The organism is Halomonas sp. DP8Y7-3 (genome assembly GCF_019801675.1).
In the GTDB taxonomy this organism is placed as follows: Bacteria; Pseudomonadota; Gammaproteobacteria; order Pseudomonadales; family Halomonadaceae; genus Halomonas; species Halomonas litopenaei_A.
Genome location: NZ_JAHVIO010000020.1, coordinates 1 through 52027, shown reverse-complemented (window position 1 = coordinate 52027; position 52027 = coordinate 1). Strand labels below are relative to the sequence as shown.

General features: G+C 61.3%; 41 protein-coding genes. 27 read left to right on the top strand and 14 right to left on the bottom strand.

Annotated elements, in window-relative coordinates:
• On the top strand, positions 1-2997 hold a 2997-nt coding region (locus KUV86_RS19875; protein ID WP_222486395.1), incomplete at its 5' end, for a type I secretion C-terminal target domain-containing protein.
• A 229-nt stretch (positions 2998-3226) separates the two neighbouring features.
• Here the strand turns inward: KUV86_RS19875 and cobO are convergent.
• Together cobO and KUV86_RS19865 are read right to left on the bottom strand one after the other, a co-directional pair.
• A complete protein-coding gene (gene cobO, locus KUV86_RS19870; RefSeq protein ID WP_222164328.1) occupies positions 3227-3832 on the bottom strand; it encodes a cob(I)yrinic acid a,c-diamide adenosyltransferase in 606 nt (201 codons plus the stop codon).
• A 104-nt stretch (positions 3833-3936) separates the two neighbouring features.
• Complete coding sequence (locus tag KUV86_RS19865) at positions 3937-5421, bottom strand: RimK family protein (RefSeq protein WP_308126724.1); 1485 nt, start codon at positions 5419-5421, stop codon at positions 3937-3939.
• A 244-nt stretch (positions 5422-5665) separates the two neighbouring features.
• Here KUV86_RS19865 and KUV86_RS19860 point away from each other — a divergent pair, with 244 nt between their 5' ends.
• From KUV86_RS19860 to pepN, 4 genes are all read left to right on the top strand, one after another.
• Entirely contained in the window at positions 5666-6361 is a 696-nt protein-coding gene (locus KUV86_RS19860; protein WP_222486393.1) for a GNAT family N-acetyltransferase, read from the top strand.
• Between the two features lie 23 nt (positions 6362-6384).
• Complete coding sequence (locus KUV86_RS19855; RefSeq protein WP_206944859.1) at positions 6385-6870, top strand: YajQ family cyclic di-GMP-binding protein; 486 nt, start codon at positions 6385-6387, stop codon at positions 6868-6870.
• 240 nt (positions 6871-7110) lie between these two features.
• Positions 7111-7491 carry a YbaN family protein gene (locus KUV86_RS19850; RefSeq protein WP_224852175.1) on the top strand — a complete coding sequence of 127 codons (381 nt, stop codon included), beginning with the start codon at positions 7111-7113 and terminating at the stop codon, positions 7489-7491.
• Positions 7492-7576: 85 nt separating this feature from the next.
• On the top strand, positions 7577-10210 hold the full coding sequence (gene pepN / locus KUV86_RS19845; protein ID WP_222486391.1) for an aminopeptidase N: 2634 nt from the start codon (positions 7577-7579) through the stop codon (positions 10208-10210).
• 82 nt (positions 10211-10292) lie between these two features.
• Here pepN and KUV86_RS19840 read toward each other — a convergent pair whose 3' ends face one another.
• On the bottom strand, positions 10293-10580 hold the full coding sequence (locus tag KUV86_RS19840; protein ID WP_224852176.1) for a hypothetical protein: 288 nt from the start codon (positions 10578-10580) through the stop codon (positions 10293-10295).
• 136 nt (positions 10581-10716) lie between these two features.
• The gene (locus KUV86_RS19835; protein WP_222486389.1) at positions 10717-12339 is read right to left on the bottom strand and encodes a cation:proton antiporter family protein; all 1623 of its coding nucleotides are present in this window, start codon (positions 12337-12339) and stop codon (positions 10717-10719) included.
• A gap of 243 nt (positions 12340-12582) precedes the next feature.
• Between KUV86_RS19835 and yegS the strand changes: the two genes are divergently transcribed.
• The 3 genes from yegS (at position 12583) to KUV86_RS19820 (ending at position 14608) form a co-directional block, all read left to right on the top strand.
• Positions 12583-13512, top strand: coding sequence for a lipid kinase YegS (gene yegS, locus KUV86_RS19830; RefSeq protein WP_206944855.1), 930 nt, complete (start codon positions 12583-12585; stop codon positions 13510-13512).
• The gene (locus KUV86_RS19825; protein WP_222486387.1) at positions 13502-13642 is read left to right on the top strand and encodes a hypothetical protein; all 141 of its coding nucleotides are present in this window, start codon (positions 13502-13504) and stop codon (positions 13640-13642) included. The genes yegS and KUV86_RS19825 overlap by 11 nt, the downstream gene beginning before the upstream one ends.
• Before the next feature lie 156 nt (positions 13643-13798).
• Positions 13799-14608 (top strand): hypothetical protein, encoded by an 810-nt coding sequence (locus tag KUV86_RS19820; RefSeq protein WP_222486385.1) that lies wholly within the window; start codon positions 13799-13801, stop codon positions 14606-14608.
• A 172-nt stretch (positions 14609-14780) separates the two neighbouring features.
• On the opposite strand, the gene KUV86_RS19815 is transcribed toward KUV86_RS19820, so the two are convergent.
• Positions 14781-14987: a cold-shock protein gene (locus KUV86_RS19815; protein WP_206944852.1), complete on the bottom strand. Its 207-nt coding sequence runs from the start codon at positions 14985-14987 to the stop codon at positions 14781-14783.
• Positions 14988-15355: 368 nt separating this feature from the next.
• On the opposite strand from KUV86_RS19815, the gene KUV86_RS19810 reads away from it, so the two are divergent.
• Both KUV86_RS19810 and KUV86_RS19805 read left to right on the top strand, forming a co-directional pair.
• Positions 15356-15778: an NINE protein gene (locus KUV86_RS19810; RefSeq protein WP_224852177.1), complete on the top strand. Its 423-nt coding sequence runs from the start codon at positions 15356-15358 to the stop codon at positions 15776-15778.
• A complete protein-coding gene (locus KUV86_RS19805) occupies positions 15775-16434 on the top strand; it encodes a LysE family translocator (protein ID WP_374107046.1) in 660 nt (219 codons plus the stop codon). The genes KUV86_RS19810 and KUV86_RS19805 overlap by 4 nt, the downstream gene beginning before the upstream one ends.
• A gap of 173 nt (positions 16435-16607) precedes the next feature.
• Here the strand turns inward: KUV86_RS19805 and KUV86_RS19800 are convergent, their stop codons facing one another.
• Positions 16608-18551, bottom strand: coding sequence for a transglycosylase SLT domain-containing protein (locus tag KUV86_RS19800; RefSeq protein ID WP_222486383.1), 1944 nt, complete (start codon positions 18549-18551; stop codon positions 16608-16610).
• Positions 18552-18619: 68 nt separating this feature from the next.
• On the opposite strand from KUV86_RS19800, the gene KUV86_RS19795 reads away from it, so the two are divergent.
• From KUV86_RS19795 to pflA, 5 genes are all read left to right on the top strand, one after another.
• Positions 18620-19156, top strand: coding sequence for a YkvA family protein (locus KUV86_RS19795; protein WP_315900582.1), 537 nt, complete (start codon positions 18620-18622; stop codon positions 19154-19156).
• A 212-nt stretch (positions 19157-19368) separates the two neighbouring features.
• Positions 19369-20367: a PaaI family thioesterase gene (locus KUV86_RS20045; RefSeq protein WP_261397736.1), complete on the top strand. Its 999-nt coding sequence runs from the start codon at positions 19369-19371 to the stop codon at positions 20365-20367.
• A 231-nt stretch (positions 20368-20598) separates the two neighbouring features.
• Positions 20599-22503: a molecular chaperone HtpG gene (htpG, locus tag KUV86_RS19780; protein ID WP_222164335.1), complete on the top strand. Its 1905-nt coding sequence runs from the start codon at positions 20599-20601 to the stop codon at positions 22501-22503.
• 397 nt (positions 22504-22900) lie between these two features.
• Positions 22901-25177 carry a formate C-acetyltransferase gene (gene pflB, locus KUV86_RS19775; RefSeq protein WP_222486381.1) on the top strand — a complete coding sequence of 759 codons (2277 nt, stop codon included), beginning with the start codon at positions 22901-22903 and terminating at the stop codon, positions 25175-25177.
• A 95-nt stretch (positions 25178-25272) separates the two neighbouring features.
• Positions 25273-26016, top strand: a complete 744-nt coding sequence (pflA, locus tag KUV86_RS19770) for a pyruvate formate-lyase-activating protein (RefSeq protein WP_222486379.1) — start codon at positions 25273-25275, stop codon at positions 26014-26016.
• 133 nt (positions 26017-26149) lie between these two features.
• Here pflA and sstT read toward each other — a convergent pair whose 3' ends face one another.
• From sstT to trpB, 3 genes are all read right to left on the bottom strand, one after another.
• Positions 26150-27379 carry a serine/threonine transporter SstT gene (gene sstT / locus KUV86_RS19765; RefSeq protein WP_222486404.1) on the bottom strand — a complete coding sequence of 410 codons (1230 nt, stop codon included), beginning with the start codon at positions 27377-27379 and terminating at the stop codon, positions 26150-26152.
• Positions 27380-27677: 298 nt separating this feature from the next.
• Positions 27678-28523, bottom strand: coding sequence for a tryptophan synthase subunit alpha (gene trpA / locus KUV86_RS19760; protein ID WP_261397735.1), 846 nt, complete (start codon positions 28521-28523; stop codon positions 27678-27680).
• A gap of 27 nt (positions 28524-28550) precedes the next feature.
• Positions 28551-29798, bottom strand: a complete 1248-nt coding sequence (trpB, locus tag KUV86_RS19755) for a tryptophan synthase subunit beta (RefSeq protein ID WP_222486377.1) — start codon at positions 29796-29798, stop codon at positions 28551-28553.
• A gap of 144 nt (positions 29799-29942) precedes the next feature.
• Here trpB and KUV86_RS19750 point away from each other — a divergent pair, with 144 nt between their 5' ends.
• The 5 genes from KUV86_RS19750 (at position 29943) to KUV86_RS19730 (ending at position 37135) form a co-directional block, all read left to right on the top strand.
• Complete coding sequence (locus KUV86_RS19750; RefSeq protein ID WP_261397734.1) at positions 29943-30890, top strand: LysR family transcriptional regulator; 948 nt, start codon at positions 29943-29945, stop codon at positions 30888-30890.
• 212 nt (positions 30891-31102) lie between these two features.
• Positions 31103-31600 carry a hypothetical protein gene (locus KUV86_RS19745; RefSeq protein ID WP_222486375.1) on the top strand — a complete coding sequence of 166 codons (498 nt, stop codon included), beginning with the start codon at positions 31103-31105 and terminating at the stop codon, positions 31598-31600.
• 24 nt (positions 31601-31624) lie between these two features.
• Positions 31625-34030 (top strand): ATP-binding protein, encoded by a 2406-nt coding sequence (locus tag KUV86_RS19740; RefSeq protein ID WP_222486373.1) that lies wholly within the window; start codon positions 31625-31627, stop codon positions 34028-34030.
• Between the two features lie 447 nt (positions 34031-34477).
• Positions 34478-34891, top strand: coding sequence for a molybdopterin-dependent oxidoreductase (locus tag KUV86_RS19735; protein ID WP_224908940.1), 414 nt, complete (start codon positions 34478-34480; stop codon positions 34889-34891).
• A gap of 6 nt (positions 34892-34897) precedes the next feature.
• Positions 34898-37135, top strand: a complete 2238-nt coding sequence (locus tag KUV86_RS19730) for an ATP-binding protein (protein WP_222486371.1) — start codon at positions 34898-34900, stop codon at positions 37133-37135.
• A 120-nt stretch (positions 37136-37255) separates the two neighbouring features.
• Here KUV86_RS19730 and KUV86_RS19725 read toward each other — a convergent pair whose 3' ends face one another.
• Both KUV86_RS19725 and KUV86_RS19720 read right to left on the bottom strand, forming a co-directional pair.
• Positions 37256-38524: a threonine ammonia-lyase gene (locus KUV86_RS19725; protein ID WP_222486369.1), complete on the bottom strand. Its 1269-nt coding sequence runs from the start codon at positions 38522-38524 to the stop codon at positions 37256-37258.
• A gap of 299 nt (positions 38525-38823) precedes the next feature.
• A complete protein-coding gene (locus tag KUV86_RS19720; protein ID WP_224908941.1) occupies positions 38824-39510 on the bottom strand; it encodes a gamma-glutamylcyclotransferase in 687 nt (228 codons plus the stop codon).
• A 268-nt stretch (positions 39511-39778) separates the two neighbouring features.
• Between KUV86_RS19720 and KUV86_RS19715 the strand changes: the two genes are divergently transcribed.
• Positions 39779-40219, top strand: coding sequence for a YtoQ family protein (locus KUV86_RS19715; protein ID WP_222486367.1), 441 nt, complete (start codon positions 39779-39781; stop codon positions 40217-40219).
• 146 nt (positions 40220-40365) lie between these two features.
• Here KUV86_RS19715 and trxA read toward each other — a convergent pair whose 3' ends face one another.
• Positions 40366-40689, bottom strand: coding sequence for a thioredoxin (gene trxA / locus KUV86_RS19710; RefSeq protein WP_206944838.1), 324 nt, complete (start codon positions 40687-40689; stop codon positions 40366-40368).
• Between the two features lie 365 nt (positions 40690-41054).
• Between trxA and cysB the strand changes: the two genes are divergently transcribed.
• On the top strand, positions 41055-42026 hold the full coding sequence (gene cysB / locus KUV86_RS19705; RefSeq protein ID WP_206944837.1) for an HTH-type transcriptional regulator CysB: 972 nt from the start codon (positions 41055-41057) through the stop codon (positions 42024-42026).
• Between the two features lie 91 nt (positions 42027-42117).
• On the opposite strand, the gene KUV86_RS19700 is transcribed toward cysB, so the two are convergent.
• A complete protein-coding gene (locus tag KUV86_RS19700; RefSeq protein WP_206944836.1) occupies positions 42118-42861 on the bottom strand; it encodes a phosphoadenylyl-sulfate reductase in 744 nt (247 codons plus the stop codon).
• 134 nt (positions 42862-42995) lie between these two features.
• Positions 42996-44366, bottom strand: coding sequence for an aminodeoxychorismate synthase component I (pabB, locus tag KUV86_RS19695; RefSeq protein WP_222486365.1), 1371 nt, complete (start codon positions 44364-44366; stop codon positions 42996-42998).
• Between the two features lie 220 nt (positions 44367-44586).
• Here pabB and KUV86_RS19690 point away from each other — a divergent pair, with 220 nt between their 5' ends.
• The 5 genes from KUV86_RS19690 to prpF all read left to right on the top strand — a co-directional run bounded on the left by KUV86_RS19690 (position 44587) and on the right by prpF (position 51389).
• Positions 44587-45324: a GntR family transcriptional regulator gene (locus KUV86_RS19690; RefSeq protein WP_222486364.1), complete on the top strand. Its 738-nt coding sequence runs from the start codon at positions 44587-44589 to the stop codon at positions 45322-45324.
• A 38-nt stretch (positions 45325-45362) separates the two neighbouring features.
• Positions 45363-46256 carry a methylisocitrate lyase gene (gene prpB / locus KUV86_RS19685; RefSeq protein ID WP_206944833.1) on the top strand — a complete coding sequence of 298 codons (894 nt, stop codon included), beginning with the start codon at positions 45363-45365 and terminating at the stop codon, positions 46254-46256.
• A 103-nt stretch (positions 46257-46359) separates the two neighbouring features.
• A complete protein-coding gene (gene prpC / locus KUV86_RS19680) occupies positions 46360-47487 on the top strand; it encodes a 2-methylcitrate synthase (protein ID WP_222486335.1) in 1128 nt (375 codons plus the stop codon).
• A gap of 111 nt (positions 47488-47598) precedes the next feature.
• The gene (acnD, locus tag KUV86_RS19675) at positions 47599-50190 is read left to right on the top strand and encodes a Fe/S-dependent 2-methylisocitrate dehydratase AcnD (protein ID WP_222486337.1); all 2592 of its coding nucleotides are present in this window, start codon (positions 47599-47601) and stop codon (positions 50188-50190) included.
• Positions 50191-50192: 2 nt separating this feature from the next.
• Entirely contained in the window at positions 50193-51389 is a 1197-nt protein-coding gene (gene prpF, locus KUV86_RS19670; protein ID WP_222486361.1) for a 2-methylaconitate cis-trans isomerase PrpF, read from the top strand.
• Positions 51390-52027 lie beyond the last annotated feature (638 nt).

Here is a 52027-nt window from a genome sequence, read left to right as displayed (position 1 = left end):
GAGGTGGATGAAGCCGGTCTGGACGACGGCGGCAGCCAGGCTGCCACCGACCTGGAGACCACCAGCGGCACCATCGCCATCGATACCGGCTCCGACAGCGTGGGCTCGGTGGTGATCAGTGGCGTGGACGTGACCAATGGCGGCACCGTGCAGGGTACCTACGGCACCCTGGTCGTCAGCGTGGTGAATGGGGACTACAGCTACAGCTACACCCTGGACGACAACACCACCGACCATAGCAGCCAGGGCACCGGCAGCGACGGCATCCAGGACGTGTTCAGCCTGGTGGTGACCGACTCCGATGGCGACGCCAGCGATCCGGCCAATCTGACCATCGATATCAAGGATGACGTGCCACAACAGTTCTCGCCGGCGGAGCACGCGCTGGAGGACGGAAGCGGCATCCTGGACTTCGGACCCAATGCAGGGGCAGACGGGGTCAAGGAGATGGTGTTCGACGCCAGTCTAGACGGCCAGCCGGCGACGGATAGCTCAGGCAACGCTCTGCGAGTCGACGGCAAGCCGCTGACCTATCGACTCAGTGCCGATGGCACCACACTTTATGCCGAGTCTGCGAATGGGGCTGAAGATGGCTTTAGCGTGACCCTGGCGCAGACCGGAGATGGCTATACCATCGATGTGGTCGGTGACGTCAGTAATGGCGTCGATGTCGCTGCCGAACTCGAGGACGGCGAGAGCGTGACGGGTGGCTATCTCGCGCTGAATCACCTGGATAATGCCAGTGATAACGACCTGCTGGTGTCCAGCAGCAGCGGAGCCGTGGTCGTCGACGATGGCAAGATCGCCGTCGCCACGGGTGCTAGCGTGCGCTTCGATGCCCTGAAGGACCTTGTCGCGGGAACTGGCGGCCCGAGCTGGACCGACCATCAAGGCATGGTCAGCTTCTCCCAGCGGGTGCAGGTGGCAGGCGGCGAAGGTGCCACCACGGCACTGGTCATTGCGGCATTGCTCTACTCGCCCGATGGCAGCGCCGGCAGTGGCGATCCCAGCACCGGATCCAGCGGCTATCTTGCCGTGACGCCCGCCGACATCAAGGTCTTCAACGCCATTGGGGTGGATGTGACCAGCCAGGTCAGCGTGACCGCTGACGGCAACGGCCTGCGCGTGACCGGGTTGAAGGACGGCTGGCAGGTGACGCTGGAAACCGCGAGCGACCGGCCCTTTGAAGCGGTGGAAATCACCGCGGCGGATAGCGGCAGCACCAGCAACGATGACCTGCTGCTTGAGGATGCGTCCTATCGTCTGGGCGGCCCCAGCGACGACTTCGACGTCCAGCTTGGACTGATTGGTCGCGATGGTGATGACGACGAGCTATCCGCTAGCCTGACCTTGCATGGGGATGCCAAGGACAAGCTGCTGGTGGGCGGCAACGGAGAGCAGACCCTGACGGGCGGTGGTGGTGACGACGTGATCATCGGCGATGCAGGTGGCACGCTCGATGAGCCCGCTGGCAACTACAACATCACCCTGATCGTCGATAGCTCTGGCAGTATGGGCAACAGCTCTGGGGTCAACGGCAAGTCGCGCATGCAGCTGGCCAAGGAGGCCCTGCAGAACCTGGTGACCCAGCTCAGCGGCCACGAGGGCACCATCAACCTTCAGATTGTCGACTTCGATAGCGCGGTGGGCAACGGCGACACCATCACCTTCACCAACTTCAGCGCGGCAGACCTGCCAGCAGCGATCGCCTTTATCAATGCCATGATCGCGGGAGGGGGGACCAACTATGAGGATGGCTTCGATGCGGCACGGGACTGGTTTGCCAGCCAGGGCAACGGCTTCACCAATATCGGCTTCTTCCTGACGGATGGTGTGCCGACCTACTACCGCGGCTCCACTGGTGGCCTCGGCGGCAACGGCAGCACCTTTAGCCAGACGGTGATGAACGAGTCGGTCAATGCGTTTGGCGAGCTGGCCTCAGTGGCCCAGGTGGCCGCCATTGGGATCGGCGAGGGCATCAATTCCAATGTGCTGCGCTTCTTTGATAACACCAATACGGTCGGTACAGCGTCTACCAACCTGAGCGGTGGTACGAATGATGCCTTTGATGCGCCGGTGGGCCAGCCTCAGATCGTCTTGAGCGGTGGCGATCTTGATGCGGCGCTGCAGGAAGCCGCCGCCAGCCTGCTGCCGGTCGGTGCCGATACCCTCAGTGGTGGCGGTGGGGACGACATTCTGGTCGCCGACACCTTGAACAGTGATCATCTCGAATGGGTCAACGCGGCCACCGGCGAAACCTTCACCGCGGGCGACCACGACGGTCTGGGTTATGCAGGCCTGTACGCCTACCTGACCTGGACACAGGAGAACCCAGGCGGCAGCGGTGTGGCGGATCGCATTGCCGATGCGACTGGATCGGCCCCCAGCGATGAGGAAATTCGTGCCTACATTCGTGCCGAGATCGACAACCTTGGGGATGGTCGCGATGACGGTGCGGCCAACATCCTGGACGGCGGAGACGGTGATGATCTGCTGATCGGAGGTGCAGGAGCCGATACGCTGATTGGCGGTGTCGGCAACGATACGCTGATCGGTGGCAAGGGCAACGACACCTTGCAGGGTGGTGACGGTGATGACGTGTTGGCTGGCGGCAAGGGTAACGACATCATCGACCTGGGAAGCGGCGCCGATATCCTGGCCTGGAATCAGGGCGATGCCGGCACCAACGGCGCCCCGGCCGTCGACATCATCAGCGGCTTCACGGTGGGTGGCTTCGGGGTGGACCCAGAAGCAGACCGTCTGGAAGTGGCTGATCTGCTGGATGGTGCCACTGACGCCAGCGTCAACGACTATCTCTTTGCTCAGGAAGATGGCAATGGGAACACGGTGCTGCACGTCAAGAGCAGTGGAGGCATTGCCGCTAATGGCAACGATGCCGATCAGACCATCGTGCTCAATGGCGTCACCATGGGAGGGCAGGACTCCGCCACCTTCCTGCAGCAGATGATCGCCAACGACCAGCTGCAGGTAGAGTGATGCGAGCCGAGGGGCGCGGGGCGACAAGACGTCGCCGAGCCGTCAGTCCTCGTCGTTGCAGCGGCGCTTGGTGTCAGCGGCGCACAGGTTCCAGCGGCACGTCGTTTTAGAGGTAGGTAGTAGCTTGAGACAATCGGCCCGGGAGCATGCTCCCGGGCCGATTGTTTTGCTGCGTGACAGGGAATGCGGTCGGTCTGTCGGCAGCAGGGCTACACGATCGGCAGCAGGATCAGAAGTCGATCCCGCGGCGTGCCTTGAGCCCTGCCGCAAAGCCGTGCTTGACTTCCTGCATCTCGGTGACGGTATCGGCCATGGCCACCAGCTCCCTATGGGCGTTGCGCCCGGTGATGATCACGGTCTGTTCTGGCGGGCGGTTGGCGATCGCGGTGCGCACCGTGTCGATATCCAGGTAGCCAAACTTGAGCATATAGGTGATCTCGTCGAGCACGACCAGATAGACCTCAGGGTCCGCCAGCATGCGACTGGCCTGTTGCCATACCTCTTGACAGGCCTGGGTGTCCGACTCGCGGTTCTGGGTGTCCCAGGTAAAGCCTGTCGCCATGATAGCCACTTCGAGGTTGGCATCCTGCTCAAGCCGTTCGCGCTCGCCACACTCCCAAAGACCCTTGATGAACTGCACGACGCCCACCCGATAGCCGTAGCCCAGCGCGCGAGTCACCGTGCCCCAGGCCGCCGTCGTCTTGCCTTTGCCATTGCCCGTGAAAACCAGCATCAGTCCGCGCTCTTCCTCTGCCGCGGCGACCTTGGCATCGACGTGGCTCTTGAGCTTTTCCATGGCCTTCTTGTGGCGCTCGTTGCGTTGCTGATCGCTCATGCTGGCTCCGATTTTCTGGTCGTGAATGCGCAGGGTAGCCGAGTCGCTCGCTGGCGTCAGCCCGAAGGCCGTCACGCTGGGCCATCACGGCGCCATCGTGACGGTCACGGATCCTGCTTGCCAGCTTCCATACGCCGGGCAAACACGTCCAGCAGGCGATCGTAGAGGGCGTCCCCCAGCACGTTGTCCTCGATACCCGCATCAATATTGGGATTGTCGTTGACCTCGATGACCAGAACTCGCTCGCCGACTTGCTTGAGGTCAACGCCGTAGAGGCCGTTGCCGATCAGTCGGCATGCCTTGAGGGCAGTGCGCAGTACCGCCGCAGGCACATCACTGATCGGATGGCTGGTGAAGCCGCCGCTGCGAGTCCGCGGGCCGGAATGGTCGTAGATCTGCCAATGTCCACGGGCCATGTAGTAGCGACTGGCAAACAGTGGCTGACCATCGAGCACGCCGATGCGCCAGTCGTAGTCGGTGGGAAGCCATTCCTGCAGCAGCAACAGGTCCGAGCTTTCGAACAGAATGCTGGCCTCCCGGGCCAGGGCCTCCGCCGACGCCACCTTCACCACGCCCTTGGAGAACGCGCCATCGGGAACCTTCAGCACCCTTGGAAAACTGAGCTCGCGAGCCTGTTCGATCAGCCGCTCAGCACTGGAGCGGCGCAGCAAAAGCCCTTCGGGCGCTGGCACATTGCGAGTGCGCAGCAGCTCATGCAGGTAGACCTTGTTGGTGCAACGCAGAATATCCTGAGGTGCGTCGATTACCACCAGCCCTTCATGTTCTGCACGCCGGGCCATGCGCCAGGTCGGGTGGTCAAGCGACGTGGTTTCGCGCAGGAACAGCCCGTCGAATTCCGCCAGGCGTGCGCTGTCGCGATGGGTGATCAGCGATACATTGATTCCCTGGCGGCGCCCGGCGCGAATGAAGCGCTTGAGCGCACCCTTGTTGCTGGGTGGCAGTCGCTCTTCCGGGTTGACCAGCATGGCCAGGTCAAAACGATAGCGACGCCTGGCCCGTGGGGTGCGCCAGACCTTCAGTGAGTGACGATTCAGGGCGCGGGCAAAGGTGTCTTGCTCGTGCTCCTTGAGTCGCGATAGCGCCAGGGGGCGAAGGCGTGCCAGCCGGTAGCTGTGGCCCTGACGTGTCAGGCGCGCTTCCAGCAGCGGGCAGGGCAGGCGCTCGAAAAGTCGCCTGGCGATCTTTGCCAGCGGGGCGGCATCACACTCGCCAAAAAAGATGGTGACGTCGATCGTGTCGCCAAGCTGCTGGCTGGCTGCCACCTTGCCCAGATCCTCCAGCAGCGGCGCCAGGCCTTCGAGCTGCATGTCGGTGGTGGACTTGCGACGCAGCGTGTTGAGGGTATCCACCGTGGGGATCACCCTCGCTCCACGCGCCTGAGCAAGCAACGAGACATAGTAGCCAGTCCCCAGGTAGCCGAGATCCGCGCACAGGTTGATGACCTGTTCGCTGCCGGACGTTGCCGCCGATGCAAGATAGGTCTCGGCATCGATCACATCGTCGCTGGGGTGATAGGGCTGCCAGTCGCGCTGGCGGTCAACCACGATACGCAGTGCACACATCGTCATGGGGCCTCGGGCAGGGGGGAAGGGGCGGGGCTCGATCGTTCTGGCAGCCGGCGAGGGAGCAGGAGGAGTGTCTGGTCGAGTGGCGCAAGAATGCACCTGAGCCAGCCGCAAAGCAATATGCTATCTGGGTGAAAAAAATTCATTCATCGACGGCTGACAGCGGGCCTCGGGAGCGACAGAATCGAGCGATATACTCCGTCGTCGCCGACACGGAATTCGTGGCCTTGCATGGAAGTCTTTCTCGATGTCTGTTGTCCTGCGCCCGGCGGTCCCAGCCGATCTCGATGCTCTCGAGTCGCTGGAACGTCGTGGCTTCAGCGGTGATCGTTTCAATCGTCGTCAGCTCAGGTATCTGCTGACCCGCGCCAGGGCAATCACCCTGCTTGCTGTCCCGGCGGAGGCCGGCGACGCTGATGGGGCGGTTCCGCCCGAGGGGAGGTTGCTCGGATACGGCACCCTGTTGCTGCGCAAGGGCAGTCAGACAGCGCGGCTTTACTCGCTTTGCGTGGCGCCAGAGGCCCGCGGTGATGGCGTAGGTCGGGCGTTGCTGCTGGCCTTGCAGCAGCAGGCCCGGGCGTCAGGCTGCTCGGGCATGAGCCTTGAGGTGCGTGCCGATAACCGCGTGGCTCTCGGGCTGTATCGACGTGCCGGGTTCCGCCTGGATGCCTGGCTGGACGAGTACTACGAGGATGGCTGCGCCGCCTGGAAAATGATCCTGACGCTGGGCGAATCGACAGGCGCCCCCACTCAGGCGGGGGGAGCAGAAGGGGGACAGGTGGTGAGACAAAGGACACCTCGAGCCTCGGCGACTGCCTCGGCGACGGACTCGGCGAGCGTCTCTTCACAAGAGCAGACGCAGGATCCGACGGACCCTCAGCACGACGCTGAAGAGGTTGGTCCGCAAGGTGCCTCGCAGGCACCGCTTCCAGTGGTAGACTAGCGCTTTTACCCCTTGGAGTGAGCATGCCCTCTTTCGATATTGTTTCCGAATTTGATCGCCACGAGGCACAGAACGCCGTGGATCAGGCCAACCGAGAGGTCCAGGGGCGCTTCGATTTCCGTGGCGTCGACGCCGGGTTCGAGCTGTCCGACGAGACCGTTGCACTGCATGCCGAGGTGGACTTCCAGCTCCAGCAGATGCTCGACGTTCTGCGCAACAAGCTGATTGCTCGTAGCATCGATCCGCGCACCATGGACGTGCAGGATGCCGAGCTGTCCGGGGTGAAGGCTCGCCAGAACGTCTTGCTCAAGCAAGGCCTGGAGCAGAAGGAAGCCAAGGATATCGTCAAGCGGATCAAGGACTCCAAGCTCAAGGTGCAGGCGCAGATTCAGGGCGACAAGGTGCGCGTCACTGGCAAGAAACGGGATGACCTGCAGAGCGTCATGGCGCTGCTGCGTGGTGATGATGGGCCTGATCTCGCCCTGCAGTTCGATAACTTCCGAGATTGAGCGCAACGCCATGGCGAGCAGGGGCGACGGCCTGAGGTCGGCATCCGGGGCATCGGTAGCCTGTCGGGTGTCGATAGCCGCTCAGATGTCGAGAGGCTCTAAGATGTCGATAGCCTCGTGCAATTGGCCCCTGCTCGACCGTTGCGGTTCAATGGGAGTTTCAGCGATCAACGGCCGTGTGCGCGGGGCGGTCAACCGCTTTTTCCATCGCACCCTCTGCCGCACCATCGGAGCTTACCCTTGATAACCACCACGCGCCGTGTGGCGTGGCAAATGCTTGCCTGGATCAGCTTTGCCCTTGGCGTCATCGGGGCCTTCGTCCCCCTTATGCCCAGCACCTGCTTCTTGCTGGTGGCGGTGTGGGCGGCATCCAAGGGGTCGCCACGCTTCGCCCGTTGGATACGGGAACACCCGCGCTTCGGCCCCGCGGTGGTGGCGTGGGAAGAGTCGGGTGCGATCCCTCGTCATGCCAAGTGGATGGCCCTGGTGATGCTGTCGCTGTCGGTGATCGTGCTGCTGTTCACGGTATCCCTCTGGTGGTTGAAGCTGGGCCTGGTGACGATGCTGGCCGGTATCGCCATCTGGATCTTCACGCGACCCGAGCCCGCGTCCTCGTCCTGAACCGCTCAATGCGCTGCCGGCGCTTTGAGCCTGGCCCCTCCATGCCCGTACAATGGCGACGACTTTTCTGATTGGAGCATCCCCGATGTCCGACCCCCAGCCGATTCATCTCAGCGACTATCTTCCCCCGGCTTACCGTGTCACGCGCACCGAGTTGTCCTTTGATCTGGCGCCTGGCGCGACCCGCGTCAAGGCCAGGCTGCATCTTGAGCGCCATCCTGAGCGCGAGGCCGGCGAAGCGCTGTGGCTGGATGGGGAGCAGCTGTCACTGGTGTCCATCGCTATCGATGGGCGGCCGCTGTCCAATGACGAGTACGAGCTGAGCGACAAGGGGCTGTCCATCGCCAAGGTGCCTGCCTCCTTCGTGCTGGAGACTGACGTCGAGATTGCTCCTGAGGACAACACGGCACTGTCAGGCCTCTATCGCTCCGGGGGCATGTTCTGCACCCAGTGTGAGGCGGAGGGCTTTCGCCGGATCACCTTCTATCCCGATCGTCCCGATGTGATGGCTACCTTCTCCACCACCGTGGTGGGGGATGTCACGCGTGAGCCGGTGCTGTTGTCCAATGGCAACCCCGTTGAGCGTGGCGAACTGCCGGATGGGCGTCATTTTGTCACCTGGGAAGACCCGCATCCCAAGCCTGCCTACCTGTTTGCCCTGGTCGCCGGCGACCTCGAGAAGGTGGAAAATCACTTCACCACCATGAGCGGGCGTGACGTCACCCTGCAGATCTGGGTGGAAGAAGAAAACCTCGACAAGACCGAGCACGCCATGGCGTCGTTGAAGCGCTCCATGGCGTGGGACGAGCAGGCCTACGGTCGCGAATATGACCTGGACCTGTTCATGATTGTCGCGGTCAATGATTTCAACATGGGCGCCATGGAGAACAAGGGCCTCAACATCTTCAACTCCGCGGCGGTGCTGACCCATCCGAAGACCGCTACCGACGCCGCTTTCCAGCGCGTCGAGGGTATCGTGGCCCACGAGTACTTCCATAACTGGTCGGGCAACAGGGTGACCTGCCGCGACTGGTTTCAGCTGTCGCTGAAAGAGGGCTTTACCGTCTTCCGTGACCAGTGTTTCTCGGCTGACGTGAACTCTGCGCCGGTCAAGCGTATCGAAGAAGTGTCCTTCTTTCGTACCGCTCAGTTTGCGGAAGATGCGGGTCCCACCGCTCACCCGGTGCGTCCTGAGTCCTACATCGAGATCGGCAACTTCTATACCCTGACCATCTACGAGAAAGGGGCAGAGATTGTGCGGATGCTGTCTAACCTGGTCGGGCCGGAGACCTTCCGCGAGGGGTCAGACCTGTACTTCTCCCGGTTTGATGGTCAGGCAGTGACGATCGAAGACTTTGTCGACTGCATGGCGGAAGTGTCCGGTCTGGATCTGGGGCAGTTCATGCGCTGGTACTCCCAGGCGGGCACTCCGGAAATCGATGCCTTTGGCGAGTACGATTACGCCAACTCCCGCTATCGCTTGATCCTGCGTCAGCGTACCCCGTCAACCCCGGGGCAGCCCGACAAGCAGGCGCTGCATATTCCGGTGCGCCTGGGTCTTGTCGGTACCAAGAGCGGCAGAGACCTGAGCATGACGCTTGACGGCGAAACCCTGGGCCGTGACGCCGTCATCCATCTGCGTGAAGACGAACAGGAGTTCATCTTCACCGACATCGAGGAAGCGCCGGTGCCCTCCCTGCTGCGTGGGTTCTCAGCGCCGGTGAAGCTGTCGTTCCCTTACTCGCGGGAAGACCTGGCGTTCCTGATGGCTCATGACAGCGATGGCTTTAATCGCTGGGACGCTGGCCAGCGTCTGACCCTGCTGGCTCTGGACGACCTGATTGCGGCCCATCGCAATGGCGTCGAGAAGGTCATGGACGGGCGCTTGGTCGACGCCTTCCGCGCGCTGATCGAAGAAGGCAACGATGACAAGGCGGTATTGGCGGAGATGCTGCAGCTGCCGAGCGAGGCCTACATCGCGGAGCAGCAGCCGCTGGTGGATGTGGATGCCATCCATGCCGCTCGGATGTTCGTGCAGCAGTCATTGGCTCGGGAGCTTCGCGACGAGCTGATGGCGCTCTACCACGCCAACCAGAGTGATGCTCCCTATGCCCCGACGCCAGAGCAGATCGGGCAGCGGGCGCTCAAGAACGTGGCGTTGTCCTACCTGATGAGCATCGAGGACGAGGCCGCGATCGAGCTTGCCCAGGCTCAGTTCGATGCCGACCACAACATGACCGACGTGCGCCACGCACTGACCCTGCTGGTGCACAGCAGTCGTTCGGACATTGCTGACCCGGCCCTCAAGGCCTTTGGCCGTAAGTGGTCCCATGATCCGCTGGTGATGGATCAGTGGTTCAGCCTGCAGGTGACCCGCCCCCAGGCAGACGCTCTGGATCGCGTGCGTTACCTGATGGAGCACCCGGCCTTTTCGCTCAAGAACCCAAACAAGGTGCGAGCGTTGATTGGCGCCTTTGCCGGGCAGAATCGGGTCAACTTCCATCGGCTGGACGGGGAAGGATACCGTCTGCTGGCGGAGGTGGTGATCGAGTTGAATCGCCTGAATCCGGAGATCGCGGCACGCATCATCACGCCGCTGACGCGCTGGCAGCGCTTCGACGAGGCGCGCCAGGGGCTGATGCGCGCTGAACTCGAGCGGATTCGTCAGGAGACATTGTCGCCCAATGTCTACGAGATCGTGGAGAAGGCGCTGGCCTGACCCCGGACTCGGAAAGATGCCGAGAAAGACGCCGCCCTGTGGGCGGCGTCTTGCGTTGGCGACATCTAAACCGTGTCAGCGGTTACGGCAGCAGCATGCCCAGGGTCAACAGGCCAAGCAGGGCCCACAGCAACGCCGCGACAGCTGAGCGTGCGAGAATCGCCCGTAGGGCTCGCCACAGGAAGAACAGACCCAGCACCAGCAAGGCCAGACTGAAGAACGAGGGAGCGATACCGAGGGAGCGAGACAAGCCATCGATGAAGCCTGCTGCCGCATCATCAAGGCCGGTAAAAAAGCCTCCCAGGGTGTCGACGACCACCCGTATCAGGGTGCCCAGTGCTTCGCCCAGCCAGGTAAAGAGATCTTCCACCGCCATGCATCCTTGTCATCGATCGTGTACCGCTCCGCAACGCCGGTCGAGGAGGTAAGAGACACGAGTATCCTTGCCATGGGGAGGCGGGGCAACTACCGCCGCAGTGCACCCGCTCCACGCCACCTCGGCTCGGCTAGCCCAGCTGCTGGGTACGCGAGATGATACCGGCTTCCTCGGCGGCACTGTCCGCCAGGGCACGGCCCGCCTCGTCGTAGACATGGTAGACCGCATGGGCGCCAAGCTCGCGGATGGTATCGATCTCTTCCAGGTATTCCACCACCGCAGTGATCTTGCCGGGAAAGTGGCGGCTTCTCAGCTGCTTCAGGGCGAACAGGTTACCCGCATGATGGGGCATGGCCAGCACGACCAGCTCGACCTGCGAAGACATCAGCATCTTGTCCCAGAAATCGGAGTCTACCGCGTCGCCTTCGACGATATTGAAGCCCTTTTCGGCCAGGGTCTTCACGCTTTTCGGGTTGGAGTCCACCCCGAGTACCTTCAGCCCGTATTCCTTTGTCAGACGCCGGTACACGCTGCGACCGATGCGACCCATCCCCAACACCACCGCCTCGGCATCTCCGACTTCGATGGGCCTGTCACTGGGTGACAGCGCCGATTCATCGACCTTGGGCAGGCGCGGTTCGAGCCATTGGTAGAGGCGTTCGCTGAAGGCATTGAGGATGGCTGAAGCGACGAAGCTCAGTGCTACCGCCAGGGACACCACCACCAGCCATTCTGGCGCAAGCCAGCCACTGGACACTGCGATGGCGCCCACGATCAAGCCAAACTCCGAATAGTTGCTGAGGCTCAGCGTCGCCAGTACGGATGTGCGGTGGCGCATGCCAAAGCGCATCAGTATGAGTTGATAGAGCAGACTCTTGAGCGGCAGCAGTACCACCAGCAGCATCGCCAGCCCCAGCAGAGACCAGCTAGGCAGGGCGGTAAGACCGATGCTCAGGAAGAACCCGACCAGCAGCAGTTCCTTGATGTTGAACATGGACCGCGACAACGTCTGAGCGGCGGGGTGGGGCGCCAGCAGCATGCCGATGATCAGCGCGCCCAGATCGCCCTTGACGCCTACCGCCTCGAACAGGCCGTAACCCAGTACCAGCGCCATGACGACGCCGCACAGCATCTGCATCTCGCCGTGACCCATACGATCCAGCAATTTACGCAGCAGCGGCGCAAGGGGAATCAGAGCGAACAGTCCAAGCGCCCAGGGACTGGGCAACTTGCCGGTAGACGCAGTGAGAAAAATCACCGCAAACAGGTCCTGCATGATCAGGATGCCGATGGCCAGGCGGCCGTAAGCCGCCTGGGTTTCACTGCGTTTCTCCAGCACCTTGACGACGAACACCGTGCTGGAGAAAGACATGGCGAAGGCCAGCACCAGCAGCGTCGACAGATCCAGGCCCGCCAGCAATCCGTTGGGAGATGCCAGCCAGCCCAGGGTGACAATGCCCTTCAGGAGCCCCAAGATGACAACAAAAAGTACCACTGAGGCCAGCATATGCAGGCTGGCGCCGCCCCAGACGTCTGGGCGCAGCAGGGTCCTGACGTTGAGTTTCAGCCCGATGGTGAACAGCATCAAGGTTACCCCCAGGTGCGCCACCAGCGTGAGCACAGGCGTTTCATCGTAGCCGAGCACGTTGAGAAGAAAGCCGCCGGCGAGAAAACCGACCAAGGGTGGTAGTCTGAGGGCCATGGCGGCCAGGCCGGACAAGAAGGCGGTCAGCACAAAAATAGGTTCAATCATGCAGGCACTCGGTCAGAAGGGGCTGATAGTGACGACAATTGTAAGGGATGCGTTGTCAGCATGGTGGCGGATATGTGCGTGTTGATGCCACATTGATGCATGTCCCCCTCTGCGAGCTAAAATGCGACTGCGGTGCCAAGTCAAGATAAACGGTGGCTGGGGCGTTGCCCTGTCCACGTGGAGAGCAAACCGCACCAGGATGTGCGATTTACATGAACCCCTTGTGAAGAAGGAACTGTCAGGATGACCCAGCCGCCGGGCACCAATCGGCTGATCCTTAATGGACAATCATCGCAGCTGCCGGAGGTCCGCAGTGCGGTGTTTGCGTGCCGGCGCGGGGGACTCGATGTGGATGTTCGCGTCACCTGGGAGAAAGGAGACGGCGAGCGTCAGGCCACCCAGGCCGGTCGCGATGGCGTCAAGCGCGTGATCGCAGGGGGCGGCGATGGCACCGTACATGAAGTCGTCAATGGTCTGATGCAGCTGCCCCGCAAGGACCGTCCCGAGTTGGCCATCATGCCCTTAGGTAGCGCCAACGATCTGGCCAAGTCATTGGGCTTGCCTTTGGGTCAGGCCGCGTCACTGGATGCGGCATGCCGCTTGCCCAGCCGCTGGATCGATATACCGCGTCTCAACGACCGTTACTTTATCAACATGGCCACCGGCGGGTTCGGCGCGGAAATTACCACGTCCACCCCCCGGCCGCTGAAAAGGCTGATGGGTGGCGGCGCCTACTCGGTGTTTGGTGCCTTCAAGGCCTGGCGCTACCAGCTCTATCAGGGGCACCTGGCCTGGGACGGTGGCGAGAGTCGCGCGGGCATCTTTCTGCTGGGCATTGGCAATGGCATCCAGGCCGGAGGAGGCCAGCAGCTGACCCCGGCAGCGCGGCTGGACGACGGACTGTTCGATGTGCTGCTGGTGCGGGACTTTCGCTCTCTGCGACAGCTCAAGGCCATGATGAGCGAGCTACGTGCGCGGCCCTATCACGGTCAATATGTCGATGCCTTTCGCAGTGCCTGGCTGCGCTTCGAGGCGGATGGGGAGGCACGTTTGCCTCTGACGCTGGACGGCGAGGCCTGCTACCAGCAGGCCTTTGAAGCCCAGGTCATGCCATTGGCGCTGCGACTGACCATGCCGGACAGCTGTCGCATGGCATCACCACGTGGCGAGTAGCCTTGATGTAGCTGATATTGATGTAGCTGATATTGATGTAGCTGATATTGATGTAGCTGATATTGATGTAGCTAATCTTGATGTAGCCGGTATTTATGTAGCTAACCAAGATGTGACCAGCGTTCAGTGAGCCGTCCCGCGGCGAGGGGCGGCGGTTGGTCGGTCAGCGTTGCACCTCGTCAGCGCCTTTGCTGCAATATTTGTGAACGTTTGCGGTCCAAGGTGACATCGATGGATGTTGCCCGCAGTCGTATCAACAGGAGCCCCATGACATGGAGAGAAGACAATGGCAGTGACCCCGCGAGTGGCGGTGGCCGTGGTGGCCCTCAGCATCCCGCTGTGGTTGAGCGGGTGTGAGGGTGAAGACCCAGAGGCCAAGACTCAGACCAGCAGTGCGGAAACTGTGGCTGGTGAGGACTCCTCGTCAGCGCCTGAGGCGGCAACAGATGAAGCGCCAGGCGATACGCTGGCGTCTCAAGGGGACAGTGCCGTGGACACGGCGTCTGAGGGTGATGCATCGCAACGCCCTGAACTGGCAGAAGACGATGCGTCCAGCAATGCTGCTGCAGGCTCCGATATGCCTGAGGGTGCCAGCGTGGAGCTGGGCAGCAGCGCAACCGATACCCTGCAGTCCGAGCAGGCCGTGCCTGGTGAGGCCAGCCGTTCCGACGTTGACGCGATCCTCGAGGAAACCGAGCGCCGGTTTGAAGAGGCCAGCCGCAAGATCGATGAAGCGTATCAGCAAGCGGAGGCGTCGGCCCCGGACAGCTCCGCTACGCAAGCGGCAAGCGTCGATGCTTCGGCGCCTGAGCCGACCAGTGCCGTCGATGGCAGCGGCAATGGGGCGGCCAGCGCTTCACCGCTGGCAGATGGTGATGGGCAAGGCGGCGCCAGCAGTGCGCCTGGCAATGACTCCAGCGAGGTCGATGCCATCCTGGAGGAGACCGAGCGGCGTTTCGAAGAGGCCAGCCGCAAGATCGATGAGACGTTTGAAGAGGCCGAACGACAGGTGCCGGAGACGACCCCTGTCGAGACCAGCGGGAGCGGCCCCACCTACAAGGTGGACGTCAACGCTGAAGGCGAGATCGAGCAGTAGCCGCCCGTACCTTAGTCTCTGGGCTCATACGCTCATAAGAAAGGCCCACCTCGCGGTGGGCCTTTCCGTTACGACGCCGGGTCCAAACCATCATGCTGACAGGTTGTTCCGATGTCGCGGTACTGCATCGCGGGAACAGCGTTCCCGCGTCAAGATGTGACTTGCACGAAGCTTAGTCAGCGATCTTGATGTTGGAGGCCTGAAGGCCTTTCTTGCCCTGGGTCACTTCGAAGGAGACCTTCTGGCCGTCCTGCAGGGACTTGAAGCCTTCAGCCTGAATCTCGGAGAAGTGGGCGAACAGGTCGTCACCGCCGTCGTCCGGAGAGATGAAGCCGTAGCCCTTAGTGTCGTTGAACCACTTGACAGTGCCAGTTGCCATTGTCGATTTCCTTAACTCGCTAAATGATGGTGCTGGTGCAGCCACAGGGGAGCTTTTCTCCCATCATGTGGTCTGAACCCTAGTGCGTGGGCATGACAAGAAAGAAGGGCGCATTGCGTGTTTCGACAATAGATTGTTCGAACTACCACTGACGACGTTTCCACTTGCTGTCCTACGCTGCGACTCAATCAGCGCATTCTCGACGTGTTTGAGAGACACCGCTGGAACGGTTTCTTCAGACAAGCGAGAATGGCCTACCTCGACCCGCCAAGTTACTGTAGATCGAAAGGTCTGCAGCGTCCAGCGGCACGCGTGTTATGGCGTGTCGACGGACCTGACGACAGGGATTCAACATAAAAGGAATCTGCATGACTGCTCCTGCGATGTACAACGACGACACCCATTCCAAGGTAGTGGGCTACCTGCTGTGGTTGTTCGGTTTTCTCGGTGCGCACCGGTTCTATTACGGCAAGCCGGTGACGGGAACCATCTGGTTCTTGACGCTTGGCCTATTCTTCATTGGGTGGATCATTGATCTGTTCTTGATTCCGAGCATGGATCGGGAGGCGGATCTGCGCTTTCGTGGTGGCCCGACCAACTACACGGTGGCCTGGGTGCTGCTGACCTTCCTTGGCGTGTTTGGTCTTCACCGCTTCTACATGGGCAAATGGGTGACCGGAATCATCTATCTGCTGACCGGCGGCCTGTTTCTGGTTGGCATTCTGTATGACTTCTGGACCCTGAACGACCAGATTTCTCTCAAGCACGCCGAGAACCCCGGAGCTCAATGACCATGGCGGAGTGGATGGACGGGCAATTGCTGGCGTTTGTCGTGGCGATCACGCTGCTGAGCGTGACGCCCGGCATCGATACGCTGTTGGTGATTCGAAATACGGCGCGGGGCGGCCTGCGTGATGGTGTGCTTACCAGCATGGGGATCTGCTCTGGTCTGTTTGTCCACGCCACGGTCTCGGCCTTGGGTGTGTCACTGATTCTGCTGCAGTCGGCGTGGGCCTTCTCTGCGCTGAAGCTGGTGGGCGCTGCCTATCTGGCGTGGCTTGGAGTGGCCAGCTTGCGTCAAGCCTGGAAGGGCGGCGGCCTGGAAGTGGCGGCGGTCAGCGGCACCTCGCGGCAAGCGGTTCCGATGTGGCGCCCCCTGCGGGAAGGGCTTCTGTCAAATGTGTTGAACCCCAAGACCGTCGTGTTCTACATGGCCTTTCTGCCGCAGTTCATCGCGCCCACGGATCCCGCCTTGCTCAAGTCGCTGTGGCTGGCGGGCATCCACTTCATCATCGCGAACGTCTGGCAGATTCTGGTCGCGGTGCTGGTGGGAAGCGCCAGCCACTGGCTGGCACGGCCCGCGTTCTCCCGGGTGCTCAATGGCTTGACCGGGGGCGTGCTGGTGGCGTTTGGTATCAAGTTGGCGCTGACCAGGGCGCCGGCGTAAGGCCGCGCTGAATAGGCGGCCGCCCGGTCGACTCCTATGCTGATGGCGTTCAGCTTGCGCTAACGCAAGGTGGCAGCGTAGAGAGACATGGCAAACAAACAGGGTAACGAAAAGCCCCGGTCCAATTGGACCGGGGCTTTTCTGTGGGGAGGTAACGGTACGTCTATGCTGGTTCAGCGCCTGACCATGCCCGCATCGTAGCGTGCCGTCTTCTCTGCCGGCGTCAGCACCTGCACGCCTTGGGTCGACCCCTCGGCAAGGCTCTCGAACACCACGCGGTATTCGAGCACGGCGCGTACATAGCGACGCGTTTCCTTGAACGGAATTTCTTCGACGAACAGATCGAACTCGCCAGGCGACCGCGCCAGCCAGTTGTCGACCCGGTGGGGCCCCGCGTTGTAGGCAGCCGCCGCCGCAATGCGGTTGCCCGAGTAGCGAGCGATCATATCCCGGATATAGGTGCTGCCGAGGCGAATATTGGTGGCGGGATCCAGCACCCCATAGGGGCCAGGGTCGCCGATCCCCACCTGCCGTCCGACCAGTGCGGCGGTACCCGGCATCAGCTGCATCAGACCACGGGCGCCTGCCGGCGACAGCGCCTCGGGGTTGTAGGCACTCTCGCGTCGGGCAATGCCCATCAACAGGTAGGGATCCACCGCATTGGCCTGGCCCCAGCGCTGGAAGTCAGCGCGATAGGCTTCCGGAAAACGCCAGGGCAGGGCGTCCAGCATCTTGCCGACGATGGTGGTCTGCACCAGGCGCACGTGCCAGCCCCTGGAGGCGGCGTAGTCAGCCAGGCGCCGCGCATCGGCGGGGCTGGCCTTGCGCACCGCGTGGTACCACTCCAGGTTCGCCAGTCCCTCCTGCCCGACGCGCAGCAGGGCTTCCGTGCGGCGCACTGTGGGCCAGTTCGCGACCTGAGAGCGTTCCGTATCGCTGGAGTGGTGGCTTTCCATATTGAGGTTGTAGGGCTGCCCCAGGCGGTCTGCTGCGACGAAACCGAAGAAGTCTCGCTGCCCGGCTGCGCGAGTAAAGGCTGCCTGTGCGGCGGTCTGCTGGCCGCGCAGAGTCAGCGCACGTCCAAGCCAGTATTGCCAGCGGGCCTTGCCTTGCACCTCCGCGGGCATGGCGGCGACCGTGCGTTCCAGCGCCCCCCAGTCGCGGTCGCGGATGGCCAGGCGCGCCCGGAGTTCAAATACTTCGGCATCCTGCTGCGTCGGCAAGGCACCATCGATCCAGCCAAGCAGTTCGCGCTGGTCACGCCGTAGGGCGTGATACATGATCTCGCGCTCGAGGGACTGGCGCGCTTGCGCGGACAGGTTCACCCGTGTCGATACCTGTTGCCAGCCGTTGAGCGCAGAGGCCGCCGACGTTTCCGCACCAGCGATGACGGCGGCACGCACGAAGTCCTCTGTGCCGGCGCAGTTCGGCCCGACACAGCTGCCTACGCTGGCCAGACGGGAGGGGCTGATATCCACGCTTTGTTGTGCAGCCACTGCGCTGCTCCAGGCCGGCCCGAGCTGGCGGCCGAGATAGCTGACCAACCCGTCTTCGCCGTTTTCCCAAGCCAGCATCATGCGCTGGAAGATCTCCAGGTCGCCGATGTCGCCCCTGGCCCGTAGCGTCGAGAATAGCGTGTCGCAGGCATCTGGCTGGGAGCTGCCGACGTTCCACAGCTCGCGTCCCCCTTGTGCGGCCAGGGAGGGGTTCTGGCCGAGTTGAGCGGTGTAGTAGTAACACTGCTCTGCCGTGGTCGCCGGAACGCCGTTGGCCACGGCGAGCAGGTCGCCGTAGCGACCGGCACGGCCATAGCGCAGGATGGCCTGTTCGCGCATCCAGTCACCGAGGGGAGCGTCGGCATTGGCGGAGATGTAGCCCAGCACCTCCTGGGGGGAGGCGTTGGGCAGACGGTCACGCAGGCGATAGTACGCCACGTAGCCTTCGAGTTCGTGACCACGTATGGCAGCGTCGTTGATCTGCTGGAAGTTACCGCTGCGAGCAGCTTCCAGGGCACTGCGCATGGCGCCATCGCTGGCCTGGGCAGAGGCCAGCGACGGTGTACAAAGGGCCGTCGCGGCCAGCAGTGGCGCTAGGCGGCGAAACAGGGCGAATGGCATTGAGACCCTCCTGGTCCTGAGGTGAAGACACGATTGCCTGGGCGCGCCTGAGTGCGCCTGGAGGCTCCATGGTGACCGAACATGGGAAGCTTGAACAGTCATGTTATCTGACGCTGAAGCTTGACCCAGAACAGGTCCGCCTCCATGTTGACAGTGTCGAGGCCGAAGCCCAGGACATCGTCCACAAAGGCCGGCTGCTGTCACCGCTGCAGGCGTTTGACGAGACCTGCATCCAGGAGGTTGTTGAGATGTCCCTGTTTGACCGTGTCCCTGTGATAGGACGTCTTTCCCAGCGTTCGAGAGCCTTCAAGCACATCTTGAGGGCCTTGAAGCTGTTCATTCCGATGCTCCAGGATGTGCTCGGCGGACGTTATCGCCCAGTGCCTTGGTCCGCCTTTGGCTGGATGGCGGCGGCCTTGGCCTACCTGGTGTCTCCGTTGGATCTTGTTCCGGACGTGCTGCTGCTGTTTGGTCTCGTCGATGACGTGGTCATTGTCGGGTGGTTGCTGACCAAGGTGGACGCGAGTCTGGCAGATTATCGGGCCTGGCGTGGCGACGTGGAAGAGGACGCGCAGCGGGAAGAGCGGGATATCAGTGATCTGTAGTCTGCCCGGTTGACCCGCCGGCAACGCTGAGCGGTGGTGGAATGACCTGCCGCCGCCAGGCCCACTGTTCTTGGGTAAGTCTTCATAGATACGTCTTCATAGATACGTCGTCATGGGTAGCTAGATCCATCGTTCATAGGTAAAAAGGCGAATGGTGGACCTGAAGGGTTCTGACTAGGCTGTCAGTCAAACGTTTGACTATGGCGCTTGTCATGTCCGCACAAGAAGATGCTTTCGCTTCACCTTCCTTTTCGCTGTGGCGCCAGGCTCTTCAGCGATTTATTGATGTCATTCCGCACACCCATATGCTGGAGATGCAGGTCACCTCGGTGGACGAGGAGGGCGTTACGCTGTATCTGCCCTGGCATCCGCTGTTGTCGGGAGATCGCCAACGAGGGCTGGTGCACACGGGTGTCCTCAGCATGCTGCTTGACACCGCCTGTGGCGCGTCTGTGCTGACCGCGTTGCCCCAGCCCGAGGTATGCCCGACCCTGGACCTGCATATCAGCCACCGCCGCCCCGGTATCGAGGAATTGCCGCTGTGGGTCAAGGCCAGAGCCGATGCGGTATCGTCCAGTGTCGTGTTCACCGAGGCTCAGGCATGGCAGCAGGATGGACAGCCACTGGCCCGAGCGAGCGGGCATTTCGCCAGGCTAGGACCCCGCAACACGCCTCCTGGATTTGCCGATGCCATGTTTGCCGGTCTCGCGGAGTCGGATGAATCGCCGGCTGTACCTCCGACCCCGGTGATGGCGGCCCGTGGCAGCAGCGATGCCCTGGATCCACTGCTGTTAGAGGCGGGCATCAACGATGATAACCTCGCCCCCTGGATAGCGCAGATACCTTACGCAGGGCAGCTCGGGGTGTCGGCCTGTCGCGACGATGAGGGGCTCTGTTTTGCGCTGGAGGCGCGGTCCTCCAATATCGGTAACCCAATGCTGCCTGCGCTTCACGGTGGTGTCGTGGCGGCATTCATGGAAACGGCTGCGGCCCTGCATACGCTCAGCCAGTCCCGCCAGCCACGCCTCCCTCGGTTGGTCAATGTGACCGTGGACTACCTGGCCCCCGCTGCGGTGAAACCGACCCGTGCCCGTTGTCGCCTGGTACGCGAGGGGCGTCGTATGGTCAATGTGGACACATGGGCGTGGCAGGATGACGAAGCGACACCGATCGCCCGCGCGCGCATGAGCTATGTGTTAGATCCCGCCTAGCGTGTGCTGAATCCTGAAGCATATGTGCCGGAACCAGCGCCAAGGGGTGCGCTGCAGCCTTGAAAAGACAGCGTCTAGCCCCATATCGATGATCAATTGAAGATCGTACGGCGTTGAGCGAGCGCCGACAGGGGATGCCCTGACGCCTCGCTACCCGCGTCGCACACTCTGGAACGCCAGTGTCCCGGCACTGGTCCGGAAAACGCTATGTCGAAAGGGGTTCGACCTACCATGACCACCGCTACTCACGAAGAAACCCTGGGCTTTCAGACCGAGGTCAAGCAGCTTCTCAACTTGATGATCCACTCGCTGTATTCCAACCGCGAGATCTTTCTTCGGGAGCTGATTTCCAACGCAGCGGATGCCTGCGACAAGCTCCGTTACGCCGCCCTGGACAACGATGCCCTGTATGAAGGCGACAGCGAACTGCGTGTCGAGATCGAGCACGACAGTGACGCCAAGACGGTGACGATTCGTGACAACGGTATCGGCATGAATCGCGACGATGTGATCGCCAACCTCGGCACGATCGCCAAGAGCGGCACCGCGGAGTTCCTGAATCAGCTATCCGGCGAGCAGCAGAAGGACGCCAAGCTGATCGGTCAGTTCGGTGTCGGGTTCTACTCGGGCTTTATCGTCGCCGACGAGATCACGGTGCGCACGCGCAAGGCGGGAGACGCAGCGGATGCGGGCGTCGAGTGGCGTTCGAAGGGCGAAGGTGAGTTTGTGGTGGCCGAGCTTGAGCGCGAGAAGCACGGTACCGAGATCATCCTGCACCTGAAGGATGATGCCAGCGAGTTCGCCGATGACTATCGCCTGCAGAGTCTGGTGCGCAAGTACTCCGACCACATCGAAGTGCCGGTGAAAATGCCGCGCACGGAAAAGGCGACCGACGACGAAGGCAATGAGGTCGACGGTAGTGAAGTCACCACCTGGGAGACCATCAACGAGGCGACAGCGCTGTGGGTTCGTCCCAAGGGCGAGGTGTCGGATGATGAGTACAAGGCCTTCTACAAGCATGTGGCTCATGACTTCTCCGACCCGCTGGCCTGGAGCCATAACAAGGTCGAAGGCAACCTGGAGTACACCAGCCTGCTGTACGTGCCGGGCCGTGCTCCCTTCGACCTGTACGAGCGTGATGGCGCCCGTGGGGTGAAACTGTATGTGCAGCGTGTGTTCATCATGGACGACGCTGAGCAGTTCCTGCCGCTCTACCTGCGCTTCATCAAGGGCGTGCTGGATACCCGCGACCTGTCGCTGAACGTGTCCCGCGAACTGCTGCAGCAGGATCCCAAGGTCGACAAGATCAAGTCCGCGCTGACCAAGCGTGCGCTGGACATGCTGAAGAAGCTGTCGAAGGACAAGGAGGCCTATCAGAGCTTCTGGAACACCTTTGGCGCCGTGTTGAAGGAAGGCCCGGCGGAAGACTTCGCCAACCGCGACAAGATCAGTGGCCTGCTGCGCTTCTCCAGTACTCACACCGACAGCGCCACCCAGGACCAGTCACTGGCCGACTATGTCGAGCGGATGAAAGAGGGTCAGGACAAGATCTATTACATCGTCGCCGACGGCTTCAATGCGACCAAGAATAGCCCCCATCTGGAGATCTTCCGCAAGAAGGGGATCGAGGTACTGCTGCTGCACGACCGGATCGATGAGTGGCTGATGAGCCACCTTACCGAGTTCGATGGCAAGAAGCTGGTCGATGTGGCCAAGGGCGACCTCGATCTTGGTGATGTCGAGAACGAGGAAGAGAAGAAGGCCCAGGAGGAGACCGCCAAGGCCAAGGAAGACCTGGTCAAGCGGGTGAAAGAGGCGCTGGGAGACGAGGTCCAGGAGGTCAAGGTCACCCATCGCCTGACGGATTCTCCTGCCTGTGTGGTCCTGCCTGAGCACGAGATGGGCTTCCAGATGCGCCGCATCATGGAAGCGGCGGGCCAGAGCCTGCCGGAGGTCAAGCCGATCCTCGAACTCAACCCGGAGCATGCGCTCGTCGCGCGTCTCGAAGCGGCCGGCGACGAGGGCTTTGCCGATCTCGCCAGGATTCTGCTTGATCAGGCGATTATCGCCGAGGGCGGCCATCTCGATGATCCCGCTGCCTACGTCAAGCGTCTGAATGCCTTGCTCAGCGCCTGACAACAGGCCGGCAGATTGATCGGCGTACCTCTGGGTACATAGCGCCATCGTTGCGCCAGGGCGGCGCCACCTTCGGGTGGCGTCGCCTTTTTATGGCGCGCTCTGCTTGCTGCCCTCCCGCCTGTTTATCCTCCCTGATGCGCTAAATCGCCAGTTGCGCCGCGACCTTATTGGACGCTGATACGGGTCAAGTCCGGGCTGTCCCTCTACTGCTAAAGTCGAATGGTCCCGCTGGGTCAGAGGTTGTCTCGCCCAGCAAGAGCGCTGCATCCACGTCACCATCGAAGTGACGACCGCGCTGCCACCGATCTTCAAGCTTTGCTGCCCCCTCCGATGGATAGAGGGGCGCAGTGAATCTGCACTAGTTTCGTATTTCCTTTTGTTGAGGGGCAAGTCGATGAAAGAGCAATTCGCACAGGCGTGGGAAGGGTTTGCGGGCACCGCGTGGAAAGAGGGGGTCAACGTACGCGACTTCCTGCTGGCCAACGTGACGCCCTATGAAGGCGACGAGCATTTTCTGGTGGCAGAGCCCGCCACGAGCACCCGCGCACTGTGGGACCGGGTCATGGAGGGTATCAAGCAGGAGAATGCCACCCACGCGCCGCTGGACTTCGACACCTCGCTGGTGTCCTCCATCACCGCCCATGACGCCGGCTACATCGATGCGTCTCTCGAGACCATTGTCGGTCTGCAGACCGAGGCACCCTTGAAGCGGGCCATCATGCCCAATGGTGGGATCAAGATGGTGGAAGGGTCCTGCCAGGCCTACGGCCGCGAGCTGGATCCGCAGGTGAAGAAGATCTTCACCGAGTTTCGCAAGACCCATAACCAGGGCGTGTTCGATGTCTACACCCCGGACATCCTCAAGTGTCGCAAGTCCGGCGTGCTGACAGGACTCCCTGATGCCTACGGACGCGGCCGCATCATCGGTGACTATCGCCGGGTCGCGCTTTACGGTGTCGACTTCCTGATGGCCGACAAACAGGCCCAGTTTGCTTCTCTGCAGTCACGCTTTGAACAGGGCGATGATCTGGAGGCGGTCATTCAGCTGCGCGAAGAGGTCGCCGAGCAGTATCGTGCGCTGGACCAGCTGAAAGAGATGGCGGCCAAGTACGGCTTCGATATCTCGGTGCCGGCCACCACGGCTCAGGAAGCCATTCAGTGGACCTACTTCGGCTACCTGGCTGCGGTGAAGTCCCAGAATGGCGCTGCCATGTCGCTGGGGCGTACCTCCAGCTTCCTCGACATCTACCTGGAGCGCGATCTGAGCCAGGGAGTGATCGATGAAGTGGGGGCCCAGGAGCTGGTCGACCACTTCATCATGAAGCTGCGCATGGTGCGCTTCCTGCGCACGCCTGAGTACGACGAACTGTTTTCCGGCGACCCCATCTGGGCGACCGAGTGCCTGGGGGGCATGGCCCAGGACGGACGCACGCTGGTCACCCGTACCAGCTTCCGTTTCCTCAACAGTCTGTACACCATGGGCCCAAGTCCTGAGCCCAACCTGACCGTGCTGTGGTCAGAGCAGCTGCCAGAGGGGTTCAAGCGCTACTGCGCCAAGGTGTCTATCGACACCTCGTCGATCCAGTACGAGAACGACGATCTGATGCGCCAGGACTTTGCCTCCGATGACTACGCGATAGCCTGCTGCGTGTCCCCCATGGTGATCGGCAAGCAGATGCAGTTCTTCGGCGCTCGTGCCAACCTGGCCAAGACGCTGCTGTACACGATCAACGGTGGCGTCGATGAGAAGCTCAAGATTCAGGTGGGGCCAAAGAGCGAGCCGATCCGTGATGAGGTGCTGGACTTCGATGACGTCTGGCAGCGCATGGATGGTCTGATGGACTGGCTGGCACGGCAATACGTCACCGCGCTGAATGCCATCCACTACATGCACGACAAGTACAGTTACGAAGCGGCCCTGATGGCGCTGCATGATCTTGACGTCAAGCGCACCATGGCCTGCGGTATCGCCGGGCTATCGGTGGCGGCGGACTCACTGTCCGCGATCAAGTATGCCACCGTGCGCCCAGTGCGCGACGAAGACGGTGTGGCGGTGGATTTCGAGATCGACGGTGACTACCCGTGTTTTGGCAACAACGATGCACGGGTTGATGATATCGCCTGTCAGCTGGTGGAAGTCTTCATGAACAAGATTCGCCAGCTCAAGACCTACCGTGGCGCCGAGCCTACCCAGTCTGTGCTGACCATCACCTCCAATGTGGTCTACGGCAAGAAAACCGGTACTACGCCGGACGGGCGTCGCGCCGGCGAGCCTTTTGCTCCGGGAGCAAACCCGATGCATGGACGCGACACCAAGGGGGCCGTGGCGTCGCTGACGTCGGTGGGCAAGCTGCCCTATGCCCATGCCAAGGATGGCATTTCGTACACCTTCTCGATCGTGCCCAAGGCGCTGGGCAAGGACGAAGGCACGCAGCGTGGCAATCTGGCCGGCTTGATGGACGGCTATTTCCATCACAGTGATCGCCAGGAAGGTGGCCAGCACCTGAACGTCAACGTGCTCAACCGCGAGATGCTGGAAGACGCCGTGGTCCATCCCGACAAGTACCCGCAGCTGACGATTCGGGTATCCGGCTACGCGGTGCGCTTCAACTCGCTCACCGCAGAGCAGCAGCGGGACGTGATCAGCCGTACCTTCACCGAGACGCTCTAGGGCGTACTGCCCAAGACTCGCCCTGAGGCCGCGACAGCGGCCTCCCTCTGGCTCCGGGAATTTTCCCCGGAGCCCTTTTCTTGCGAGGCCACGCCATGTCCCGTATCGGCCGTCTTCATCATCTCGAGAGTTGCGGTGCCGTCGATGGCCCCGGCATCCGCTTTCTGGTCTTTCTTCAGGGCTGCGTTATGCGCTGTCAGTACTGCCATAACCGGGATAGCTGGGATCTGAAAGGAGGACGCGAGGTCAGCGTGGAAGAGGTCATGGCGGAAGCGCGAACCTATCTACCGTTCATGCGCGCCTCCGGAGGGGGCATCACCTGTAGCGGGGGGGAGGCGCTGCTGCAGCCAGCCTTCGTGCGGGATCTGTTCGTGGCCGCCAAGGCAGAGGGGATGCACACCTGTCTCGATACCAACGGCTACGCCTGCCATTACGACGATGTGCTCGATGCACTGCTTGATGCCACCGACCTGGTGTTATTGGATATCAAGCATATCGACGAAGGGGCCCATCGCGTACTGACGGGGATTTCCTCCCGTCGACCCTTCGCCTTCGCACGCCATCTGGCGGCGATCGGCAAGCCGACCTGGATTCGACAGGTGATCGTGCCGGGCCATACCGATAGCGACGAGATGATGCACCGACTCGGCCAGTTGATTCAGACCCTGGATAACATCGAGCGGGTCGAGCTGCTGCCTTACCATGGTCTGGGCGAGTACAAGTGGGAGGAGCTGGGACAGCACTATCCGCTGGCCGGACTCGAACCTCCGAGTCGCGAGACCATGGAGCGCCTGGTGGCGATTGCCGCTCGCTATCATCCGCAGGTGGTGGCGGGCTGAGTGACGGCGTCATGTGTTTAAACAAGTCTGGCCAGCAAGCCCGCTAAGCAACGCCCATTCAGCAATCCTACTCAACAAAGCCCCCGTCACCGCAGGGTGACGGGGGCTTGGTTCGTGCAGCCGCAGGACGGGGTCAGTCGACGGCTGTGCTGCGATCGGCTCTGCGGCTGGCGGCGGCGGTGAACAGCACATCGGTGGACGAGTTAAGCGCGGTCTCCGTGGAGTCCTGCACCACGCTGATGACAAAGCCGATCGCGACGACCTGCATGGCCACATCGGCGGATATGCCGAACAGGCTGGCCGCCATGGGAATCAGCAGTAGCGAGCCACCGGCGACACCCGAGACTCCGCAAGCGGCAAGCGCCGAGACGATGCACAGCAGCAGTGCGGTGGCAAAATCGACGCTGATGCCGAGGGTGTGGGCGGCCGCCAGTGTGATCACCGTGATCGTGATGGCCGCACCGGACATGTTGATGGTGGCACCCAAGGGGATCGAGATGGAATAGGTGTCCTCGTCCAGCTCCAGGCGCTTGCACAACTCCATGTTGACCGGAATGTTGGCGGCGCTTGAGCGTGTGAAGAAGGCGGTGATGGCACTACCGCGAAGGCAGCTGAATACCAGAGGGTAGGGGTTCTTGCGGGTGGTCAGGAAGACGATCAAGGGGTTCGTGACCAGCGCCACGAATACCATGCATCCGACGATGACGGACAACAGGCGGCCATATTCCATCAGTGCGCCGATGCCGGCTTCGGCCAGGGTGCCGGCGACCAGGCCAAAGATGCCGAGCGGTGCCAGGCGGATCACCCAGCGGACGAGGGTAGAGACCGCGTCGGACAGGTCATTGATCATTCCCTTGGTGGCGGACTGGGCGTTTCTCAGCACCAGGCCGAGGCTGATGGCCCAGACCAGAATCGCCACGAAGTTGGCTTCCATCAGCGCGGCAATCGGGTTGGCGACGGCACTGAGCAACAGGTTGCGTAGGATTTCGATCACGCCGCCGGGAGGGTTGCCGCTGGCCTGGGCGGTATCCAGCGTCAATTCTGTGGGAAACAGGAAGCTTGCGGTGACGGCCACCAGAGCGGCCACCAGGGTGCCGGCAAGATATAGTATGAGTACGCTGTGGATCTGGGTCTGACGACCTCGCTGGTGGTTGGCGATGGCGGCCATCACCAGCACAAACACCAGGACAGGCGCAACGGCCTTCAGGGCAGAGATAAAGACCTGCCCGAGCAGCGAGACCGATGCCGCAAGGTCTGGGGACAGGGTGGCGACAATAATACCCAGCAGGATGCCGATCACAATCTGGGGTATCAGCCCCAACCGGTTCAGTGCCTTGAAGGGGACGCTCAGGGTGTTGGACATGACTCTGATCTCGAAGCGTGGTGTGTGCATCGACCGTCTCGCGCAGACGGATGGGGTGGCTTGTGGCCGGAAGGGGCGGGATTCTACCATCGCTGACCCGTATTACGGGTTCGACTTAAGCATGAGAATGGCAGAAAGAATATCGCGGGAGCAGACGTCAGGCAGAGGACTGGACGTCGATATCGCGGGTTTCTGGCAGGAATCGCCGTGATTGTTGCTCTGGACCCATCATGGTAGAGGGCATAAAGACTCGACCACTCCGCGGGAGTGGTCGAGTGATACATGACAAGTGCTCGTGTTAGCGGGAGGAAGCGTGACCTGCCTGGGCCAGCGCGTTGGCAAGCTCGCGCGTCAGCTCCAGCACCGCCTGAGTGCCTGCCTGGGGCGTCGCTCCGCTGGCCTGGGCATCTATCAGAGCGGAGCCAACCACCACGCCATCGGCAAAGGCGCCAATCTCCTTGGCCTGGGCGGCGGTGCGAATGCCAAACCCGACGGCGACGGGAATGTCGCTGTGAGTACGGATGCGATCCAGTTCCTGCTTGACCCGCTCCGCACTAGGCGCTGCACCACCCGTCACGCCATTGCTGGAGACGTAGTAGAGAAAGCCTGACGTGTTGGCGAGCACGCTGGGTAAACGTTCGGCGTCGGTCGTCGGGGTGGCCAGACGAATAAAGTTCAGACCAGCCTTGGCGGCGGGCAGGCACAGCTCGTCATCGTGCTCCGGCGGCAGGTCCACCACGATAAGGCCATCGACTCCGGCGGCCTTGGCCTGATCGAGGAAGCGCTCGACGCCGCGAGCGTAGATGGGGTTGTAGTAGCCCATCAGCACCACCGGCGTGAGCGTGTCGACTCGGCGAAGTTCGCGCACCATCTCCAGGGTGCGGTCCATGGTCTGACCTCCCTCCAGCGCACGCCGGGTAGCGTGCTGAATGGCAGGGCCATCTGCCATGGGGTCGGTGAACGGCATGCCAAGTTCGATCACGTCGGCCCCGGCCTCGCCCAGGCCCTTGAGGGTCGCGAGGCTGGTAGCGTAGTCGGGATCACCGGCGGCGATATAGGTCACCAGGGCGGCGCGGCCTTGCTGGCGGGTAGCGGCAAAGCGCTGAGCCAGGCGTCCTTGTGAAGTGGCTGGGGATGTCATCATGTCTCTCCTGAGGATAAGGGGCGCAGGTCAGACCGGGCCATTGGCGGTGTCGAGCCCTAACTCTTCAGCCAAGCATTGCGTCGCGGTGGTCATGTCCTTGTCGCCGCGACCGCTGAGGTTCACCACCATCAGGTGATCCTGGGGGAGGCCGGGCGCACGTTTGATCACTTCTGCCAGGGCATGGGACGACTCCAGCGCAGGAATGATGCCTTCCTTACGGCACAACAAGGTGAACGCGTCCAGCGCCTCGCGGTCACTGGCGGCCACGTACTCGGCACGCTCAATGGCATGCAGCCATGCATGTTCGGGACCAATGCCGGGGTAGTCGAGGCCGGCGGAAATCGAGTGCGCATCGCTGATCTGTCCCTCCGCATCCTGCAGCAGGAAGGTGCGATTGCCATGCAGCACGCCTGAGCGTCCTCCTTTCAGGCTGGCGGCGTGACGAGGAGTGTCGAGCCCCTCGCCAGCGGCCTCTACGCCAATCAGTGCCACGTCCGGATCATCCAGGAAGGGATGGAACAGTCCCATGGCGTTGGAGCCGCCGCCGATGCAGGCCACCAGGGAGTCGGGCAAGCGTTGTTCCTTGTCGAACAGCTGCTCGCGAACCTCCTGGCCGATGACCGACTGGAAGTCACGCACCATGGCAGGATAGGGATGAGGGCCGGCCACCGTGCCGATGATGTAGAAGGTGGTATCGACGTGGGTGACCCAGTCTCGCAGGGCCTCGTTCATGGCATCCTTCAGGGTCCCATCGCCGGCGGTCACGGGAATCACCTTGGCGCCAAGCAGCTGCATGCGCTGTACATTGGGTTGCTGGCGGTGGATGTCGGTGCTGCCCATGTAGATGATGCACTCCATACCGAAGCGTGCCGCCACGGTGGCGGTCGCTACACCGTGCATGCCTGCCCCGGTTTCGGCGATGATGCGACGCTTGCCCATGCGGCGTGCCAGCAGAATCTGGCCAAGGGCGTTGTTGATCTTGTGAGCGCCGGTATGCATCAAGTCCTCGCGCTTGAGGTAGATGCGTGCACCACCCAGATGCTCGGTCAGACGTTCGGCAAAGTACAACGGACTCTTGCGGCCCACGTAGTCGGCAGAAAGCCGTGCCAGCTCGTCGGCGAACAGCGGGTCCTGACGAGCTGCGTCATATTCCCGCTGCAGGTCAAGAATCAACGGCATCAGTGTCTCGGCGACAAAGCGTCCCCCGAATTCACCAAAGAACCCTCTTGAGTCGGGCCCCTGGCGGAGGCTCTGTGTCGTGTCGTGTTGGCTCATCGGAAGCTCCAAAGCTGTCGCGGCGCGACCAGCGCCATGGGTGTCGAGGCCAAGAATAACCGCTGACGGGCACCTGAAAAATCGATATCGTTGCACTAACCTGTGAGAAAAAGTCACATATTTAGCCGTGGGCGGAGGGGCATCATGACAGATCAGGCACGCCGGGGAGCGCCCGTCACCTTGGCAGGGGACAGGCTGCCGTCAATGCGAGCGCTGAGGGCTCTGGAGGCGGTAGCGGAACTGGGCAGCGTGTCCCGGGCCGCGACCGTGTTGCACCTTACCCACGGGGCCGTGAGCCGTCAGATCAAGGGGCTTGAGCAGCAGCTGGGTGTGCACCTGCTGGAAAGAGAGGGCAGAGGAGTGCGCCTGACCGACGCAGGTCAGGAGCTGGCCGATGCCATCGGCTTTCATCTAGGAGCGCTAGCCAGAGTGTGCAGTGACGTGTCGCAGCGGGGACAGGGGCGCCCCTTTGTGCTGAACTGTCCCGGCTCATTTCTGGCGCGCTGGTTTATCCCGCGCCTGGCGGCGCTGAAGACGGCGCTTCCGACGTTGGAACTGCACCTGAGTGCTAGTGAAGAAGGGGAGGGTGTACCGCCAGGAGCGGACGGTGTGCTGCGGTTCCAGCGCCTGCCCGACAGCCCCGACGAGCGTGCGCTTATTCGAGTGCTGGGGAAGGAGCGTATCGGCCCCGTCCACAGCCCGCACTATCAGATTGCGTCCACTCAAGGGGCGGGCCGGCGGCAGCCGCAGGAGCTCCTGGGGCACCCTTTGCTGCATACTCGCTCGCGGCCGTCAGCCTGGAGTGACTGGTGTTCTCAGCAAGGGATGAGCGTTGAAGGCCTCTCCATGGGACAAGGCTTCGAGCATCTTACCTACATGCTCGAGGCGACACTGGTGGGGCTGGGCGTTGGCATCTCCCCGGACTATCTGGTGGAAGACGACGTGCGTGCTGGGCGTTTGCTTGCGCCCTGGGGGTTCGTGACCACGGAAGCCTGTCTGACCCTGCATTTGGCCTCCGGGGCGCACGGCCCGCGTCATCCTCATGCCAATGATCTGGCGGACTGGTTGGCGGCTGAACTTGGCCGATCATAAGGCGCCGCTGGTGCCATGGCAGAGGGCAAGGGGGGGCATGTCGTCGGGCCATAGCGCACTGGTGGGAGGCATGGGAGACCTTGAGTTTCATCACGTGACGAATTGTGTCCTATGATTTACTATTTTAACATTCGGTACGGCTGAATCAGCATACAAGCGAAGACGATAAGCCGGAAACGCCTCCGAGTATCAAACTCGGCAAAGGGGGAAATGTGCGATATCGCTGGCATCTTGCGGTTCTTGGGCTGACCCTGGTGTCTTCCCTGGCGATGGCGCTTGAGCCGCCTGCTGGCAAACCCTTGCTGAAGGTATCCGGCGATATTGGTATCACCAACGTGGGTGATCAGGCATGGTTTGATCGCGATATGCTGCTTGCGCTGGATCAAGGGCAAATCAGCACCCACCTTCCCTGGTACGACGGAGCATCGGTCTACGACGGTCCACTGCTGATGGCCTTGTTGCAGGCAGTAGACGCTCGCGGCATGGAACTGCGGGTCGCGGCACTGAATGATTTTGCGGCGACCATTCCCGTGGAAGACGCGAGGGATTTCGGCATTGTCTTGGCGATGTCTCGCGATGGCAATGCGCTCGAGGTCCGCCATCAAGGCCCTCTGTTCGTCATCTATCCCTTTGATGAGCGGCCCCATCTCTATAACGCGGTATACCTGACGCGCTCGGTCTGGCAAGTGGAGTCCATCGATGTGCGTTGACGTCTGGCGGCCAAGGGCCGAGTCATGCTGAGCTTGCCCTATCGCTCGCGGGTAGCCGCGGCGGCCACCGTGATGTTCTTCGTGGCCGCGTTGGTCGCGGGCGGTTTGACCTTTGATCGCCAGCAGGAACTTCAGCACCGAATCCTGGATACCGTCACCTGGAATCTCTATCAATTCGACCGCATGGTGCGAGAGATGCGCATCCTGGTGGCCGAAGCGCCGGCTGATGCCATAGATGAGCTGGCGCTGGATTTCGAGATTCTGCAGGGGCGCAATGACCTGTTACGACAAGGGCAAACCCGCGCCTTCCTGCGTCAGACCCAGGCCTCTCAAGCGCTCTACCTGCAGAGTGAACAGCTGATTGATGAGCTGGATGTGCGGGTGGGTGATCTCGTGGCCGGGGCGCCGCTGGATAAAGCGGCAAGAGCATCACTGCGTCAGACACTGACGCAGCTGCAGTCTTCAAGTCTCGACATGTTGCTGCAGCATAAGGCTAGCGTGGCTGAGATCCGCACCCGTGACACGCAGTCGTTACTGCGCCTCTATGGCGTGGTGCTGGCCTGTATCGTGTTGATCATGGGGGCTGGCACCGTACTGGTTCTGGCTCTGATGCGTGAAGGGCGTGCGCATACGCTCAAGGCCGAGCTGCTTCAGGCGCAGTCTCGCGCATTGAAGGATGCGGTGGAAAGAGCCGAGAGCGCCAGTCGCGCCAAGACCGACTTCATGGCGATCATGAGTCACGAGATGCGCACACCGTTGAGTGGCGTCATGGGAATGGCTGACCTGCTGCGGGACGAATCCCTGAGTGAACAGGGCAAGCGCCACATCGAAGGCCTCGAGGCCAGTGCGACCGGGCTGAAAAGCGTCATCAACGATGTGCTTGATTTCACTCGTCTGGAAAGCGGGCGCATCGACGTAGAGCAAGAACCCTTTGCCCTGCGGGGGATGCTCGAGCAGGCGACGCTTGGGTATCGTTCACGCCATCAGAGCGACGTACAGTTCTTGATGCGACTGGCCCCTGACCTGCCGGATTGGGTGCTTGGCGATCTGCATCGGCTGCGCCAGGTCTTGCAGAACCTGCTCAACAATGCGTTCAAGTTCACGCGCCAGGGCTTCGTGATGCTGCGCGTCAGCCGCGCTCAGGATGAGAGAATTTCGTTTGTGGTCTATGACACGGGATGCGGCATCTCAAAGCAGGATGTGGACCGCGTCTTCGAGCCCTTCGAGCAGTCTGACTCGGTCATGGCCCGACGCCACGATGGGGCCGGCCTGGGGCTTCCCATCGCCCGTAATCTGGTTCGCGCCATGGGCGGAGACCTCAAGCTGGACAGCCAGCTGGGTAGTGGTTCCCGCTTCTGGTTTGAGCTGCCTTTACCTGCCTGCGACGAAGTGGCACTGAAGGACGAGCCCTCAGGCAGCTCTGCGGCAGATGCCTTGGCACCGCATCATGTCCTGGTGGTGGATGACAATCCCCTGAATAGCGAGCTGGTGGCCAGCATGCTGGCCCGGCTGGGGCAGTCCTGCGAGCGGGCCGCCAATGGCGAGGAAGCCCTGCAGGTCTTGGCAGAACGCGAGTTTGATCTGGTCTTGATGGATTTGCAGATGCCGGTAATGGACGGATGGGAGACGACCCGGCGGTGGCGTGACAAGGAACGCTCTGGGCGTGGTGTTGATGGCGATGAGGACTACCGCCTGCCGATCATTGCGGTGACGGCCAACGTGCTGCCTGAGCATCGCAGGGCGAGCCTGGAGGCGGGCATGGACGACTTGATCGGCAAGCCCTTTACGCGCCACGACCTTGCCTGCGTGCTGGAGCGCTATCCTTCACGGGTCTACCCCTCCCTGGACGGCAAGGGCGCCGTCCAACAGGGTGTTGTTCACAAGCCCGCTGATGGCTCTTTCCAAAAAGCCGTTGGTGGCTCTTTTCACAACCCCGCTGATGGCTCTTTCCCAAAAGCCGCTGATGGCTCTTTCCACAAACCCGCTGAGGGCTCTTTCCACAAACCCGCTGAGGGCTCTTTCCACAAACCCGCTGAGGGCTCTCTCCACAGCCCCGCTGATGGCTCTGCCAACCGTCCAGCAGTGATCGCCTCAACCACCCTTCAGGAGTTGCGTTCGATGGTCTCCGCGGATGCTTTGGAGCGCATGGTGCGTGGCTATCTCGCGCGCTTTCCGGCCCGCATTGCGCGTATGTCTCAAGCCCGTGAGGAAGGTGACCTGACGGTGCTGGTGTCCGAGGCCAGCGAGTTACAGCATGCATCCCGTACCCTGGGGTGTCTCGCCGTGGCCGAGGTTGCGCAGCGACTTCTGGACTGCGTTGGGGAGCAGCGGCTGGAGGCGGTCGCGTCCTTGATCCGCGAGCTGGAAGAGATGGGCACCCAGACAGGCCTGGCCTGGCGACACGCAGGAGTGTTCGACAGCTTGCGCTAGACAAGGTCGGCCGCGTGCTTGGCCGACTGACGCCCACGGCACTGCTTTCACTGTTTTGCAGCGTTGTTGCTTCGTCTGCGGCTGGCGCAGGCTCTTTGGTTGGCGCAGGGCTCTGCGATTGGCTCAGGGCTGTGTGATTGGCTCAGGGCTGTGTGACGGGTTCGCGGTCTGCGAATCTCTTTGCCGATCAGGACGACGAAAGCCTGTCCGTGGCCGGTTTTGCTGCGCTCAGGGTTGACCCAGAGTTTCCCTTGAAGCAGCACTGGCAGTAGCATATCGCTGATACGGCAAAGTTTCGTAGGGAAACTCGGTGTTCAGCGGAGACATACTATGCAGCGGCAGCAGGGATGGTGCAGCAAAGCAGTACTGACATGGCGACTCATACCTCTGGTGATGTTGCTGCTGGCGACAGTCCCTGCGCTGGCTTTGGAGTCTCCACAGGAACGTGTGATTCTTACGCTGTCGGGTCAGCTTACGTCTCCCAATGTCGGCGAAGAAGCCCATTTCGATGCTCGCATGCTGGAGTCCTTGCCCCAGCACGACGTGACGACAGGCAATCCCTGGATAGATGGTCAGTCGCGGTTCTCTGGTCCTCTGCTGCGCGATGTGCTCGCTGCTGCTGGTGCCGAAGGCAGTGAGCTGCGTGTGATCGCGATCAAGGACTACGAGTCGTTGATTCCGGTAGAAGATGTCGAACAGCATGACGTGATTCTGGCCATGCGCCGAGATGGCGAGCCCATGCGGATTCGCGACAAGGGCCCGTTGTTTGTTGTGTACCCCTTCGATGATGAGCCTGAGCTCAAGACCAATATCTATTTCAGCCGTTCCGTCTGGCAAGTCGCTCGAATCGAGGTGCGCTGATTGGTCATGCCACAGCTTCTGCGCATCAAGGCGCCCGCCGTAGCCGCCATCGTCTTTATCGTCGCCGTGGTGATCACGGGCGGCTTGATCTATGACCGCAGTAACGCGCTTCACCATCGCGATATCGATACGGTCACCTGGACGCTCTACCAATACGATCGTGCGCTGAGGGATCTGCGGCTGGCGTTGTGGCAGCGGGGCGACACCGAGGTGGAGGAGACCCTGCTTGAGTTCGAACTGCTCTACGGACGCTTCGTCTTCCTGCTCGAAGGTCAGGCGGCGAATTTTCTGGCTGATCATGCGGCGGCAGGCGACCTGATCAGCGAGATAGAGGACATCATGCAGTCCCTGGACGATCGCTTTGTCGCGATCGCCGACGGCCAGGTCACCTACGACGAGCCCTTGAGGCGCACCCTGAACAACCGCTTGGCCGAAGCTCAGGAGCTGAGTCGCCGGCTGATGCTGCAGCATGGCAGAGTGTCCGCCGAAGAACGTAGCAGCGACATGCAGGTGCTTGGGCAGCTGTACGTGGCGATGCTGGTCGCTGTTCTGCTATCCCTGTTGGCCGGTGGTGTACTGATCTGGGCACTGGTCAAGGAGGCTCGCCAGCATCGGCAGAAGACGCAGTTGCTGGAAGCCCAGTCTGAAGCGTTGCGCGAAGCCTACCATCGCATGGAGGTGGCAAACCGTGCGAAGTCCGACTTCATGGCAATCATGAGTCATGAGATCCGCACGCCCCTCAACGGAGTGCTGGGCATGGCGGACTTGCTGCACGATGAAGCACTCAGTGAGCAGGGGCGTCGGCAAATCGAAGGGTTGCGGGACAGTGCTGCTGGGCTGCGATCAGTTATTAACGATGTACTGGACTATACCCGCATCGAGGCAGGTCATCTGGCCGTCGAGCGCCAGCCCTTCCACCTGACCAGAATGCTCGACCAGTTGGCCACGGGATATCAAACCCAGAGCAGTAGCGGTGTCCAGTTTCTTATGCGGGCGGCCCCGAAGCTTCCGGCCTGGGTGGATGGTGATGTGCACCGGCTTCGCCAGGTGTTGATGAACTTGCTCAACAATGCCTTCAAGTTCACCGAGAGTGGCTTCGTCATGCTGAGGGTTGCTGACAAGGGCGATGACGTGCTGACCTTCATGGTCTATGACACCGGCTGCGGGATCGCCGAGGAAGATCAGCAACGTATCTTCGAGCCCTTTGCGCAGACCGACTCCGCATTGTCACGGCGCCACGAAGGGGCGGGCTTGGGCTTGGCCATCTGCTCTCAGCTGGTGGCGGCCATGGGCGGAGAGCTCAATGTGGAAAGCCAGCCTGGGTCAGGCAGCCGCTTCTGGTTCGATCTCAGCCTGCCGGTGGTAGAGGGTGTGGAAGAGGTGGCTGGCTCTACCTCCCAGCAGGCCCTGTCCTGTCGTCACATCCTGGTGGTTGAGGACAATGCTCTAAATCGGGAGCTGGTGGCAGCAATGTTGACGCGGCTGGGCCAGACCTGCGAGCTGGTGGGCAATGGTCAGCAAGCGTTGGAAGTGCTGATGCAGCGTGATTTTGACCTGGTGCTGATGGACATGCAGATGCCGGTGATGGATGGGTTGGAGACGACCCGTCGCTGGCGCGCCCACGAGCAGTCTCAGGCTGAGCAGGGGCGTCGGGTCCGGCGGCTGCCGGTCATTGCGGTCACCGCCAACGTGATGCCCGAGCACCATCGTGCCTGCCTGGATGCGGGGATGGATGATGTCATCGGAAAGCCATTCTCCCGAAGAGAGCTGGCCGAGATGCTGCGTCAGTACGGTCAGTCAGACAGCGCTGACGTCGATGCTGCTGAAGCGGCAGGCGGTGAGGCTCTTACGCCGACGGTCGTGGCCCCGATGCTGGAAACCCAGATCAGCGTGGACGAGACCTTGCTGTCGGGCGATGCCGTAGAGGAGCTGCGTCAGGTGCTCTCACCGCAGGCCCTAAGTCGCATGATCGCCAGCTATCTGCAGCGCTTTCCAGGCCGGCTGGGAGAGATGCGTGACGCACTGGCGCAGCGTGACCACGGGCAGCTGGCGCAGCTGGCCCACGATATCAAGGGGATCTCTGCCTCGCTGGGATGTCAGGCGGTCGAGGCTCAGGCTGCCCGTGTCGAACAGCTGGCGCAGGCGGGGCAGGTCACCGAACTGGCTGTCCAGCTCGACGTGCTGGCCCAGCTGGGGCCCGCGACAGGCAATGCACTGCGCACCGCGGGGCTGTTGCGAGAGTGATGCTGGCAGAGAAATGTTAGGGGGGCCCCAGTGGCGATTCACCTGGCGATTTACCTAGCGATTCACGTCGTGATGCCACTGGGGCCATGCGCCTGACTCAGCACTCGCAGTGCTGCGTGCTCAGCGCTGGGAGGTATCCTTTGGCTCGCCAGCGCTGGCGTAGCGTTCATCGGGGTGGACTTCGTTGGCGGGCATCACCGGGTCGTAGCCTTCGCGGCGAAGCGCTGCCAGGACGTCGCGGGTGTGCTCACTGCCGAGGGTTTCCAGGGTGGCCTCCACTTCTGTCGCTCGCAGGGAAAGGTCGGTAAAGGTGCGCTGGTGGGTGATGCTGATGACATTGGCGCGCTGCTCAGCCAGCAGCTGCGTGAGCTCCGACAAGGAACCCGGGACATCCGATATGCCGACCCGCACGCGCACGATCCTGCCGGACCTGACCAGTCCTCGTTGAATCACAGACGATAGCGCCTGCATGTCGATATTGCCGCCGCACAGTATCAGTCCTACCTTGCGACCACGGAAACGCTCGGGTTGGCTCAGCACCGCGGCAAGTCCTGCGGCACCAGCGCCCTCTGCCACCGTCTTCTCGATTTCCAGCAGCATCAGGATGGCGCGCTCGATATCCGCTTCATCGACCAGCAGGATGTCACCGACGTGCTGTCGGATCAGCTCCCGCGTGATCTGGCCGGGCTGCTTCACCGCAATGCCTTCTGCAATGGTGGCACGCCCGCAGTGAATCGGCTCGCCGGCCAGGGCCTGCTGCATGGCAGGGAATCGTGCGGTCTGCACGCCAAGAAGATCGATGGAGGGGTTAAGTCCCTTGGCCGCGACGGCGTTGCCTGCCATAAGCCCACCACCGCCGATGGGAATGACCAGCGCCTCGAGCGACGGCTCGTCCTCCAGCATTTCGAGTGCGATAGTGCCCTGGCCTGCCATCACCTTCTCATCGTCGTAGGGATGGACGAAGACATAGTCATGTTCGGCGGCCAGGCGCGCCGCGTAGGCACCTGCCTCGTCAACGCCATCTCCCTGCAGATGGACCTCGGCCCCCAGAGCACGGGTATTGCTGACCTTCAGGTTTGGGGTGTGGCGCGGCATGACAATGACGGCGTGGATGCCCAGTTGTGAAGCGTGATAAGCCACGGCCTGGGCATGATTGCCGGCTGACATGGCGATGACGCCACGTTTGCGCTCCGCTTCGGTCAGGGCGAGCAGGTGGTTGAGCGCACCGCGTTCCTTGAAGGCAGCGGTGAACTGGTGATTCTCGAACTTGATATACAGCTCGCAACCGGTCAGTCGCGACAGGGTGGCAGAGTGCAGCAACGGGGTGCGCACGATGTGGCTACCAATGGCGTCAGCGGCGTGTCTGACGTCTTCAAGAGTGACGCTCATCTGGGATCTCCAGCGAGTAAAGGGCAGAAGCGGCCTGTCGGCTGTCGGCTGTCGGCTGTTGGCTGACAGGGCTCGGGCTGCTGTAAAGCGCAGTGTCGATCAGATCACCGCGAGCGGTCCATGCGGTCAAGGCACGGTGTACTGCCAACGATCATCGAAAGAAGCCATGTAAGACAGGTCATCGAAGACAGGTCTGCGGCATCCGATCAGCGATAACAGGTCGAGACCTACGCTTCGAGAGCAGTTTTTCGAGAACGGTTTTCGGAGAACAGTGTGCGGAGAACAGGGCAGGGCGGCGCTCACTCAAGACAAGACGACTGAGGGGCCGCCTGGCGCATTCGCTGGCGTAACCGCTGTGCCAGTTGGAAGACGTGGGCATCGTCGCCGCCAAGACCGTTCAGCGCATCCGCGAGGTTCAGCAGATAATCGCTGTTGGGGCCGCTGGGTCCGTGGGATCGGGCGATCTGCTGAACGATGTGATCGACCGGTGCATCACCAAGGTATGCCGGGTTGTCACTACTGGCGATATACACCAAGCCCGTTGCTGTCTGAGGTGTGGCCGAGACCTGGTGCTGGTTCCGAGGCTGATTGCCATTCGTCCCATGGTCGATGAAGTGCAGGGTGACACTGGCTCGCAGATAGCCATTCTTCTCGCGCAAATCCAGTGGGCTGAGCGCTTCGGGGCCGATCAGGTAGGCCATGCCCAGGCATGATGCGCCTTCCTCACGCACCAGGGTGGCGACCCTCCCGGGCGCGTCTGGTGTCCCCCGATGATCGTGGGATCCTTGCCAGAAGCGTCGGCTGTAGCCATGAATGAGGGCGGGACGACGCTTGCGATAAGCGATGTCGGCCTTCCAGATGAGCGAACCGTAGCCAAACAGCCAGAAGGTGTCCTGGCTGGCGAAGTGGCCCTGACGACGATTGATCTCGCGCGTATCTGCCGAGGACATCGGTGCTGCGTTGTCAGTGGGGTCCGTGTCTTGCATCTAGGTTCCTTGTCGCCGTCTCTCATCGGTGCTGGCCATGAAGAAGGCAGTGTCAGCGGTCGGCACGTGGTTGTGTGGTTCAGACCACCAGGTATCATGGCTGAGCCAGAGGGCGCTCCATGTCCCGTCATCACCACCCGAATAAAATTAACAGCTGGCCGGCTCAGAGAGAAGAGGGGCCGCGCCGTGCTCGCGAGGCCTGCCTCGGATGAGGCGGTGAGTGTGCTTCTTGAAACAGCCGGTCTCACCCTACAAAGGAAACGATGCAATGAGCTTTACCGTCTACCTGTCTGGAGAGATACATACCGATTGGCGTGAAGAGATCAAGCTGGGCGCCCGGGAGGCGGGGCTCGACGTCGTCTTCACCCAGCCGGTGACCGACCATGATGCCAGTGATGCAGCTGGTGATATGCTCGGCGTGCCTGGGAATGGCTTTTGGCGGGACCATCAGTCATCGCGGGTCAATGCGATTCGCACCAGAACCCTGATCGGCGAGAGCGACCTGGTCATCGTGCGCTTTGGTGACAAGTACAAGCAATGGAATGCGGCCTTCGACGCGGGGTACTGTGCGGCGCTTGGCAAACCCTATGTCACCCTGCACGCAGAAGAGATCGTGCACCCTCTCAAGGAGGTCGACGCTGACGCTCAGGCTTGGGCGACCACCACTGGTCAGGTGGTGGAGATCCTGCGCTACGTGCTGCGCAAGTAAGCGCGCGAGTGGCCTGGCAGCATGCCGGGATGAAGGCCTAAAAGCATCGAACCCGACGCCTGTTCACAGGCGTCGGGTTCGATGTGTCAGCACTGACTCGTCCTATGTAGGCGGTGCCGTGCCGAGCGCTCGTCAGGTCATGCTGCTCAGGCGTTCTGTTCGATGAACTGGGTCAGCTGAGACTTCGACTGAGCGCCCACCAAGGAAGCAACCTTGGCGCCTGACTTGAACAGCATGACGGTGGGCACACCGCGCACGCCCTGCTCGGCGGCGATCTCAGGGGCGTCGTCCACATTGATGCTGACCACCTTGAGGGCGCCGTCACGCTCTTCGGCGACTTCATCGACCACCGGTGCCATCACCTTGCACGGACCGCACCAGGGAGCCCAGAACTTCAGCAATACCGGGGAATCGGCCTGCAGAACTTCCTGCTCGAAGTTGGCATTGGTGACATCGACATTGTTAGCCATGTGTTTCTCCATATATGTTGCGCTTCATCGAGCGGAATGGGGGACATGTCCGCCATGTCCGGTGGCACGATGGTAGCGGTCGGCCAATACGCTGGCAAATATTGGGTCGATAGTTTCTTAGTCAGCTTACGAACCGCTGCAATCGATCTCATTATGCTATAAAGTAATCACCGCAAGGTTCTTTATGGCGCTTTGGCATGTGCCGGGCCGCGGCGGCCCCTCTTACGAACGAGTCCGTTGCCATGGCAACTATTGTACGTAAAAGGCATTTACGCCATGCCGAACATGGCTGATACCTCCATTGAGCGCCTTGCTGCATCTCTCTTGCACCAATCCGACGACTTCGGACGAGGTAAGCTCCGGCCATGAAATTACAGCAGCTGCGCTACATCTGGGAGGTTTCCCGCCACAACCTCAATGTATCGGCGACCGCCCAGAGTCTGTTCACCTCCCAGCCAGGGATCTCGAAGCAGATCCGCCTGCTCGAGGACGAGCTGGGGGTGGAGATTTTCGCGCGCAGTGGCAAGCACCTTACCCGAGTCACCCCGGCCGGCGAAGCGATCATCGAGCTGGCCGGTCAGGTGCTGCGGTTGACGGCCAATATCAAGGATGTGGCTCAGGAACATTCGGATGAGCGACGTGGAAGCCTGGCCATTGCCACTACGCACACCCAAGCCAGGTATTGTCTGCCCCCCGTGATTCAGTCGTTCACCCAGCGATATCCTGACGTGGCCTTGCACATGCAGCAGGGGACGCCCAAGCAGATCGCTCAGATGGTGAGTGAAGGGCAGTCGGACTTTGCCATCGCCACCGAATCTCTTGAACTCTTCAATGATCTGGTGCTGTTGCCCTGCTACCGCTGGAATCGCTGTGTGCTGGTGCCGCGCGATCATCCGTTGGCGGGGGTAGAGCGACTGGGCCTGGATGAGCTGGCCGAACACCCCCTGGTGACCTACGTTTTTGGCTTTACCGGTCGGTCTCAGCTCGACGATGCCTTCAGGGCTCGGGGCCTGTCGCCCAATGTGGTGCTGACGGCCGCTGATGCCGATGTGATCAAGACCTATGTGCGACTTGGCCTCGGCGTGGGCATCGTGGCGCACATGGCGGTGGATGAAGAGCTGGATCATGATCTGGTGGCGCTAGATGCCAGCCATCTGTTTGACAGTTCCACCACCAAGATCGGCATTCGTCGAGGAACCTTCATGCGTGGCTACATGTACGACTTCCTGAAACAGTTTGCCGACCACCTTGATCGAGATCTGGTGGATGCGGCGCTGGCGGCAGGGCCCCGGCATGAGCACACCCTGTTCGAGGGTATCGAGCTGCCAGTACGCTGAGGTAAGCAGCAGAAGCGTAGCCGCAAGACACCAAAAAGCGCCCCGAAGGGCGCTTTTTTTGGTTCAGCTCGACGCTCGTGCCGGTGGATGCTTAATCCTTGGCGGCCACCGGAGGCAGGTTGAGGACATGCAGACCGCACTCCTTGCCGCCCTGGTCTTCCCACCACCAGCGCCCTTCACGTTCGTGCTGACCGGGAAGGATGGGCCTGGTGCAGGGCGCGCAACCAATGCTGACGTAGCCCTGCTCATGCAGACGGTTGTAAGGCACATCGAAGGAGCGGATGTAGTTCCAGACGTCTTCACTGGACCAGTGGGTCAATGGATTGATCTTGTACAGCGGTGATGACTCACTGCCGAAGGTGGTATCGCGTTCGGCGATCTGCAGCTGGGAGCGGGTGCCTGGGCTTTGGTCGCGACGCTGCCCGGTGACCCAGACGGGGAGTCCGGCCAGGCGTTCACGCAATGGCGCTACCTTGCGAATGCCGCAGCACTGCTGGTGGCCATCCTGATAGAAGCTGAACAGGCCCTTCTCGCGAACCAGGTCCTGAACTGCCTGCTGATCAGGAAAGCGGATGTCTATCTCGATGGCGTAGTGCTCGCGCACCCGCTCGATAAACTCGTAGGTTTCCGCATGCAGCCGTCCGGTATCCAGGCAGAAGACGTGCACCTTATCCTTGGGCGCTACCTTGAGGGCCAGGTCGATCAGCACCACGTCTTCGGCACCGGAGAAGGAGACTGTCAGCTGGCCGAAGGCCTCATAGGCGGCTTTCAGGATGTTCTTGGGCGTCGCCTGGTCATGTTCCAGGACGAAGGCATTGGGGTCAAAGGGCGTCACGGCGACCTCCAGTGTGTGTTTTGCCGCTACCCTACCAAAAGGCGCTAGTCCGGCCCCAATATCGATTGGTTCGGTTCTTATATAGCGTTTATCGATTAGCGATAAGGGTTCTTATTCCCATTGGTTTGGGCGGGTCAGTCCTGATGGCTGCTATCGCCCAGGGCTGACATCAGGTGTCGAATCTTGTCCCGGGTCTCAGTGTACTCAGCGTCTGCCTCGGAATCGGCCACTAGGCCACCGCCTCCCCAGATATGCAGGTGCTTGTCATCGGCCACCACCGTGCGAATCGCGATGGACGTGTCCATATGGCCACGAACATCGACATAGCCGAGGCTGCCGCAGTAGGCACTGCGTCTGTCTGGCTCCAGTTCGTCGATGATCTGCATGGCGCGAATCTTGGGCGCCCCGGTGATGGATCCCCCAGGGAACGCTGCCTCCATCAGGGTCAGCGGTGGCGTGTGTGGCGGCAGCTTTCCACTCACGATGCTGACCAGGTGATGCACGTTGGCGTAGCTTTCCAGACCGCACAGTTGGGGAACGTTCACACTGCCGGTTTCGCAGACTCGCCCCAGGTCATTGCGTAGCAGGTCCACGATCATGACGTTCTCGGCTTGGTCCTTGACGCTTTGCCGTAGTTCGTCAGCGAGGGCCAAGTCTTCGGCCGGCGACTGCCCACGAGGACGAGTGCCCTTGATGGGTCGTGCTTCCACGGTACCTTCCCGGCATTCGATAAAGCGCTCTGGAGACACCGACAGGAGACCTTGTTCAGCGTGACGGCCTTGCCACGACATGAATCCGGAAAAGGGCGTTGGGGTCGCCGCTCGAAGGCGCCGGTAGGCTCCCCATAGATCGCCCTGGTAGCGTGCCGAGTAGCGCTGGGCAAGATTGATCTGGTAGCAGTCTCCTGCCCGAATGTAGTGCTGAACACGCTCAAAGCGGTCGCGGTAGGACGCTTCGTCGAGGTTGGAGGTGAAGCGGGATGTCAGTGTGAAGTGACTGTCTTCGGCAGGCTCGAGCAGCCAGGCGAGGACCTGCTGACGTCGCGCCGCGTCGGCAACGAGATAGCTGCGTTGTTGCTCGTGGTCCTGAATCAGGGCCCAGTCGTAAAGGCCCAGTCGTGCCAGGGGAAGTCGGGTGCTTGCGCGTGCCGGGCCTTTGACTCCGGCGATAAGGCGACCCAGGTCATAGCTCCAATAGCCGATCAAGCCTCCGAGAAAGGGCAGCTCGGAGAACAGGTCTGTCTTCGGCAATCGGTCCAGCAGGCGTTGCTGAGCGGCGAAGGGAGAGCCCGTCACAAGGTTGCCTTCCGCATCCCACGCCTTGCCCAGCGGATCGATCTCCAGTTGATCGAGCGGATCACTGGTCAAGATATCGAACCTCCCGCCGGGAGCCTTGGGCCTGCCGCTGTCCAGCAGCACAGCACCAGGTCTCGCGCGGAGTGACTCGAAATAGCCGAGTGGCGTGGGCTGATAGGGCATTGGCGTGATGTCTAGCTGGGCGTTCATGCGGGGCCTCGGGTAGTGCAGGCTGCGTATTCTACGGCCAACGCAAACACTTGTCGTTGTTGCCACGGGCGTTGCCTCAACGCTGCATTTGTCATCGTGCTGACACCTTGGGTTGTATTGTCTACAACCAATGGCTAAGGTTGTGGTCCTTACCGGGCATTGACCCAGTCTTTGGCCTGTCTTACATTCCTGTTATCCATTTATTGTCGACAATCAAGCCATGACCAGCGCTGAACACGAGATAGTGGTACCCCCCGAAGTCAGGACCCTGGCAGAGCGTGTTTTCCACCAGCTGCAGGACGCCATCGTCCGTGGTGAGCTGGCGCCTGGCAGCAAGATCACCGAGCCGGGCCTGTCGAAGACCTATGGCATATCCCGTGGTCCACTGCGAGAAGCCATGCGCCGCCTTGAAGCGCACCGCTTGATCGAGCGCGTGCCCCACGTCGGGGCGCGGGTGGTCAAGCTGTCGATGAAGGAGCTGATGGAGCTTTTCGATGTACGCGAGGCGCTCGAGAGCATGGCGGCGAGAATCGCGGCCGAGCATATGACGGCCAGCGAGATAGCCGGGCTGAGAGAGGTTCTGGCCGTGCACGAGAAGCAGGCGGACCTAGCCAGTGGTGAAGCCTATTACCAGCGCGAGGGCGATCTGGATTTTCACTACCGCATCGTGCTCGGTAGTCACAATCGGATGCTCATGGCGTTGCTGTGCGATGACCTCTACTACCTGGTGCGCATGTATCGCACTCAGTTCAGTGCCAGCGGTGCCAGACCGCAGAAGGCGTTTGTCGAACACCACCGTATCGTCGACGCCATTGAGGCAGGGGACGCCGAGCTTGCCGAGCTGCTGATGCGACGTCATGTCAGCGCTTCCCGCGAGAACGTCATGGCCCGCTATGCCGCCTCTCTCGAAGGCCGTGATGAGCCCGATGTGGTCATCGGTACTGACCTCGGTAGCTGATGGCCTATTTTTCGACCCCACCATGATTGGAGACTTGCATGACATCCCCTAGCTCAATGACGCCGGGCGCTCGCTTCCGCGCAGCCCTTGCCGCCCATACGCCGTTACCCATCGTCGGCACCATCAATGCCTACACCGCGATGCTGGCCGAACGTGCAGGCCACCAGGCGATTTACCTGTCTGGCGGAGGGGTTGCCAATGCGTCCTTCGGTCTGCCTGATCTGGGCATGACCACCATGAATGATGTGGTGGAAGATGCCCACCGTATCTGCGGTGCCAGTGACCTGCCACTGCTGGTGGATATCGATACTGGCTGGGGTGGGGCCTTCAACATCGCGCGCACGGTCAAGGAAATGCAGCGTGCAGGCGTGGCTGCCGTGCACCTGGAAGACCAGGTGGCGCAGAAGCGCTGTGGCCACCGTCCCAACAAGGCCATCGTCTCCCAGCAGGAGATGGTGGATCGCGTCAAGGCGGCGGCGGACGCCCGCATCGATCCGGATTTCTACCTGATCGCGCGTACCGATGCCTTTCAGAAAGAGGGGCTGGATGCTGCCATCGAGCGCGCCAATGCGTGCATCGAGGCAGGCGCTGACGCCATCTTCGCTGAAGCCGTGCATACCCTGGATGACTACCGCGCGTTTTGTGCTCGGGTTGATGCACCGATTCTCGCCAATATCACAGAGTTCGGAGCGACCCCGCTGTTCAGTCAGCAGGAGTTGGCCGAAGTGGGCTGTCGTCTGGTCCTGTATCCGCTTTCAGCCTTCCGGGCGATGAACGCAGCAGCGCTTCAGGTATATCAGAGTATTCAAAGCAACGGTCACCAGCGCGATGTGGTGGACATGATGCAGACCCGTGAAGAGCTCTACGATGTGCTGGGCTACCACGAGTTCGAACGCAAGCTGGATGCGCTGTTCGCCGAGGGCAAGGACTGACATCCCATCGGCTCGCCAGATGATGCGGTGACGCGCTTTCGCGCTCAATCACGCTTGATCATTTTTTATAACAACGTCCAACGATGACATAAGGAGCTACGCCATGGCTGACAAACCGATCGGAGGCGCAGGGTTGCGCGGTCAAAGTGCTGGTGCCACGGCATTGTGCACGGTGGGACAGAGTGGGTCGGGGCTGACCTATCGCGGCTACGATATCAAGGAGCTCGCAGACAAGGCCCGCTTCGAGGAGGTCGCCTACCTGCTGTTGAAGGGAAAGCTGCCCAACCAGCGTGAACTTGACGACTACATTGCCAAGCTCAAGAGCTTGCGGGGTCTGCCCGATGCCTTAAAGACCGTACTGGAGCAGATCCCGGCGGATGCCCACCCCATGGACGTCATGCGTACCGGCGCATCCATGCTCGGCAATCTCGAGACGGAAGCCGATTTCGACCAGCAGCAGGATGTCGCCGACCGTCTGCTGGCGGCGCTGCCATCCATCATCTGCTACTGGTACCGCTTCAGCCATGATGGAGTGCGTATCGAGACCGAGACAGACGATGCGTCCATCGGCGGTCACTTCCTGCACTTGCTGCGCGATGCGCCCGCGTCAGAGCTGCATGCCAGAGTAATGAACGTCTCGCTGATCCTTTACGCAGAGCACGAGTTCAACGCCTCCACCTTTACTGCGCGGGTCTGTGCCTCGACCTTGTCCGACATGCACTCCTGCGTGACCGGGGCGATTGGTTCGTTGCGCGGTCCCTTGCATGGCGGTGCCAACGAGGCAGCCATGGCGATGATCGAGAACTGGCGGAGCCCGGAAGAGGCCGAGCAGGAAATCCTCGGCATGCTGGAGCGCAAGGAAAAGATCATGGGGTTCGGCCACGCCATCTACCGCGAGTCCGATCCCCGCAATGCCATCATCAAGGAGTGGTCCAAGAAGCTCTCGGAGGACGTGGGTGACAGCTTCCTGTATCCGGTGTCGGAGCGGGTTGAAGCGGTCATGTGGCGTGAGAAGAAGCTGTTCTGCAACGCCGATTTTTTCCATGCCAGCGCCTACCACTTCATGGACATTCCGACCAAGCTGTTTACACCGATCTTCGTGTGCTCGCGGGTGACAGGCTGGTGCGCTCACGTGTTTGAACAGCGTGACAATAACCGCATCATTCGTCCCAGCGCCGACTACACCGGGCCTGCACACTCTGACTGGGTGCCGATCGAGCAGCGCGATTGACGCAACACTCGCATATCGGCCAGCAGCGGCAGGCACTCTGCCTGCCGCTTCTTCTAACAACATGTGTCATCGAGCCGCATTCGATGGTGCAAGCGACCGTGAACTCCTGCCATGAATACCGATTTCCGAAAGCCGCTCCCCGGCACTGAGCTGGACTACTTTGACACCCGGGAAGCGGTGAATGCCATCGCCGACGGCGCCTATGAGCGTTTGCCTTACACCTCCCGAGTGCTGGCGGAAAACCTGGTCAGGCGCTGTCCTCCGGAGGATCTCAGGGCATCTCTGTCACAGCTCATCGAACGCAAGCGAGATCTGGACTTCCCTTGGTTCCCGGCGCGTGTCGTGTGTCATGACATCCTGGGTCAGACTGCCCTGGTAGACCTGGCAGGGTTGCGCGACGCCATCGCCGAAAAGGGCGGTGACCCGGCGAAGGTCAACCCTGTGGTGCCGACCCAACTGATCGTCGATCACTCGCTGGCGGTGGAGCATCCGGGGTTCGAGGAGGGTGCCTTCGAAAAGAACCGCGCTGTCGAGGATCGGCGCAACGAGGACCGCTTCCACTTTATCAACTGGACCCGTGAAGCCTTCGAGAACGTCGACGTCATTCCCCCGGGCAACGGCATCATGCACCAGATCAATCTGGAGAAGATGTCGCCGGTGATTCAGGCGCGGGAGGGCGTTGCCTTCCCGGATACGTTGGTCGGCACCGACAGTCATACGCCCCATGTAGACGCACTGGGCGTCATTGCCGTCGGCGTGGGCGGCCTGGAGGCCGAGAGCGTGATGCTGGGTCGAGCCTCTTACATGCGTCTACCGGATATCGTCGGGGTAGAGCTTAGCGGCAAGCCACAGCCGGGTATCACGGCGACAGACATTGTGCTGGCCCTGACCGAATACCTGCGGTCGGAGCGGGTGGTATCCAGCTATCTGGAATTTTTCGGTGAAGGCGCCGCGCACCTGACCTTGGGTGACCGGGCTACGATCTCCAACATGACACCGGAATATGGTGCCACCGCGGCCATGTTCTACATCGATGACCAGACGCTGGACTATCTGAGGTTGACCGGACGGGAGCCTGAACAGGTCGCCCTGGTCGAAACCTATGCCAAGGAAGCGGGGCTGTGGGCGGACAGTCTGGTCGATGCCCAGTACGAACGCGTGCTGCACTTTGACCTGTCCACGGTCGAGCGCACTCTGGCCGGTCCGTCGAGTCCCCATAACCGGGTGTCCACCCGTGAGCTGGAAGCGCGGGGGATTGTGGCGCCCTATGAAGAGACGCCTGGCCAAATGCCGGATGGGGCGGTCATCATTGCCGCCATCACGAGCTGTACCAACACCTCGAACCCACGCAACGTGATCGCGGCGGGTCTGCTCGCCAAGCGCGCCAATGAGCTGGGCCTGACGCGTAAGCCATGGGTCAAGACATCGCTGGCGCCTGGATCCAAGGCCGTACAGCTCTATCTGGAAGAATCCAGCCTGCTGAGTGAGCTGGAGCAGCTTGGTTTCGGCATCGTCGGCTTTGCCTGTACCACCTGCAACGGCATGAGCGGTGCACTGGATCCCGAGATTCAGCGAGAAGTGGTCGAGCGTGACCTGTACGCAACGGCCGTGCTGTCAGGCAATCGTAACTTCGATGGCAGGATACATCCCTATGCCAAGCAGGCATTCCTTGCCTCGCCGCCTCTTGTGGTCGCCTACGCCATCGCGGGCAGTGTGCGATTTGATATTGAAAAAGGCGTGCTGGGTCATGACTCCGAGGGCAAACCCATCACCTTGAAGGAGCTATGGCCAGCGGATGAAGAGATCGACGCGATCATTGCCGAGAGCGTCAAGCCGGAACACTTCCGCGATGTCTACATTCCGATGTTCGACACCACGTTTGACAGGTCCAAGGAGATCAGCCCGCTGTATGACTGGCGTGAGATGAGCACCTACATTCGCCGTCCTCCTTATTGGGAAGGCGCGCTGGCAGCCGAGCGGTCCCTGACGGGGCTGAGGGCGCTTGCAGTATTGGGTGACAACATCACGACCGATCACCTGTCGCCGTCAAACGCCATCCTGCCCACCAGTGCCGCTGGCGAATACCTCGCCAAGATGGGCTTGCCGGAAGAAGACTTCAACTCCTATGCGACCCATCGAGGAGACCATCTCACCGCCCAGCGCGCGACCTTTGCCAACCCCAAGCTGGTGAACGAAATGGCGGTGGTCGACGGTGAGGTCAAGCAGGGATCGCTGACTCGGCTCGAGCCTGAAGGCGAGGTGATGCGGATGTGGGAAGCGATTGAGACCTACATGTCGAGAAAGCAGCCGCTGATCGTGATTGCTGGCGCCGACTATGGGCAGGGGTCCTCTCGAGACTGGGCAGCCAAAGGGGTGAGGCTGGCCGGCGTCGAGGTGATCGTGGCAGAAGGGTTCGAGCGTATTCACCGCACCAACTTGATCGGCATGGGAGTGCTCCCCCTGGAGTTCCTGCCGGGAACGACGCGCAAGACACTGGGAATCGATGGCAGCGAGACCTTTGATGTCAGCGGTGATATCCAGCCCGGTGCCCGCTTGACGCTCAAGATTACGCGAGGGAATGGAGAGGTCGAGGACGTTGCTGTCACCTGTCGTATCGATACCTTCGAAGAGCTGTCGATCTACAGTGCTGGCGGTGTCTTGCAGCGGTTTGCTCAGGATTTTCTTGAGTCGGAGGTAGCGTGACCATGGCGAACCTGCCGCAGCTTCGTATTCCCGCTGTTTACATGCGTGGTGGTACCAGCAAAGGAACGTTTTTCCGCCAGGACGACCTTCCTGAATCTGCACGTCGCCCTGGGCAAAGCCGAGACGCTTTGTTGATGCGTGTGGTTGGTAGCCCGGATCCCTACGGCAAGCACACTGATGGCATGGGGGGCGCCACCTCAAGCACCAGCAAGGTTGTCATCGTCAGTACCAGCGAATCACCAGATCATGACGTCGACTACCTGTTCGGCCAGGTGTCCATCGACAAGCCGTTCGTCGACTGGAGCGGCAATTGTGGCAACCTTTCGTCAGCCGTCGGCCCCTTCGCCATCGAGAGTGGAATGATTGCGCCCGAGCGCATTCCCCATGATGGTGAGGTCGAGGTGCGAATCTGGCAGGCCAATATTGGCAAGACGATCGTCTCTCGTGTGCCGGTGCGCAACGGCCGGGTACAGGAAACCGGCGAGTTCGTACTGGACGGCGTCGCCTTTCCCGCCGCTGAGATTCACCTCGCCTTCAAGGATCCCGCCGATGGGGAGGGCAGCATGTTTCCCACGGGGCACGTCGTCGACGAGCTCAGCGTGCCTGACGATATCGTGGCCGGAGGGAGGATCGACGCTACCCTGATCAACGCAGGCATCCCGACGATCTTTGTCGATGCCGCGGATCTCGGTTACCGGGGAGACGAGCTCCAGGAAGACATCAATGAGGATCCTGCTGCGCTAGCCCGGCTTGAAGCGTTGCGTGCCCATGGTGCGCTCAAGATGGGGCTTATCAACCGGCTAGAGGACGCGGCGAATCGGCAGCACACGCCTAAGCTTGCGTTCGTTGCCCCTCCCAGGAGCTACGCGGCGTCCAGCGGTAAGTCGATAGAGGCCGGCGATATCGACCTTCTGGTCAGGGCGATGTCGATGGGTAAGCTGCACCACGCCATGATGGGAACCGCTGCCGTCGCTATTGGTGTGGCTGCCGCCGTGCCTGGCACCTTGGTCAACCGCGCTGCCGGAGGCGGCAAGGAGCGAGCCTCGGTTGTCTTTGGTCATCCCTCCGGCACGCTGCGGGTAGGGGCAGGCGTCAGGCAGCAGGAGAATGAGTGGGTCGCCGAGGAGGCCACCATGAGTCGTAGCGCACGCATCCTGATGGAAGGTCTGGTGCGCGTGCCTCAGGACGGCATCGAGTAGGTTGTAGCGGCTAGTTTTCGCCAGCGTTCAGCCATCGTGAAGAAGGCTCGGACAGCGCCTGACATTTTTTAAAAAAATCCCTTGCCAAGCCGGTAGTAGATCCGTAGAGTACGCATCCGCTGCCGGCGACGAGCAAACGTCACAGGCGGTGAAGAGTGGTAAAAGTAGTTGATTTGAAAAGGCTTTTTTAGCTTCTCGGAAAAATCACTGCTTGACGAGCAACGAGAAATCGGTAAAATGCTCGCCACTTGATCGGAATCGCCGACAGGGCATCAAAGGATGCGCTGAGGCACGCTTCGCTCTCTTTTGAAGTTTGCGAGCATCGCTTGCAGGACGCAAAAGAAAGCGCTTGACGAAACGCTTCGATTCTGTAGAATACGCCTTCCTCGCAGGGCGCTGGGCAAAGCGCTCGGTAACAGCGAGGCGCTCATTGAGCTCACTAGAGTCAAGAGCACGCTCTTTAAAAATTGATCAGGTAATTCATGTGGGCGCTTGCCGATGAGTCAGTGACAATGTCACTGAAATATCAAGGCAAGCGACTCGTCAAACGAGACGTTTGAACCTTGAGCCAAGTTTGGTCCGCTTAACGGACTATCAGACTTTAAACTGAAGAGTTTGATCATGGCTCAGATTGAACG

Excerpts from the sequence above, each read along its gene's own strand:
- cobO (WP_222164328.1), bottom strand. The coding sequence starts at position 3,832 with ATGAGCGATCAGCAACGCAACGAGCGCCACAAGAAGGCCATGGAAAAG.
- KUV86_RS19865 (WP_308126724.1), bottom strand. The coding sequence starts at position 5,421 with ATGACGATGTGTGCACTGCGTATCGTGGTTGACCGCCAGCGCGACTGG.
- KUV86_RS19860 (WP_222486393.1), top strand. The coding sequence starts at position 5,666 with ATGTCTGTTGTCCTGCGCCCGGCGGTCCCAGCCGATCTCGATGCTCTC.
- KUV86_RS19855 (WP_206944859.1), top strand. The coding sequence starts at position 6,385 with ATGCCCTCTTTCGATATTGTTTCCGAATTTGATCGCCACGAGGCACAG.
- pepN (WP_222486391.1), top strand. The coding sequence starts at position 7,577 with ATGTCCGACCCCCAGCCGATTCATCTCAGCGACTATCTTCCCCCGGCT.
- KUV86_RS19835 (WP_222486389.1), bottom strand. The coding sequence starts at position 12,339 with ATGATTGAACCTATTTTTGTGCTGACCGCCTTCTTGTCCGGCCTGGCC.
- yegS (WP_206944855.1), top strand. The coding sequence starts at position 12,583 with ATGACCCAGCCGCCGGGCACCAATCGGCTGATCCTTAATGGACAATCA.
- KUV86_RS19820 (WP_222486385.1), top strand. The coding sequence starts at position 13,799 with ATGGCAGTGACCCCGCGAGTGGCGGTGGCCGTGGTGGCCCTCAGCATC.
- KUV86_RS19815 (WP_206944852.1), bottom strand. The coding sequence starts at position 14,987 with ATGGCAACTGGCACTGTCAAGTGGTTCAACGACACTAAGGGCTACGGC.
- KUV86_RS19810 (WP_224852177.1), top strand. The coding sequence starts at position 15,356 with ATGACTGCTCCTGCGATGTACAACGACGACACCCATTCCAAGGTAGTG.
- KUV86_RS19805 (WP_374107046.1), top strand. The coding sequence starts at position 15,775 with ATGACCATGGCGGAGTGGATGGACGGGCAATTGCTGGCGTTTGTCGTG.
- KUV86_RS19800 (WP_222486383.1), bottom strand. The coding sequence starts at position 18,551 with ATGCCATTCGCCCTGTTTCGCCGCCTAGCGCCACTGCTGGCCGCGACG.
- KUV86_RS19795 (WP_315900582.1), top strand. The coding sequence starts at position 18,620 with ATGGTGACCGAACATGGGAAGCTTGAACAGTCATGTTATCTGACGCTG.
- KUV86_RS20045 (WP_261397736.1), top strand. The coding sequence starts at position 19,369 with ATGTCCGCACAAGAAGATGCTTTCGCTTCACCTTCCTTTTCGCTGTGG.
- htpG (WP_222164335.1), top strand. The coding sequence starts at position 20,599 with ATGACCACCGCTACTCACGAAGAAACCCTGGGCTTTCAGACCGAGGTC.
- pflB (WP_222486381.1), top strand. The coding sequence starts at position 22,901 with ATGAAAGAGCAATTCGCACAGGCGTGGGAAGGGTTTGCGGGCACCGCG.
- pflA (WP_222486379.1), top strand. The coding sequence starts at position 25,273 with ATGTCCCGTATCGGCCGTCTTCATCATCTCGAGAGTTGCGGTGCCGTC.
- sstT (WP_222486404.1), bottom strand. The coding sequence starts at position 27,379 with ATGTCCAACACCCTGAGCGTCCCCTTCAAGGCACTGAACCGGTTGGGG.
- trpA (WP_261397735.1), bottom strand. The coding sequence starts at position 28,523 with ATGATGACATCCCCAGCCACTTCACAAGGACGCCTGGCTCAGCGCTTT.
- trpB (WP_222486377.1), bottom strand. The coding sequence starts at position 29,798 with ATGAGCCAACACGACACGACACAGAGCCTCCGCCAGGGGCCCGACTCA.
- KUV86_RS19750 (WP_261397734.1), top strand. The coding sequence starts at position 29,943 with ATGACAGATCAGGCACGCCGGGGAGCGCCCGTCACCTTGGCAGGGGAC.
- KUV86_RS19740 (WP_222486373.1), top strand. The coding sequence starts at position 31,625 with ATGCTGAGCTTGCCCTATCGCTCGCGGGTAGCCGCGGCGGCCACCGTG.
- KUV86_RS19730 (WP_222486371.1), top strand. The coding sequence starts at position 34,898 with ATGCCACAGCTTCTGCGCATCAAGGCGCCCGCCGTAGCCGCCATCGTC.
- KUV86_RS19725 (WP_222486369.1), bottom strand. The coding sequence starts at position 38,524 with ATGAGCGTCACTCTTGAAGACGTCAGACACGCCGCTGACGCCATTGGT.
- KUV86_RS19720 (WP_224908941.1), bottom strand. The coding sequence starts at position 39,510 with ATGCAAGACACGGACCCCACTGACAACGCAGCACCGATGTCCTCGGCA.
- KUV86_RS19715 (WP_222486367.1), top strand. The coding sequence starts at position 39,779 with ATGAGCTTTACCGTCTACCTGTCTGGAGAGATACATACCGATTGGCGT.
- trxA (WP_206944838.1), bottom strand. The coding sequence starts at position 40,689 with ATGGCTAACAATGTCGATGTCACCAATGCCAACTTCGAGCAGGAAGTT.
- cysB (WP_206944837.1), top strand. The coding sequence starts at position 41,055 with ATGAAATTACAGCAGCTGCGCTACATCTGGGAGGTTTCCCGCCACAAC.
- pabB (WP_222486365.1), bottom strand. The coding sequence starts at position 44,366 with ATGAACGCCCAGCTAGACATCACGCCAATGCCCTATCAGCCCACGCCA.
- KUV86_RS19690 (WP_222486364.1), top strand. The coding sequence starts at position 44,587 with ATGACCAGCGCTGAACACGAGATAGTGGTACCCCCCGAAGTCAGGACC.
- prpB (WP_206944833.1), top strand. The coding sequence starts at position 45,363 with ATGACATCCCCTAGCTCAATGACGCCGGGCGCTCGCTTCCGCGCAGCC.
- prpC (WP_222486335.1), top strand. The coding sequence starts at position 46,360 with ATGGCTGACAAACCGATCGGAGGCGCAGGGTTGCGCGGTCAAAGTGCT.
- acnD (WP_222486337.1), top strand. The coding sequence starts at position 47,599 with ATGAATACCGATTTCCGAAAGCCGCTCCCCGGCACTGAGCTGGACTAC.
- prpF (WP_222486361.1), top strand. The coding sequence starts at position 50,193 with ATGGCGAACCTGCCGCAGCTTCGTATTCCCGCTGTTTACATGCGTGGT.